The sequence below is a fragment of the Limnobaculum parvum genome, from assembly GCF_003096015.2.
GTDB classification, from domain to species: domain Bacteria; phylum Pseudomonadota; class Gammaproteobacteria; order Enterobacterales; family Enterobacteriaceae; genus Limnobaculum; species Limnobaculum parvum.
In genome coordinates, this window is the sequence record NZ_CP029185.2 from 3,541,173 (window position 1) to 3,598,843 (window position 57,671).

General features: G+C 47.1%; 51 protein-coding genes and 1 tRNA gene (1 of these 52 only partly in view). 19 read left to right on the forward strand and 33 right to left on the reverse strand.

Features of this window, described 5'->3' with window-relative positions:
* The 4 genes from mutM to radC form a co-directional block, all read right to left on the reverse strand.
* Window positions 1-418: the 5' portion of a bifunctional DNA-formamidopyrimidine glycosylase/DNA-(apurinic or apyrimidinic site) lyase gene (mutM, locus tag HYN51_RS14955; RefSeq protein ID WP_108900750.1), read on the reverse strand. It extends 392 nt beyond the left edge of the window; 418 of the gene's 810 nt are visible here — the first part of the coding sequence; the start codon lies at window positions 416-418; its stop codon lies beyond the left edge, outside the window.
* A 163-nt stretch (window positions 419-581) separates the two neighbouring features.
* Window positions 582-749: a 50S ribosomal protein L33 gene (gene rpmG / locus HYN51_RS14960; protein WP_029093261.1), complete on the reverse strand. Its 168-nt coding sequence runs from the start codon at window positions 747-749 to the stop codon at window positions 582-584.
* Between the two features lie 11 nt (window positions 750-760).
* A complete protein-coding gene (rpmB, locus tag HYN51_RS14965) occupies window positions 761-997 on the reverse strand; it encodes a 50S ribosomal protein L28 (protein WP_108900751.1) in 237 nt (78 codons plus the stop codon).
* Window positions 998-1,237: 240 nt separating this feature from the next.
* Window positions 1,238-1,906, reverse strand: coding sequence for a RadC family protein (radC, locus tag HYN51_RS14970; protein ID WP_108902086.1), 669 nt, complete (start codon window positions 1,904-1,906; stop codon window positions 1,238-1,240).
* Window positions 1,907-2,372: 466 nt separating this feature from the next.
* Here radC and coaBC point away from each other — a divergent pair, with 466 nt between their 5' ends.
* From coaBC to slmA, 3 genes are all read left to right on the forward strand, one after another.
* Window positions 2,373-3,581: a bifunctional phosphopantothenoylcysteine decarboxylase/phosphopantothenate--cysteine ligase CoaBC gene (gene coaBC / locus HYN51_RS14975; protein WP_108900752.1), complete on the forward strand. Its 1,209-nt coding sequence runs from the start codon at window positions 2,373-2,375 to the stop codon at window positions 3,579-3,581.
* Window positions 3,565-4,023, forward strand: a complete 459-nt coding sequence (gene dut / locus HYN51_RS14980; RefSeq protein WP_192878415.1) for a dUTP diphosphatase — start codon at window positions 3,565-3,567, stop codon at window positions 4,021-4,023. The genes coaBC and dut overlap by 17 nt, the downstream gene beginning before the upstream one ends.
* A gap of 103 nt (window positions 4,024-4,126) precedes the next feature.
* Window positions 4,127-4,720, forward strand: coding sequence for a nucleoid occlusion factor SlmA (gene slmA / locus HYN51_RS14985; RefSeq protein WP_108900753.1), 594 nt, complete (start codon window positions 4,127-4,129; stop codon window positions 4,718-4,720).
* Window positions 4,721-4,824: 104 nt separating this feature from the next.
* Here the strand turns inward: slmA and HYN51_RS14990 are convergent, their stop codons facing one another.
* From HYN51_RS14990 to rhaB, 13 genes are all read right to left on the reverse strand, one after another.
* Window positions 4,825-6,144, reverse strand: a complete 1,320-nt coding sequence (locus tag HYN51_RS14990) for a cytochrome c (protein WP_108900754.1) — start codon at window positions 6,142-6,144, stop codon at window positions 4,825-4,827.
* A gap of 14 nt (window positions 6,145-6,158) precedes the next feature.
* Window positions 6,159-7,934: a GMC family oxidoreductase gene (locus tag HYN51_RS14995; protein ID WP_108900755.1), complete on the reverse strand. Its 1,776-nt coding sequence runs from the start codon at window positions 7,932-7,934 to the stop codon at window positions 6,159-6,161.
* Window positions 7,935-7,939: 5 nt separating this feature from the next.
* Window positions 7,940-8,656, reverse strand: a complete 717-nt coding sequence (locus HYN51_RS15000; RefSeq protein WP_108900756.1) for a gluconate 2-dehydrogenase subunit 3 family protein — start codon at window positions 8,654-8,656, stop codon at window positions 7,940-7,942.
* 281 nt (window positions 8,657-8,937) lie between these two features.
* On the reverse strand, window positions 8,938-10,557 hold the full coding sequence (locus HYN51_RS15005) for a fumarate hydratase (protein ID WP_108900757.1): 1,620 nt from the start codon (window positions 10,555-10,557) through the stop codon (window positions 8,938-8,940).
* Between the two features lie 308 nt (window positions 10,558-10,865).
* Window positions 10,866-12,206, reverse strand: coding sequence for an anaerobic C4-dicarboxylate transporter (locus HYN51_RS15010; protein WP_108900758.1), 1,341 nt, complete (start codon window positions 12,204-12,206; stop codon window positions 10,866-10,868).
* Window positions 12,207-12,813: 607 nt separating this feature from the next.
* On the reverse strand, window positions 12,814-12,945 hold the full coding sequence (locus tag HYN51_RS16725) for a hypothetical protein (protein WP_268993524.1): 132 nt from the start codon (window positions 12,943-12,945) through the stop codon (window positions 12,814-12,816).
* 211 nt (window positions 12,946-13,156) lie between these two features.
* Entirely contained in the window at window positions 13,157-13,648 is a 492-nt protein-coding gene (locus HYN51_RS15015; protein ID WP_108900759.1) for a GNAT family N-acetyltransferase, read from the reverse strand.
* A 46-nt stretch (window positions 13,649-13,694) separates the two neighbouring features.
* A complete protein-coding gene (locus tag HYN51_RS15020) occupies window positions 13,695-14,528 on the reverse strand; it encodes an MBL fold metallo-hydrolase (RefSeq protein ID WP_108900760.1) in 834 nt (277 codons plus the stop codon).
* Window positions 14,529-14,738: 210 nt separating this feature from the next.
* Window positions 14,739-15,773 carry an L-rhamnose/proton symporter RhaT gene (gene rhaT, locus HYN51_RS15025; RefSeq protein ID WP_108900761.1) on the reverse strand — a complete coding sequence of 345 codons (1,035 nt, stop codon included), beginning with the start codon at window positions 15,771-15,773 and terminating at the stop codon, window positions 14,739-14,741.
* 363 nt (window positions 15,774-16,136) lie between these two features.
* Entirely contained in the window at window positions 16,137-16,451 is a 315-nt protein-coding gene (gene rhaM, locus HYN51_RS15030) for an L-rhamnose mutarotase (protein WP_108900762.1), read from the reverse strand.
* Window positions 16,452-16,519: 68 nt separating this feature from the next.
* A complete protein-coding gene (gene rhaD / locus HYN51_RS15035) occupies window positions 16,520-17,344 on the reverse strand; it encodes a rhamnulose-1-phosphate aldolase (protein ID WP_108900763.1) in 825 nt (274 codons plus the stop codon).
* 12 nt (window positions 17,345-17,356) lie between these two features.
* Window positions 17,357-18,613: an L-rhamnose isomerase gene (locus HYN51_RS15040; RefSeq protein WP_108900764.1), complete on the reverse strand. Its 1,257-nt coding sequence runs from the start codon at window positions 18,611-18,613 to the stop codon at window positions 17,357-17,359.
* On the reverse strand, window positions 18,610-20,082 hold the full coding sequence (gene rhaB / locus HYN51_RS15045; RefSeq protein ID WP_108900765.1) for a rhamnulokinase: 1,473 nt from the start codon (window positions 20,080-20,082) through the stop codon (window positions 18,610-18,612). The genes HYN51_RS15040 and rhaB overlap by 4 nt, the downstream gene beginning before the upstream one ends.
* A 312-nt stretch (window positions 20,083-20,394) precedes the next feature.
* Between rhaB and rhaS the strand changes: the two genes are divergently transcribed.
* The 3 genes from rhaS to HYN51_RS15060 all read left to right on the forward strand — a co-directional run bounded on the left by rhaS (window position 20,395) and on the right by HYN51_RS15060 (window position 22,687).
* Window positions 20,395-21,222: an HTH-type transcriptional activator RhaS gene (rhaS, locus tag HYN51_RS15050; protein WP_108900766.1), complete on the forward strand. Its 828-nt coding sequence runs from the start codon at window positions 20,395-20,397 to the stop codon at window positions 21,220-21,222.
* 121 nt (window positions 21,223-21,343) lie between these two features.
* Window positions 21,344-22,177 carry an HTH-type transcriptional activator RhaR gene (gene rhaR / locus HYN51_RS15055; RefSeq protein WP_108900767.1) on the forward strand — a complete coding sequence of 278 codons (834 nt, stop codon included), beginning with the start codon at window positions 21,344-21,346 and terminating at the stop codon, window positions 22,175-22,177.
* A 54-nt stretch (window positions 22,178-22,231) separates the two neighbouring features.
* Complete coding sequence (locus HYN51_RS15060; protein ID WP_108900768.1) at window positions 22,232-22,687, forward strand: hypothetical protein; 456 nt, start codon at window positions 22,232-22,234, stop codon at window positions 22,685-22,687.
* Between the two features lie 98 nt (window positions 22,688-22,785).
* On the opposite strand, the gene HYN51_RS16425 is transcribed toward HYN51_RS15060, so the two are convergent.
* Both HYN51_RS16425 and HYN51_RS15065 read right to left on the reverse strand, forming a co-directional pair.
* Complete coding sequence (locus HYN51_RS16425) at window positions 22,786-22,962, reverse strand: hypothetical protein (RefSeq protein ID WP_157953058.1); 177 nt, start codon at window positions 22,960-22,962, stop codon at window positions 22,786-22,788.
* 689 nt (window positions 22,963-23,651) lie between these two features.
* Window positions 23,652-24,158 carry an EexN family lipoprotein gene (locus tag HYN51_RS15065; RefSeq protein ID WP_108900769.1) on the reverse strand — a complete coding sequence of 169 codons (507 nt, stop codon included), beginning with the start codon at window positions 24,156-24,158 and terminating at the stop codon, window positions 23,652-23,654.
* Window positions 24,159-24,642: 484 nt separating this feature from the next.
* On the opposite strand from HYN51_RS15065, the gene HYN51_RS15070 reads away from it, so the two are divergent.
* From HYN51_RS15070 to HYN51_RS15075, 3 genes are all read left to right on the forward strand, one after another.
* A complete protein-coding gene (locus tag HYN51_RS15070) occupies window positions 24,643-26,571 on the forward strand; it encodes a DKNYY domain-containing protein (protein ID WP_108900770.1) in 1,929 nt (642 codons plus the stop codon).
* A 38-nt stretch (window positions 26,572-26,609) separates the two neighbouring features.
* Window positions 26,610-26,723 carry a hypothetical protein gene (locus HYN51_RS16840; RefSeq protein WP_407936327.1) on the forward strand — a complete coding sequence of 38 codons (114 nt, stop codon included), beginning with the start codon at window positions 26,610-26,612 and terminating at the stop codon, window positions 26,721-26,723.
* Between the two features lie 76 nt (window positions 26,724-26,799).
* Window positions 26,800-27,528, forward strand: a complete 729-nt coding sequence (locus tag HYN51_RS15075; RefSeq protein WP_108900771.1) for a hypothetical protein — start codon at window positions 26,800-26,802, stop codon at window positions 27,526-27,528.
* Window positions 27,529-27,724: 196 nt separating this feature from the next.
* Here HYN51_RS15075 and HYN51_RS16430 read toward each other — a convergent pair.
* The 5 genes from HYN51_RS16430 to xylF all read right to left on the reverse strand — a co-directional run bounded on the left by HYN51_RS16430 (window position 27,725) and on the right by xylF (window position 33,114).
* A tRNA-Sec gene (locus HYN51_RS16430) sits at window positions 27,725-27,819 on the reverse strand.
* 132 nt (window positions 27,820-27,951) lie between these two features.
* Window positions 27,952-29,130, reverse strand: a complete 1,179-nt coding sequence (gene xylR, locus HYN51_RS15085; RefSeq protein WP_108900772.1) for a D-xylose utilization transcriptional activator XylR — start codon at window positions 29,128-29,130, stop codon at window positions 27,952-27,954.
* 206 nt (window positions 29,131-29,336) lie between these two features.
* Entirely contained in the window at window positions 29,337-30,518 is a 1,182-nt protein-coding gene (xylH, locus tag HYN51_RS15090) for a xylose ABC transporter permease XylH (protein WP_108900773.1), read from the reverse strand.
* On the reverse strand, window positions 30,511-32,037 hold the full coding sequence (locus tag HYN51_RS15095; RefSeq protein ID WP_108900774.1) for a xylose ABC transporter ATP-binding protein: 1,527 nt from the start codon (window positions 32,035-32,037) through the stop codon (window positions 30,511-30,513). The genes xylH and HYN51_RS15095 overlap by 8 nt, the downstream gene beginning before the upstream one ends.
* A 78-nt stretch (window positions 32,038-32,115) precedes the next feature.
* Window positions 32,116-33,114: a D-xylose ABC transporter substrate-binding protein gene (gene xylF / locus HYN51_RS15100; RefSeq protein WP_108900775.1), complete on the reverse strand. Its 999-nt coding sequence runs from the start codon at window positions 33,112-33,114 to the stop codon at window positions 32,116-32,118.
* 556 nt (window positions 33,115-33,670) lie between these two features.
* Here xylF and xylA point away from each other — a divergent pair.
* The 5 genes from xylA (at window position 33,671) to HYN51_RS15125 (ending at window position 38,783) form a co-directional block, all read left to right on the forward strand.
* Window positions 33,671-34,990: a xylose isomerase gene (gene xylA, locus HYN51_RS15105; RefSeq protein WP_108900776.1), complete on the forward strand. Its 1,320-nt coding sequence runs from the start codon at window positions 33,671-33,673 to the stop codon at window positions 34,988-34,990.
* Window positions 34,991-35,335: 345 nt separating this feature from the next.
* On the forward strand, window positions 35,336-36,787 hold the full coding sequence (gene xylB / locus HYN51_RS15110; RefSeq protein WP_108900777.1) for a xylulokinase: 1,452 nt from the start codon (window positions 35,336-35,338) through the stop codon (window positions 36,785-36,787).
* 367 nt (window positions 36,788-37,154) lie between these two features.
* Window positions 37,155-37,442: a PsiF family protein gene (locus HYN51_RS16845; protein ID WP_407936355.1), complete on the forward strand. Its 288-nt coding sequence runs from the start codon at window positions 37,155-37,157 to the stop codon at window positions 37,440-37,442.
* Window positions 37,443-37,618: 176 nt separating this feature from the next.
* A complete protein-coding gene (ykgO, locus tag HYN51_RS15120; RefSeq protein WP_108900779.1) occupies window positions 37,619-37,759 on the forward strand; it encodes a type B 50S ribosomal protein L36 in 141 nt (46 codons plus the stop codon).
* 457 nt (window positions 37,760-38,216) lie between these two features.
* Window positions 38,217-38,783 carry a YgjV family protein gene (locus HYN51_RS15125; RefSeq protein ID WP_108900780.1) on the forward strand — a complete coding sequence of 189 codons (567 nt, stop codon included), beginning with the start codon at window positions 38,217-38,219 and terminating at the stop codon, window positions 38,781-38,783.
* Window positions 38,784-38,813: 30 nt separating this feature from the next.
* Here the strand turns inward: HYN51_RS15125 and selB are convergent, their stop codons facing one another.
* On the reverse strand, window positions 38,814-40,694 hold the full coding sequence (gene selB / locus HYN51_RS15130) for a selenocysteine-specific translation elongation factor (RefSeq protein WP_108900781.1): 1,881 nt from the start codon (window positions 40,692-40,694) through the stop codon (window positions 38,814-38,816).
* Window positions 40,691-42,082, reverse strand: a complete 1,392-nt coding sequence (gene selA, locus HYN51_RS15135; protein ID WP_108900782.1) for an L-seryl-tRNA(Sec) selenium transferase — start codon at window positions 42,080-42,082, stop codon at window positions 40,691-40,693. Before selA ends, selB begins: the two co-directional genes overlap by 4 nt.
* 228 nt (window positions 42,083-42,310) lie before the next feature.
* On the opposite strand from selA, the gene HYN51_RS15140 reads away from it, so the two are divergent.
* The 5 genes from HYN51_RS15140 (at window position 42,311) to HYN51_RS15160 (ending at window position 49,066) form a co-directional block, all read left to right on the forward strand.
* On the forward strand, window positions 42,311-43,375 hold the full coding sequence (locus HYN51_RS15140) for an NAD(P)-dependent alcohol dehydrogenase (protein WP_108902088.1): 1,065 nt from the start codon (window positions 42,311-42,313) through the stop codon (window positions 43,373-43,375).
* A gap of 162 nt (window positions 43,376-43,537) precedes the next feature.
* A protein-coding gene (locus tag HYN51_RS15145; RefSeq protein WP_108900783.1) for an IS3 family transposase occupies window positions 43,538-44,688 on the forward strand; the annotation gives its coding sequence in 2 pieces (ribosomal slippage) (window positions 43,538-43,790 and window positions 43,790-44,688; 1,152 coding nt in all).
* Between the two features lie 383 nt (window positions 44,689-45,071).
* Window positions 45,072-46,157: an ABC transporter substrate-binding protein gene (locus HYN51_RS15150; protein ID WP_108900784.1), complete on the forward strand. Its 1,086-nt coding sequence runs from the start codon at window positions 45,072-45,074 to the stop codon at window positions 46,155-46,157.
* 73 nt (window positions 46,158-46,230) lie between these two features.
* Window positions 46,231-48,000: an ABC transporter permease gene (locus HYN51_RS15155; protein ID WP_108900785.1), complete on the forward strand. Its 1,770-nt coding sequence runs from the start codon at window positions 46,231-46,233 to the stop codon at window positions 47,998-48,000.
* Entirely contained in the window at window positions 47,993-49,066 is a 1,074-nt protein-coding gene (locus HYN51_RS15160) for an ABC transporter ATP-binding protein (RefSeq protein ID WP_108900786.1), read from the forward strand. The genes HYN51_RS15155 and HYN51_RS15160 overlap by 8 nt, the downstream gene beginning before the upstream one ends.
* Before the next feature lie 114 nt (window positions 49,067-49,180).
* Here HYN51_RS15160 and darG read toward each other — a convergent pair whose 3' ends face one another.
* The 7 genes from darG to fdnG all read right to left on the reverse strand — a co-directional run bounded on the left by darG (window position 49,181) and on the right by fdnG (window position 57,318).
* Window positions 49,181-50,248: a type II toxin-antitoxin system antitoxin DNA ADP-ribosyl glycohydrolase DarG gene (gene darG, locus HYN51_RS15165; RefSeq protein ID WP_108900787.1), complete on the reverse strand. Its 1,068-nt coding sequence runs from the start codon at window positions 50,246-50,248 to the stop codon at window positions 49,181-49,183.
* Window positions 50,245-50,901 (reverse strand): type II toxin-antitoxin system toxin DNA ADP-ribosyl transferase DarT, encoded by a 657-nt coding sequence (gene darT, locus HYN51_RS15170; protein WP_108900788.1) that lies wholly within the window; start codon window positions 50,899-50,901, stop codon window positions 50,245-50,247. The genes darG and darT overlap by 4 nt, the downstream gene beginning before the upstream one ends.
* A gap of 2 nt (window positions 50,902-50,903) precedes the next feature.
* Window positions 50,904-51,479: a DarT ssDNA thymidine ADP-ribosyltransferase family protein gene (locus HYN51_RS15175; RefSeq protein ID WP_108900789.1), complete on the reverse strand. Its 576-nt coding sequence runs from the start codon at window positions 51,477-51,479 to the stop codon at window positions 50,904-50,906.
* A 340-nt stretch (window positions 51,480-51,819) separates the two neighbouring features.
* Window positions 51,820-52,737, reverse strand: coding sequence for a formate dehydrogenase accessory protein FdhE (gene fdhE, locus HYN51_RS15180; RefSeq protein WP_108900790.1), 918 nt, complete (start codon window positions 52,735-52,737; stop codon window positions 51,820-51,822).
* Window positions 52,734-53,372 (reverse strand): formate dehydrogenase-N subunit gamma, encoded by a 639-nt coding sequence (gene fdnI / locus HYN51_RS15185; protein WP_192878417.1) that lies wholly within the window; start codon window positions 53,370-53,372, stop codon window positions 52,734-52,736. Before fdnI ends, fdhE begins: the two co-directional genes overlap by 4 nt.
* On the reverse strand, window positions 53,359-54,252 hold the full coding sequence (gene fdxH, locus HYN51_RS15190; protein WP_108900791.1) for a formate dehydrogenase subunit beta: 894 nt from the start codon (window positions 54,250-54,252) through the stop codon (window positions 53,359-53,361). Before fdxH ends, fdnI begins: the two co-directional genes overlap by 14 nt.
* 12 nt (window positions 54,253-54,264) lie before the next feature.
* Window positions 54,265-57,318, reverse strand: a complete 3,054-nt coding sequence (fdnG, locus tag HYN51_RS15195) for a formate dehydrogenase-N subunit alpha (RefSeq protein ID WP_108900792.1) — start codon at window positions 57,316-57,318, stop codon at window positions 54,265-54,267.
* Window positions 57,319-57,671: the final 353 nt, after the last annotated feature.

Here is a 57,671-nt window from a genome sequence, read left to right on the forward strand (position 1 = left end):
CACTAAACTCATCACCCAACGGCTCTGGCCCCAGATGCTTAAGTACATGACTGGTTTCCAGATCTTCCTCCCAGAGCCAGGCACCAAAGCGCCTTGGATCGGTATAACGCAGTACTTGCCCCGTAGATAAAATAAAATCCACATGGTCGTGTTTACCCGGCTCAATAAATTCCGGCAGAATTCTGACGCTACCCGACATGCCTAAGTGTCCGATAATCCAGCCGTCAGGGAGTTCAATCAGTAAGTATTTGGCTCGTCGTTGAACACTGATAACAGGCGCATTTTCTAACGCTATAATTTGTCCGGAAACGGGCCAGCGCAGTTTGGGCTGGCGAACAACGGCTTTGACAATATGATGCCCAACCATATAGGGCTCAATTCCACGACGGCTGGTTTCTATTTCCGGTAATTCTGGCACTGGCTACCTTCCCGTTTTTACTTTTATGCTACAAAGCATCGATCATACACATAAGCGGGTATAGCATAAAGTAACCCCGAGATATCATCTACTGATGATCTTCAGGCAATAAAAAACCCGACCGAAGTCGGGTTTTGATATACGTTGTACAACGAAAATAAAATTATTTAATTTTAGCTTCTTTGTACAGAACGTGTTGACGGACAACTGGATCGAATTTCTTCAATTCCAATTTTTCCGGCTTAGTACGCTTGTTCTTCGTGGTGGTATAGTAGTGACCTGTACCAGCTGAAGAAACCAGCTTGATCTTCTCGCGAATACCTTTAGCCATGGTTCAGTTCCTTAAAACTTCTCACCGCGGGCACGAAGATCGGCTAACACCGCATCGATACCCTTCTTATCAATTACACGCATACCTTTAGCAGATACACGCAAAGTTACAAAGCGCTTTTCACTCTCAATCCAAAAACGATGTGAGTGCAGGTTAGGCAGAAAACGACGCTTGGTCGCATTCAGTGCGTGAGAACGGTTGTTACCGCTCATTGGGCGCTTGCCGGTAACTTGGCAGACTCGTGACATGTCAAAATTCTCCAAAAATCAAATCAGCTCGAGCTTCGTTAGGATGTTGGCTGCCTCGTCAGGCTTCAGAGCCAATCTCAGCAGATTCAGCCAAGATGAGACGATAAATCAGGTCGGAACCTGCTGAGATAGGCTCGCATACCACATCCGTGATCCTCAAAGGTGGCGTAGTATACGCCCTTAGTCGGCAGGGCTCAAGTGCTGAACGGACAAAGATCCCATAAGATCGCAAAAAATACCTTAAATCCATCCTCTTTCAGCGAATGAAACGTACTCTCCACGCCCGATGACAATGTGATCAAGCACTTGAATATCCAGTAACGAACAGGCTTCCCGCACTTTTTCAGTAACGTAACGATCCGCCTCACTGGGTTCTGCCATTCCAGAAGGATGATTATGCGCTAATATGACAGCCGCTGCATTTGATTTTAATGCCTCACGCACAATCTCTCTAGGGTGTACCTCAACGCTGTTTAGCGTGCCAGTGAACATCTCCTTATGGTAAAGCACCCTATTCTGATTATTCAAAAACATCACAATAAAAATTTCACGATCTCGCTGAGTCAGTAAACTTTGTAAATAACGCCGGGTAATCTGTGGATTATTAATTGAACATTCCTTAGCCAGTTGATGACCTAAAAAACGTCGAGAGAGCTCAACCGATGCTTGCAACTGAGAATACTTGGCCAGCCCCAATCCCCGTACATCGCAAAATCGAACATAATCTGCTGATATTAATCCATATAAAGAACCAAATTCTTTTAATAATTGCCTCGCAAAATCTAATACATGAACCCCAGATACACCTGTGCGTAAAAAAATAGCCAGTAGCTCATCATCAGAGAGTGATGCTGCACCATTTTGTAGTAGTTTCTCTCTGGGCGCACCTTGAGCGCTCCATACATTCATTGTTGTATTTGTCATCTTATCCTCCTGCTATAAACATTCTGGTGGTGGAGAAAAAGAGATGCGAACCTGAAAAATGATTTCTGGAAGAAATCTCCAAAAAGGAAATAGAGAGGGATCATTCTGTTACCATTTATTCTGGAGATATCACACAAATCATTAACCAATACGGCATTCAAAAGGTGATAAACAAGACTCTGGGCCGCCAAACCGGTTATGATTTTTTGTTATAGCATCTTACAATTACTGTATATATAATCAGTAAAATATGTTCGTTTTATGCTCATCTCGTCAGCATTGATATATAAAGATATTCATACCGCAGCAACATGCTACTTGTAATCTGCCACGGTAACGGTGCAAAGTTGCACCAGACAGATAGCTCTCCTTTGACGGGGTTATGATAAAATTCGCAACACGCTTTTAATCATCAGGGGCAATCACCCTGACAATCTATAGGGCAGTCATCATGGCAATGTTGAGTGGTAAACAAATTGTACTGGGCATTAGCGGCGGCATTGCGGCTTATAAATGCCCTGAGATTGTACGTCGCCTGAAAGATCAGGGGGCGGAGGTGCGTGTTGTCATGACGGAAGCTGCAAAAGCTTTCATTACCCCACTCACATTGCAGGCAGTTTCCGGCTATCCCGTTTCTGATGATTTGCTCGATCCCGCCGCAGAAGCCTCTATGGGCCATATAGAGCTCGGTAAATGGGCTGACCTCGTTGTTATTGCTCCGGCTACTGCAGATATACTGGCCCGCATTGCTGCGGGTATGGCAAATGACCTACTAACAACTATCTGCCTAGCAACCCCTGCGCCTATTGCTGCTGCTCCTGCCATGAATCAGCAAATGTATCGAGCCCAGGCAACTCAACATAATTTACAGATTTTAACCTCTCGCAATCTCCTTTTATGGGGGCCAGACAGTGGTTCACAAGCCTGTGGTGATGTAGGCCCGGGAAGAATGCTCGACCCACTTAGCATTGTTAAACATTGCGTCGATTTTTTTAATCCCGTTCAGGATCTTGCTGGCGTCAACATCATGCTTACGGCAGGCCCGACCCGAGAAGCGCTGGACCCGGTTCGCTTTATCAGCAACCATAGTTCAGGAAAAATGGGCTATGCTATCGCACGAGCGGCTGCAGAGCGGGGCGCTTCCGTCACGCTGGTCAGCGGTCCAGTCCAGTTACCCACTCCTGTGAACGTTAACCGCATTAATGTCACCAGTGCGCTGGAAATGCGAGAGGCCGTTATGCAGTTGGCGGGGTCACAAAACATTTTTATTGCCTGTGCTGCCGTTGCTGACTACCGTGCAGAACATATCGCCGATGAGAAAATTAAAAAACAGGGCGACGATTTAGTACTAAAAATGGTAAAAAACCCCGACATTGTTTCCGAGGTGGCGGCGATGACCGCTAACCGCCCTTTTGTTGTAGGATTTGCGGCTGAAACCCAGAATGTGGAAGAATATGCGCGGCTCAAACTGGCCCGCAAGAATCTTGATCTTATTTGCGCGAATAATGTATCGCTGTCTGGTCAAGGTTTTAACAGCGATACCAATGCATTACACCTGTACTGGTCAAATGGCGAGATGAGTCTGCCCCTGAGTGACAAATCTTCGCTTGGTCAAAAACTGATGGACGAGATAGTCAAACGTTATGATGAAAAAAATTGACGTAAAAATTCTGGATCCCCGTATTGGCAATACCTTTCCACTGCCAACCTACGCGACCGTTGGCTCTGCCGGGTTAGACCTGCGCGCCTGTCTGGACGCCGCAGTGACATTAAATCCGGGAGAAACCCAGCTATTGCCAACCGGCCTGGCGATTCATATTGCCGATCCTTCGCTTGCTGCAGTGATCTTGCCTCGTTCAGGTCTTGGTCATAAACATGGCGTGGTATTAGGCAATCTGGTTGGCTTAATCGACTCCGATTATCAGGGGCAGCTGATGGTTTCCGTATGGAATCGTGGTCAAATCCCATTTGTCGTCGAACCGGGTGAGCGTATTGCCCAAATGATTTTCGTACCCGTGGTACAGGCCGAATTCAATATTGTTGAAGACTTTGAAAGCAGTGAACGCGGTGAAGGTGGTTTTGGCCACTCCGGTCGCCAGTAATGATTTCCGTTCTGAATGCCATAATAAAATAGTGTAACTCAGCACTATCATTAGTTGTTTGGAAGTGGGCCAAATCCCATTTCTCATTAGGATGTCACTGGACATGGTCGAAAAAGTAACAAAGAAAAATCGCAAGGAAGACATACTGCAAGCACTGGCTCAAATGCTCGAGTCAAGTGACGGTAGTCAGCGAATTACTACGGCAAAACTTGCTGCCACTGTTGGTGTTTCAGAGGCGGCTTTGTACCGCCATTTTCCCAGCAAAATGCGCATGTTTGATAGCCTGATTGAGTTTATCGAAAATAGCCTTAATAGCCGTATTAACCTAATATTGCAGGATGAGAAGGATACCTATAATCGTATCCGCTTAATCATATTATTAGTGCTTGGTTTTGCAGAAAAAAATCCGGGGTTAACCCGAATTATGACCGGGCATGCGTTAATGTTTGAGCAAGACAGGCTTCAGGGTCGGGTTAATCAACTATTCGAAAGAATAGAGACTCAGCTACGTCAGGTTTTACGGGAGAGGAAGCTGCGCGAAGGACAGTCGTTTAGTTATGATGAAGGTCTGATTGCCAGCCAGTTACTCGCCTTCTGTGAAGGAATGATGTCACGTTTTGTTCGCTCAGAGTTTCGCTATCGCCCAACGGAAGAGTTTGAACTCCGTTGGCCAATGCTGGTTTTGCAGTTGCAGTAACCTGTATATCGCTATCGAATATCTGAATAGTCCTCCCGAAACAACCTTCGGGGGGACTATTTTCGTTAAATGCGAACAGATAGTAAATGCCCGGCTATCTCAGATTATTTCTGACTATTTTCGGGCTTGGCTACTGCGCCATACTTTTCAGCTTTAACCTCTTCTCGTACCTTCGCTACATCACTTTCAGTCACGACGGATGCCTTATTGCCCCAGCTATTGCGAATAAAATTGACCACATCAGCGACTTGCTTATCCGTCAGTCGAACATCAAAGGCGGGCATATCATAGGACGTTGGCGCTTTTATTGTCGCTGGTACAACACCACCTTTCAGAACAATATGAATCAGCGAAGTCGCATCGGCGCTGGCCAGTACTGAATTACCGGCCAGCGCCGGGAATACTTCGGCATAACCTTTACCATCCGTTCGGTGGCAAGCGGCGCAGTTATCAACATAAACGCTGCCACCAACCATACTATCATCGCCGTTGAATAGTGCTTTAGATACCGTTTCATCGTAGTTAAATGGCTGCTGGTTGGCAGATTTCGGCGGCAAGGTTTTCAGATAACGGGCAATGGCGGTTAAATCTTCGTTGGTCATATACTGCATACTTTGAACAACCACATCACTCATTCCACCAAAGACAGCGGTATGGGCGGTACGTCCAGTACTAAGGAATTGAACCAGTTGTTCTTCGGTCCAACTGCCTAAACCATCTCGCTTATCGCCCCGCAGATTTTTAGGAACCCAGCCATCCATCGGCTCACCGCCGGACAAATAGAGATCGCCCTCTTCACTGGTTAACGCTTTCTCCTGCATACCAACACCGCGAGGGCTATGGCATGCGCCACAGTGCCCTAATCCCTCAACCAGATAAGCACCACGCGCAACGACAGGGTCCTGATGTCCTGCCGCTGTAAACGGTTTAACTTCTGGTGCAAATGTCCAGCGCCAGACAGAAAGAGGCCAACGCATAGAGAGCGGCCAAGTGATATCGGTATCTTTGTTTGCCTGATTAACCGGCTGTACGCCATGCATAAAGTAAGCATACAGCGCCTGCATATCCTCATCCTTTATGCGAGCATAAGAAGGATAAGGCATGGCCGGATACAGCGTATGCTCCTTACCAATACCGTGGCGTACCGCATTATCAAAATCGGTAAAGCTGTACTCACCGATACCGGTCTGTTTATCCGGCGTTATATTGGTGGAAAAAATAGTTCCAATCGGAGATTCAATGGGCAATCCTCCGGCAAACGGCTGACCACCGGATGCAGTATGGCATGCCACACAGTCACCGGCTCGGGCAAGGTATTCACCCTGCTTAATCAGTTTGGCATCAGTGTAATCAATATTTTCCGCAGCCCAGGCCGAGGTGACTAAGCCCATGGTTAAACTGGCGGCAAGAAGCAGTTTTTTCATTTGTCCGTCTCCTGTTATGCCTGCACTAGTGGGCCAGGGTTCTTCAGATATTGCTCACGAATTGCCTTCGCTGACCAGTACGCCAATGCCCCCACCAACCCGGTTGGGTTATAACCAAAGTTTTGTGGAAATACGCAAGCCCCCATAACAAAGACGTTAGGCACGTCCCAGCTTTGCAGATAACGGTTTACCACGCTGCTTTTAGGATCGCTCCCCATAATAGCTCCCCCAGTATTATGGGTAGTCTGGTAAGGCCGGGTGTCATACTGAGCCCCAAATTTTTTAGCATTCACTTTATAAGATTCAGGATTCATTGCTTTGGCAATTTCCCCGGCTTTGTTGGTGGTAAACTGCGCCATCTTGATCTCATTATCATGCCAGTTAAAGGTCATACGTAGCAGCGGTAAGCCATTGCTATCAGTATAGTTGGGATCGAGATCCAGATAGCTGTCGCGATACGACATCACCGAGCCAGATGAGCTGATGCTCATCGCCCGCTGATAACTATCTTGAACAGCAGCTTTCCATTCTGAACCCCAGGCTGGCGTACCGGCAGGAACCGTTGTTTGCTTAATAGGGCGTCCACCGGAACGGTGGTGGTTGATATTCGCACCACCAACAAACCCTAACGGGCCGTGGTCGAAGTTATCACCGTTAAAGTCATCAATCGCTTGTCCACCCGCACCCGTGCCGATAAATGGGTTTAGCGTTGTCCCTTTAGGCATCATCAGGCTAACGGAATTCAGCATCTGATAGGCATAGTTTTTACCCACCACCCCTTCGTTGGTCATTGGGTTATAGGGTTGACCAATTTTAGACAACAGTAACAAACGTACATTGTGCATCTGGAAAGCGCTCAGAATAACGATGCTGGCAGGTTGTTCTACTTCCCGGCCTTGTGGGTCGATATAGGTTACACCCGTAGCTTTTTTGCCGGTGGCGTCGAGATTAACCCGAATCACCTGTGACTGAGTACGCAACTCAAAGTTAGGTTTTCTTAACAACACAGGAAGAATGGTGGTTTGTGGTGACGCCTTGGAATAGAGATAACAGGCATAGTGTTCACAGTATCCACAAAAATTACACGGCCCCAGCCTGACACCATAAGGATTGGTATAAGCTTCAGAGGCATTAGATGCTGGAATCGGGAATGGTTTATAGCCCAACTCGCTAGCCGCTTTGGCAAACAGTTGAGCGCTATATACATCTTTTAGCGGCGGCAGAGGATAAGGTTTACTGCGCGATGCTTCAAACCGGTTACCGCCCTCCAGCTTTTCACCATTTACGTTACCGGCCAACCCGGATACACCACACACATATTCAAACTGAGTAAAATAGGGTTCAAGCTCTTCATAGCTGACACCAAAATCCTGAATCGTCATTCCTTCAGGAATAAAATCTTTACCATAACGCTCTTCATAGTGACTACGGATTTTCAGCTCTTCCGGTAAAGCGCGCCAGTGCAAACCATTCCAGTGAAGACCAGCACCACCCACACCGGTACCTAATAAAAATGATCCGTGCTGGCGATAGGGTACCGCCTGCTCACTCACGCTATGACGGATGGTCACGGTCTCTTTGGATAGATCCTGAAATAGCTTACCACGCACAGAGTAAGCCAGTTCATCCGCCACATTGGGGTATTTACCCTCCGTTGGCGTATCATGCATTTTTCCGCGTTCCAGTGCCAGAACGCTTAAGCCAGCTTCGGTTAACTCCTGCCCCATAATGGCACCTGTCCAGCCAAAACCGACCAGAACAACATCAACGGCTTCTTTTTTTATCGACATATTTATTATCCCCGCTCGCCTGATATTGATACTGGCCCCAGTGGATAAGGCCGTTCAGAATGCTCCACCCAATCCATAAAATCGGCCCGGGCACCAGGGAAACCAACCATCTTCCACCCCACCAAATGACGATTTCCGCCATATTGAGGATCGGCAAAATAGCCCTCTTTGGTATTGGTCAGGAGATAAGAGAAAAATATTTTTGCAGACACATCGCCCAGTTCGATCTGTCCTGCTTCCAACTGCTTAAGAACCGAGACTTTCGTTTCTTTATCCAACGCGGCAAAGGTTTTCTTGTATTGCTGTTGGCACCATTTATCACAGCCACTGATACCTAAATGATAAATATCTCTAGGGACCAGTTTTAACTGATAACCGAATTCGGGTGCCGCGTCCGGATGGAAAGGCCCTTTCATATACCAGAGCTCCCCACGTCCATAAGGGGTATCCATCTGACGATCGATAAACTCCGGTACACAGGCTTTGATCGCGCCTGCACCGTATTGATCTTCGGGGATCAGTAAATCACAGGCCGCCAGAACAAAAGCCCATTCTGATTGATTAAAAAATGTTGGCTTATAGTCGCTGGATGATGGAGGGGAATCCGCCTGCGCCATATTAGGAACTAATCCACTACTACTGGCGATGGCGACCACGGGAATAACACCAAACCCTCTGCGCAAGAATTCACGCCGGGAATTGGAATGTTTGATATCAGACATTAGCTTCCTCGCTTATTCTATTTTTAGCATTTCTTGATTTTTATCATATTTTATTAACATTAATGATAAAATAGAATAACTCTTCGTTTACAAATCAAACGAACATATCGTGCCTAATAAGAAAAAATAACCAGAATAATGACAGGGGAATGTTGGGAAAGAAAAGAGGCTCCCTCCCGCAGGGTGACAATCAATTTATCCATATGAATTCTATATAAATAAAAAGCCCTGAGTATCATTCACTCAGGGCCTTGATGCGCGTTAAATAGCAGGTTTAACGATTATTTAAATTTCTGGAAGAAATCATTACCTTTATCATCAACCAGAATAAATGCAGGGAAATTTTCCACCTCGATTTTCCAGATAGCTTCCATATCCAGTTCAGGATAAGCCACGCACTCTAGGCTCTTAATACTGTTCTGCGCCAGAATAGCCGCTGGTCCACCGATACTACCCAGATAGAAGCCACCGTGTTTCTTACAGGCATCCGTCACCTGCTGGCTACGATTCCCCTTAGACAACATAATCAGGCTACCGCCGCGAGACTGGAAGGCATCCACATAGGAGTCCATACGACCTGCTGTGGTTGGGCCCAGTGAACCGGAAGCATAGCCCTCAGGCTTCTTCGCTGGCCCGGCATAATAGATTGGGTGATCTTTAATGTATTGCGGCAGGTCTTCGCCTTTATCCAGCAGCGCCTGCAAGCGCGCGTGAGCGATGTCACGGCCAACGATGATGGTACCCGTCAGAGAAACTCGGGTTGAAACCGGATACTTCGACAGTTCAGCAAGGATCTCAGGCATAGGGCGGTTAAGATTGATGTGTACCGCTTCACCTTCACCGGCTTCCCTGTACGACTGTGGAATATATTTACTCGGATTGTCTTCCAGCTTCTCAATCCAAATACCTTCTTTGTTAATTTTTGCCTTAATGTTACGGTCCGCGGAGCAAGACACCCCCATACCGATAGGGCAAGAAGCACCGTGACGAGGCAAACGGATCACACGAATATCATGGGCAAAATATTTACCGCCAAACTGCGCGCCAATACCCAGATTTTGCGCCGCTTTCAGCAGTTTTGCTTCCATATCTAAATCGCGGAATGCCTGACCACCTTCGTTACCCGTGGTTGGCAATTCATCATAATATTTAGCAGAAGCCAGCTTCACGACTTTCAGGTTAGTTTCAGCGGATGTTCCACCAATAACAAAAGCCACATGATAAGGAGGGCAAGCTGCCGTACCTAGGCTCTTCATTTTCTCGATCAGGTATTTTTCCAGTTTTTCTGGCGTCAGCAGCGCTTTGGTTTCCTGATACAGCATGGTTTTGTTAGCAGAACCACCGCCTTTAACAATGCACAGGAATTTATACTCAGAACCCTCTGTACTATAAATGTCGATTTGTGCCGGCAAGTTACAACCGGTATTCACTTCGTCATACATATTCAGCGGCGCATTTTGAGAATAGCGCAGGTTATCTTCTACGAAAGTATTGAACACGCCACGCGACAATGCTTCTTCATCATTACAACCCGTCCAGACGTTCTGGCCCTTTTTCCCCATAATGATGGCAGTACCAGTGTCCTGACAGAAAGGCAAAATGCCTTTGGCTGCAATTTCAGCATTGCGTAAGAATGTCAGAGCGACATACTTATCGTTTTCGCTGGCTTCTGGATCTTCAAGAATTTGAGCTACTTGAGCCTGATGAGCAGAACGCAGTAGAAAAGAGGTGTCATGCAATGCATGCTGTGCGAGCAGCGTCAGTGCTTCAGGTTCAACTTTAAGGACCTCGTTTCCTTCAAACTCTGCAACCGAAACGTGATCTTTTGTCAGTAAATAATATTCTGTATCGTCTTTTCCTAATGGAAATGACTCCTGATATTTAAATTCAATTGTTGACATGTGCTTCCAGCCTTTTATAAGTTTTTTGAAAAAATCAACACGCTATATTGTGACTGATGCCTGAGCGACGTCGACACCATAAAGTAAGGGGACGCTTTATACAACTGTTTGTAAACCCATTCGGCCCATAAATTTAAAGTGCTTTTATTGTACTGATTTTATGAGAGTTTTATTTATTTTTATTATGATTTTAATGAACAGAATTTCACTGAAAAGGCCATAAACTATTCAGTGAATATTCCTGAAAGCGGTGCGCTATACCCTTTTACCACTGCTTTTTATTGCAGATATAGCGCACGCTAATTACATCACAGGAATCCGTACGCTGCGGCAAATATCCAGCCAAATACGCAGGAAACACCCACACCGATTAATCCCGGTAGGATAAAGCTGTGGTTAATCACAAAGCGACCAATACGGGTAGTACCAGAACGGTCAAACTGAATAGCAGCCAAGTCACTTGGGTAAGTGGGCAGAATGTAATAACCATAACACGCCGGTGCAGAAGCAACGATGTACGCAGGGTCAACACCAATGGCTAGCGCCACCGGAACAATCGCTGCCAGCGCAGCCGCTTGGGAGTTAACAAACTTCGATACTGTCAGTAACACAAGGGCGTATGCCCACGGATACTTGGTCACTAAGTCCCCCAGTACAGATTTGATTTCAGACATATGTGCACCGAACATGGTTTCTGCCATCCAGGCGATACCATATACCGCCACAATGGCAATCATCCCCGAACGGAATACCTCATTCTTAGAAATCATCGCCGGATTGGTTTTAGTAATAATGATGATCAGTGCCCCTGACAACAGCATGAACATCTGAATAACCAATACCATCGATAACGCTTTTCCCTCGAAGGAAGGGCGGAGGTTAGAAAAGGCACCCAGCAGGGCCACTACCGCGATAGAAGCCAAGAAAATCCACATCGCAACCCAGTTACTGGTCGGTAACTTTTTGTCTAACAGTGTTGCCGTATCACCATAAACATAATGTTTGTTTTCCGGAACCGAGATAAATTTCTGGAAATCTTCATCTTTATCCAGATCTTTACCGCGGAACCAACTGAAAATACCAATCGCCAGAATACCAATCAGAGTTGATGGAATAGTAATGGACAGCAGATCCAAAAACTCCAAATGCTTACCGTTAAAAGTAAAATTCCCCAACATCGCTACCAGAGAAACAACCGCGACGGATACCGGACTGGCAATGATACCCATTTGGGCACCAATGGAGCTGGCGGCCATTGGGCGCTCAGGGCGGATATTATTTTTAATCGCCACATCATAGATAATAGGGAGAATGGTATACACCACATGACCCGTACCGCAGAGAATCGTCAGCGTACAGGTAACAAAGGGTGCCACAATAGAGACATACTTTGGATTTTTACGCAGTAGCTTTTCCGCTACCTGTAGCATTACGTCTAAGCCGCCGGAGGCCTGCAACGTCGCCGATGCGGCCACCACCGCAATGATGACCAGCATGACATCAACAGGAGGTTTGCCCGGCTGAAGATGGAACACGAACACCAGAATAACTAAGCCCACACCGCCCAGCAAACCAAGCGCAATACCGCCTTTGCGTGCGCCATAGAACAGACAGATCAAGATAATAATAAGTTGTATAGCAAAATCCATGTATACCCCCGAACAGACCAATTAATAATCAAACGTAAAAAAGTAAATCTGTTATCTGAAATTTAATTGTTTTGTTATTTTTAATTTGTCAGTGATTCTTATCACATTATTTAAGGCTTACCCGAATCGATGAGTGGCCTTGCCAAAACATATGAAATTATAAAATTAATAATTATCCCAAAATCTAATTATTAATTTTCCCTGCTCTACTCCCATATGGTTATTCGACTATATATGGTTTAATCCCTCTTTTTTTTGATACAGATATAATTTTTAACTAATAATCTTTGCTTAGACATTATATAAAAGGGAAATTAAAACGACCTAAGAGGAAATCGGATAGACCAGTAATACCAAGGGTTAACGACCTGTGAATTGTTCACTAAATATATACACAAATACATATTCAATTCATTAACCAATAAATAACAATTTAATATTACATGGATTTATATCAGGCAGGAATTTAATTAATATAAAAAGAATCATAAAATAGACAGGCTAAATCTAAAGTATTATACAAATGATTAAACTACTAATACCTCACGTTACTATCAGTTTAAAATATAAAAGCCACACGATAGTGGCTTTTATAAATGATTAAAAACTATATTTTACAGCCTTCGCAGTCATCTTGATCCTGAATAATATCAGGAAGTTCATTCACTTTTTGTTCAGCTTTTTTCTCTGCTTTCTCTAATTCAGCATCGATATCGAAATCAAAAATATCATCACTCATATACAATTCTCCATTCGGTCAGAGATAAATTATAGCGCACTCATCGGTCATGCAGTACCGCATGTCGGAAGATAATCTGAGGTAAATATTTTCCATGAGTTTTCTTATCGGTATTCCATTGGTCGCTCCCGAACACCAAAAAAGAGAGCGAAATGAATGCAATCCTTGGCCATCACCGCATTTTCTTAGCCATCCCAGTCATCAATACGCCCTAAATATCCATGACCATCTCATGCCACGACATCCCGCCGTGATCGGATTCAGACTGCTTCACGTAAACAAAGCCAAACTTTTCATACAGCCCAATATGGCGCTGCTTGCACATCAAATGAATAGTTTTCTTACCCATCCCCTGCATATGCTTAATAAACGCCTTCATTAAAACGCTGGAATAACCCTTACCCTGAAAATCCGGATCAACCACCACCGACATAATCACTACGTTCGGCGCATCAGGATCGTGACCAATGAGCTCTTTAAACGCTTCATCAGACATCACTACGTCATAGGCGCAGCCACAGTTAATGAAACCCGTAATGCCTTCTGACGTTTCTAATACCAGAAATCCTTCAGGATAAGTCTCTATGCGTTTAACAATTTTCGCTTCCGTAGCGGCTTCATCGCCTTCATAGGCGGTTATTTCAATCTGATAGCAGCGGGCAGTGTCTTGCGGCTGAGCCGTTCTGATTTTTATGGATTCCACTCTTTCATGGTCCTTTTATTTATGAGCGGCATTCTTTGCCTTAATCTCAGACAAATTCTAATACTTTACCTACACCAATCTCATTCACATTAGTACTACGGGCCAGCGCAATTTTGGCATTAAGATCGGTGCAGTGGCATGGGTACAAGTGTACTGGTTGTATACATCCTAAATGCCCGGCAGTGCGAGACATCAAGGCTTCACTGGCATTTTGTAAATGGAAACCGCCAATTACCGCCAATACGCGTTGCTCTCCGGTTACGTTAATAGCGTAATCAACAATATTACAAATACCAGAATGGGAGCAGCCAGAAATCACCACCAGACCATCGGGGCTGATATACACCAAGGCGCTATCATCCAACACATAATCACCGACAAGATTGCCACAGCAGTCTTTGGTTTGGCCTACTGGTCGCTGCGCCTCAAAGTCATTGGTACGTTCTATTTCACCGAGAAACAATAAATTATCGGTAATGTAATAAGGCTGTTTAGTTTCGACTTTATCCAGATAATGGTTATAGCAATCTTGCGGGTAGTTTGCGCCAATAACTTTATCTCCGTAGAATTTAGGTGCGAAGGCATCAGGATGGGCAATCAATTGAATGCGCCGCTCCGTAGAACGGTCGATACGGTCAAAGTACTGCATTAAATGACCCAATCCCCAGGTATGATCGTTATGCCCGTGAGACAATACGATGGTATCCACCTGTTTGAGGTCGATACCTAAAATATCAGCATTGTGAATGAAAATATCGGAGTAGCCGGTATCCAGCAAAATTTGTCGACCATCGATATCAATGTGGTAGCACACGCCGGGCTCACCTATCAGATAGCGATCGATCAAGGTATTGTTATCCAGCAACACGGTCAATTTCATATTCATTCCTGTTGTATTTTACTGACAACATCGACTAGAAACAGACGACAGTCTTATAAGTTACAACGAATATAGAAATTCTGACCGGCAAGTACAAGCCTTCTGACGCAGGTTCACGGATAAAAAATTAATAGTTCCCGTACCTTTAAAACAATATCGGTGGAAATACCATTGATATTTCCACCGATATGCTGAGATTTTAACGCCGGCTTATGACGCCATTCCCATACCAACAATGTTCGCCGCCAGAATAATGACCAGACAGCCAAGGCACAGGATACGTACCGGTTTACGTCCTACGCCTAGCCACTCTTTAAGCAGCAGGCCAACGATGCCACCACACAGAACATAGAAGCTCATATGCAGCATCCAGCTCATATAACCATAATGTTCTGGCACATTTGCATGTCCCCAAGCATAGAAGAAGAACTGTAGGTACCACATCACACCGCCCAGAATAGAGAACAGCGCATTGGTTATCAGTAAGCTCTTAGCAACAGAAAAGTCGGCTTTCACGGAAAGCTCTGGCTTTATCGCCAAACGAATAAAACAGAAGGCCAAGTTAACAATGGCCCCACCGCCCATAATCACCACGTAGCTCGGCAGTGCCACATACAGCGGGCTGATACCTATCTGCTCTGCGGCCTGATGCATTGGCTTCGCCGCATCCATCGCAAATGACATACCAGCAGAGAAGATACCGCACATAACGGCCAAAACTAGACCCTTTTTCAGGTTGAATTCTTCAGCCTGAATACCAAGCGCCCGTTCTTTTAATAAGCCTGCATAGCTAACAATCGCAACCCCGATCACCGCAACAAATACCCCCAGCAGCGTCATTTGCCCGCCGGAAGTGCTCAGCAACAAGCCAAACTTGCCCTGTAATACCGGCGTCATCAGCGTACCGATGATTAGCGTTACCCCAATGGCAATGCCTATTCCCAGTGACATACCGAGAAAACGCATCGTTAAACCATAGTTAATATTGCCAATCCCCCACATCGCCCCGAACAGAAATATCGGTAACAGCGTCGCAATGGAGAACGAACCGTAATAAGCCCAAAAATCAGGCAACAGCAGATAGCTCACAGTCCAAGGAAGAATAATCCATGAGAAAAAGCCGCCGAGAGACCACATGGTTTCCCATGACCATTTTTTAACCTGTTTAAATGGCGCATAAAAACATGCTGCGCTGGCTGCGCCAACGAAGTGCCAGAAAATACCCAGAAGAATCGAACCACTCATACCGGTAACCCTTTATTATTAAAAATTATTAACCGCAGGGGCCGCAATCCGTATCGCGGCATTATAAATTAATGAGGCGCACCTCATCACTACAATGCCTTCATTCTAAAAATGAATCTGTCCGCCAGCCTTTATACCAGTGCCACAGTCTCACGAGGATTGGCAAAAAACAAAAGATCAAGGTGAGCCGAGTCACAAAATAATGAATTAAAACAATATGTATCGGCTAATCACGGTGGGCGGTATGGTTTGAAAAGGGTCATTGAACAAACAAAGGAGAGGGGATATAAAAAAATCCGGAACAAGAGAAGCCCCTCCTGTTCCGGTTGCCAGCCCCACTGGCAAAAGCGAAGTTACTAAAGACTAATCCAGATAGAAAACCTGACGTAATTCATCACTGACAGGACTATTATCCGGGTTGGAAGGCATAACATCGGACATATGCTTCCACCAGCGTTGGCAAACATCGGTTTTTGCTACCGCATTCCAACGCTCTTCTGATTCGATCTCAACATAACCAAACAACTGATGACCGCGCTCATCAAGAAAAATACTGTAATGGTGCGCCCCATGAGCCTTCAGCACCTGTTCCAACTCTTCCCATATCGGACTATGCCGTTGTTGGTACTCTTTATGTGAATCAGGATTTACTTTCATCAAAAAGGCTTTACGAATCATACAATTCATTCCTTTTACTGTCTGACCATCTGACAACAGGCGACCGATTTTTCGGCCGCCTGTTACTGTTACAAATTAACAGCCGATGCCATTGGCGTTACGCCAAAGCGTTTACCTAAAGCCACCAGTTCTTCAGAAGAGATAGTCTGCTTTTTACCGCCCATGGAACGAACTTTCACCATGATTTCCGCTGATTTTTCCGCCGTATCGATTAATCCAAATGCATCATCTAGCGTTGGCCCAGTACCGAAAATACCGTGGAATGGCCATAACACCAGCGAATGATGCTGCATTTGTTCTGCGGTGCAAACACCAATACCATCGGTACCCGGAACCATCCAAGGAACAATGCCAACCCCATCAGGGAAAACCACCAGACACTCGGTGCTGCCTTCCCACAATTCGCGGGTAAACACTTCATTTTTCAATTCCAGCACATAGCTAAGCGCAATCAAATTAGTCGCATGACAGTGCATGATAACGCGATCTTTACCTGCGCTAACGCCCATACGCACAATGTGCGACTGGAAATGAGCAGCCAGTTCAGAGGTCGGTAAACCGCCTTTATTCAAGCCCCACAAGATACGGTATCCAGTACCGTCCCCGTTCACTTGCAAAACCACCAGATTTTCAGCCGGATTTAACTGCACATTGCGGAAGAACTTGCCGGAACCGGTCACAATAAAGTAATGGTTTGCCAGTTGCGGCATTGACTGACTAAGCACCTCATGACGAGGTTCTGCATAGAAATCCTTTTGATAAGGTGCGATATCTTCAGGCAGCAAACGCAGGCTGATATTTCCGCCGTTACGCTCGTCCCAACCTTTAAGCCACATATCGCTGGTCGCTTTGACCATACCCTGAACAAACCATGAAGAAAGAATGTGTTGCATAATGAATAGCCCTTAACGTTTGCTGAGTACGGATTGTTCATATTGGCGAACAGTTTGTAACCACTCACTGCCCACCGGTACGTTATGGCGTTGACAGTAGGTTTCCCATACGGCCTGCCACGGTAAACTTTTTTGTTCTTCGAGCATTGCCAGCCTGGCGGTGTAATCACCATCCACTTCCAGCTTACGCAACATGTCAGTAGGTTCCAGCAGTGCACGCAGCAGTGCTTTCTTCATATTGCGCGTTCCGATTACCCAAGCAGCAATCCGGTTAATAGAGGCATCAAAGAAATCCAGACCGATGTGTACGCGATCAAACAGGCGGTTACGGATAATTTCATGCGCAATGGCCTGAGTCTCGTCATCCAACAGCACTACGTGATCGCTATCCCAACGAACTGGACGGCTGACGTGCAGCAGCAGATGCTTCACAAACAGCATAGCGGTAGAGATTTTGTCCGAGATAACTTCGGTAGGATGGAAATGACCTGCATCCAGACAAAGCGCCGTTTTACGGCTGGTGGCATAACCCATGTAGAATTCGTTAGAACCCACAGTAAAGCTTTCAGCACCAATACCAAACAGCTTACTTTCTACCGCATCGATATGATATTTCTCATCAATCTTCTCGCTAATCACCTCATCCAGCGCGGTCATCATGCGCTCACGGAAAGCAAAACGGTCAACGGTCAGATCTTTCATTCCATCTGGAACCCAAATGTTCATCACTGAAGCAGTGCCCAGTTCACGACCAAAATAGGCAGAGATACGACGGCTAGCCTGACAGTGCTCAATCCAGAATTTGCGGATCTCTGGATTCGCGTGAGACAGCGTAAAACCATCGGCGCTGAGAGGATGGGAGAAACAGCTTGGGTTAAAATCCAGCCCCATACCTTTTTGGCGAGCCCACTCAACCCAGTTGGCAAAGTGCTTTGGCTCAATTTCATTACGCTCAATAACTTTGTCAGATTCCAGATAAATAGCATGCAGATTAAGACGTTTTGGACCCGGAATTAACGCCAGTGCCTGTTCCAAATCTGCGCGCAATTCCACCGCGTTACGCGCTTTCCCCGGGTAATTCCCCGTCGCTTGAATGCCGCCCGTCAGAGCACCACCCATATTCTCAAAACCAGCAACGTCATCCCCCTGCCAGCAGTGCATAGATACGGGTAAAGTATCCAGCAGCTTCAGTGCGGATTCCACATCCACATTAAATTCAGCATAGCGGGCTTTGGCCAGATTCCAGGCCTGGTCAGTTGATGTTGTCATAGTACAAATTCCTCATAAGAGTGGCTGAGTGCCTGAAAGCGGCACCAGTGTTGTGCAAAATCGAAAACAGGGTTTGGGGTATAGCAGTTCAGCGGGAAGCTTTCTGTTAGTAGCTTGCGATAGCTGGCAACGCTATCAATTTCGCCCAGCGCCATCAGTTGGCAGCCAATATTTCCCAGAGTGGAAGCCTCAACCGGACCGGCTAATACCGTCAGTTGACAGACATCGGCACAAAGTTGGTTCAAGAAAGCATTCTGACAACCGCCACCAACGATATGTAATTGCTTAATTGGTTGCCCTTGCAGCGCAGAAAGCTCCTGCATGACCTGCCGGTAGAGCATGGCTAAGCTATCAAAAATACAGCGCGCCAATTCTTCCGGTGTTTGTGGAACCGGCTGCTGGTGCTCAGCACAGGCCTGACGAATCTCTTCCACCATAGAGGCTGGATTAATAAACCGTTCATCATTGGGATTAATCAGACTGGTGAAGGGAGGCAGTTCCGCCGCTTTAGCAATCAACTGCGGCAGATCGGTTATTGCCAGTTCGCTGCAGATACGCTGCAACAACCATAGCCCCATAATATTTTTCAATACGCGGTAAGTACCGTTGATACCACCCTCGTTGGTGATATTGGCGGACATCGCCTTCAGGTCATTAAACGGACTGATGCTTTCAATCCCCATTAAAGACCAAGTGCCTGAGCTCAGGTAGGCGCAATGATATCCGGTTAATGGTGCAGCAATCACCGCACTGGCAGTATCATGGGTAGCAACAGACACCACCGGAACAGCGCGACCTGACGGCGCCTGCCACTCACCAATTGGCGTTCCTGGTTGGGATGGTTTAGTCAGCCAATGTGCCGGAATGCCTAGATAATCCAGCAGTTCCTTATCCCAATCACCGCTGCTCAAATTGAGCATTTGCGTGGTACTGGCATTGGTATATTCGTGGTTAATTTTGCCGGTGAGGCGATAGTGCAAATAGTCAGGCATTAACAGCAGATGCTTAACCTGTTCAATCAATTCCGGCCGCTGCTCACTGAACGCTTTAAGTTGATACAGCGTATTAAAGGGCAAAAACTGAATACCGGTTTTCCAGTACAAGTTTTTCTGACCCAGCTCATCCATCACTTTCACCATCATGCCATCGGTACGATGATCCCGATAAGCATACGGCAGCCCGACCCGCTCTCCTCGCTTATCCAGTAAAACGTAGTCAACTCCCCACGTATCAATACCGATACTGGAAATCCGCACGCCATTATCATCAATGATGGTCAGCCCGGTGAGAATTTCGCGCTCAAGCGCTTCCAGATCCCAAGTATCGTGACCGTCAACTGGCGTCAGACAATTGACGAACCGGTGAATCTCTTTAAGCGTCAAGCGTTGAGTTGAAGTACACCACGTTGCCAGCATCACCCGTCCACTGGATGCGCCTAAATCAATAGCGACAATATTGCGCACGCTCATAGTAACCTTCCCTTTATTCATTTATAGCGGGAAGTCTACGGAGAGTAAGCGGCTTCTACCTTCGGGCCATTGCCATGCCACCCGCAGGATTGGCAAAATAACAAAGACTGGTGTGAAATCGATCACAAAATGGCAAAACCGCATGCCGTATCGATACCAAAACGTAATGTGACCTTCTGCACAAACTCATCAATAAACTCATCAATCTTAAAAAAATGGTTATTTTTGGCCAATGTCGCGTCTGATTTCTAAGGCGAACCGTTCCAGTTTTCCTCTAATATTTCTCCATATCGTGTTGAAAGGAGTCACAAAATGACCTTACTAAAAAGTGATGGTTTTTTTGCATCGGATGCCTCAACGGTTGCTATTGAAAGCCGGGCACCGCAATGTGCTTTTCCTGAACATAGCCATGATTTCTATGAGATCGTTCTTGTGGAACATGGTTCCGGTGTTCATATTTTTAATGACACCCCCTATGCACTGTGCAGCGGCACCGTTTGCTTTGTTCGCGACAAAGATCATCACCAGTTTGAAAACGTTGATAACCTACATTTAACTAACGTGCTGTATCGTTCACCAAAAAACTTTCGTTTTCTTACGGATATCGAAGCTTGGTTACCCGGCTCCCATCCTCAGCAGCAATCACACTGGCAAATCAACTCGTCTGCACTGAAAAAGGCGAAAAATTGCATTGATTGCCTGCAAACAAGCGCAAACAGTAGCGAGCTGGAAGATATTGCCTCTAGCGAAGGTTTGTTCTTACAACTGCTGATGTTACTGCGGCAAAGTTGCTTCGAAACCGTAAAGCAAGATAGCCGAGAAGCCTGCGTTGGCGCACTGCTTAACTGGTTACGTAATAACTACAGTGAAGAGGTTAACTGGGAAGAGCTGGCTGACAGTTTCTCTCTGGCGCTACGCACCATGCACCGTCAAGTGAAACAGGCAACCGGCATGACGCCCCAGCGTTATCTCAATCGACTCAGACTGCTAGAGGCTCGGCGGCGTCTGTTTCAAAGTGATGACAATATTACGGATATTGCCTATGCCTGTGGATTTAGTGACAGTAATAACTTTTCAGTTCAGTTTCGGCGGGAGTTTTCACTGTCACCGCTGCAAATGAGAAACACCATAAACCACTAATAACAACACGTTACTTTAATCATGGTAACTAATTACGACCAGATTAAGACCTCCATCACCGTAATGCTGACTGTGATATGTCACACTAGATACCAGAAGTGCCGACAGGGAAACAGATCGCATGTCATTACTGAAACTTCATACTCATGACTTTTTCTTTAGCGCAAAAAATACGGTAACCGTTGCCGAACGGTTACCTCAACCCGCTTTCCCTATCCATACCCATGATTTTTATGAGTTGGTCATTGTCCGACGCGGTAATGGCCTGCATATCGTCAATGATGTGCCCTACTATATTACCTGTGGCGATCTATTCTATATCAATGCCCGTGACCATCATGGCTATGAATCAGTTAACGATCTAGAACTGAATAATATTCTCTACTGCCGTTCACAATTAAACCTAGTGGCAGACTGGGAAATGTTGATCCCCGGAGATAACCACAGCCAAGAACAGCGCTACTGGCGGTTGGGCATTCAGGGGATATCTGCCATTCAAACGGTGATTGATGCGCTGGCAAAAGAGTGCATGAAATCGGATGCCCTCTCCATTCAGTTAAGCGAATCCCTGTTTTTGCAGCTAATCCTATTGTTGCAGCGGTATCGCCACCCACCAGATAGCCATCAACTGGCGGATGCACAATTGCTAGACCGCCTGATGCTAGACCTGCACGCCGGTATCGGTAATGCATTCCGGTTGGAGGATTTCTGCCACCGCCACCAACTCTCGCCGAGAAGTATACAAACGCTGTTTAAGCAGCATACGGGCGTCAGTATCAGCCACTACCTCCGCCAACTCCGGCTGTGTAAGGCAATGTCGCTGCTGCGACAAAAGCAGATGCAGATTAGTGAAATATCGTCAGAATGTGGCTTTGAAGACAGCAACTACTTTTCTGCCGTGTTTAGCCGGGCGCTAGGCATATCCCCCAGTGAATACCGCCACCGTTTCCGTTAACATGCTATTTGTTTATGTATACTTGCGTCACCTCAGTCAGGGGGAAATTAGGTTATGATTAAACTATGGCAAACAACAGGACTGGACATGCCACACATTAAAACAGGATTGATAGCCTGCATTTTGCTGAGTATGACGGTGAGTACTTCTGTGGCAGCAAGTAATATGGTGCTTTCAGGAGAATATACCTTCTATACCGACGCAATGAGTCTGGAAATGATTGGTCAGAATATCTGCATGTTCCCTGATGCTCAAAGCGGTAAACAAATCCCCCGCAGTAAGAGCGATGAACGTGACCTTTGGTTCTGTTTCAGTGATTACCAGCAGGCTAGGAAAGCGTTAGATATTCCCGCCAAACCCCCTAAACAAGGCTGTGGTTACAGCGGTAAGCTGACTGTGGAAGTGGCGGATTATCATATTAATGAGCTACAGAATGATGACTTTGATATAGCCAAGCTGGTGAAGGTGATCGACCATGATAAGCCGGAAGTGATTGAGTGCCAGCCGTAAATGGGAGACTGCTGTAATGCAAATCAATAACGGAACCAATGTGCATGACAGGCGCACATTGGCACCTGTCAGTTTCAATAACAGCAACAAACCTGAACTCAACCATTACTGGCATATAGCACCGCAAACAAAGCCGCCATTTTCTCATGCAAAATAAACTGTAGTGACTCTTTTGTCGGCGTGTCATCGAGATTAACCACGGTACTAATCAGCGCAAGGCACTGTTCCGCCAGTTCTAGCGGGTCGTTTGAGGGAAAATCAACAGGATTAATCATCGATACGCCCTCCGCTTTTCAGGTAACAAACTGAAATGGAAGATCGTTTTTCCGATCCCGATCTGAAATTAGATCCGGGGCGAGCTATAAATTCAGGGTGAGTTTGGGTATGCTTCACGACAGCCATGATGTTACTCCAATAACGTTGTGGTTAGAAACCCCGTTAGTGTTCGCGCACTGCGGGGTTTTGCCTTTTAGTGGCGGATAATACCGCCAGCACCGCCACAGTATATTTATACAGCGATCGGGTCAATTGAATGACCGGCGTTCTGGTGGGGAAATTTGAGATTTTGGGGGATTATCGCAAAATAGAGTAACTCGCTATTTTTCTACTTCACTGATATACCCCTGTTCGAAATAAGAAGGTTTTGGCGGAGTACTTACAAACCCTTCTACAGCCTAAAACTAACCAGCGCAAAAAAAAAGCCCCTCAGAGAGGGGCTAAACCAAATGAGGCCTTAAAATACGCTTACTAGTCTATGCGTGCAGGTAACACACATTAACTTCAAATTTAGTCACCAGACCGGGTAATTTCAAATGTGTTCAAGGATAATTTGAGTCTTATTCGCTAACTGTTTTATATATCGAATAAAATAAATATACCTTATACTTCATATGGTTAAAATTATTTAATCTCTTTATCACTGATTAGACTATTCATTTCTCAGTTATGGGGAAAATAACAATTATCAATCAGCATGTTTGCTGACACAAACTTCCGGCATGAACTGCTCATATGACAGTGAGGTAAAGCAAATCCATTGATTTGTCGCTATAGCTCCAGCCATTCCCGATCGCTTTTTTGAGAACGTCAGCCAAATACCACTGGCATCACCGGTAAAATCAACTTTGATATCGCCCGTCGTCTGATTGATCTTATATTTTGGCGATGTTGGGCTATTGGAGGGACAAGCGGCCTCCACATCAATAACCTTATCCATCAGGTTTAGTTGAAGGTCTACTTGATACCGGCATGAATTAGCAATTTGAAACCCTTCCGCTACTGCTGACTTTGCCAACTCAGCTGCTTTGCGGGCATTGTTGCAGTTGGTGCTGTCATCATCGGATTCACATTCAGAAAGCTTGGTTATCAGTTCATTCTTATCTTTTATATACCAATCAACCGATTTTTCTGTTTCACAACCAGCAATACACAGCGCCAGTGCTGGTACCAAAAACAGTAAATTCCTTTTCATCTCAATCACTCGAAAAACGTGTATTCCCTTATCATAACAAAAGTTATTCAACGGGTTTGGCTTTTATCTGAGTGGCAGAGAGAGATAGGGTAAAGATGCACCATTCAGCTCATTTAATGTGTTGCCCAAAAAGATGTTCACTACCCTCTAATGTTGGTTTTCAATGCCTATCCTTTGTGTATACTGTGCTTAAATTAACAGTTTGAAAACGGCAATCAGGACGAGAATATAGCCGTCACAATAAAAAATAATTCACACGAATAAAAACATACAAGGATGTATGCCCATGAACGAAAAACTCTTCATCATCGCTATTGGATCGGCCCTGCTAATTTTGTTTAAACTTATCTGTGATTTTGAAGGTAGCTTTATTGGTTTGGCTGGCTAAAACGATATGTCACGACTCTGCTCACAAATCTCGCTATATTAAACGCCGAAACTAAAGGACCTCCCCCGGAATAAACACACTTTAAAAGGGAACGTCATGAGAGCATTGTTGAGCAGCCTTGCCTTTTGGGTTTTATCTTTTGGCGTGACCTATGCCTATACTGGTGCTGCGTACTATGCGGTCGAAAACGGCGGCGTGTATTATCACAATTCAATGGGTATGAGTATCAAAATAGAAGGCGCTGATGCGGAAACCTTCAAAACAGTTCCTAACGGTAAGGCAGCCAAACCGTATGAACGTTTTGATATCTATGCTACCGACAAAAATCACGTCTATTTCTATGAAAAACCGCTTCCTGACGTCAGCCCCCAAGGTTTTATGCTGATCCCCAATGTTTATGCGATGGTTAAAAATAATCAGCATGTTTACTACCAGCAAGACGGGAAGCACCTCATATTGGAAGATATGGACCCGGCAACCATTGTGGTAGTTAGCCCACAGTTAATGAAAGACAAACGTTTCGTTTATCTCCGCATTCCCCCTAACCGCATGCCGCAAAAGATTGAAGGGGTAGACAGCGCCAGTTTCGAAGCCATCTTGGGCACTCCGTATATAAAAGACGCGACACAGGTTTTTTACCGCCCGGATGATAATTCGGAACATTATCTTCCGATTGTGCAAGCCGATCCTGCAAGTTTTCGCGTTGATAATCCGGACCCAAGCTATTCACGCGACGCTTCCCACATTTTTTTCCACGGCAAGGTCATCGCCGGAGCCGATGTAAAAACCTTCCGGCAGTTAATGGCGAGCCAATATAACTTGGACGCAAACTACGTCTATTTCAACAATCTGCGAATTAACGATGCTGACCCAGCAAGCTTTGAAATTCTGGGGAACGGCTACGCCCGTGATGCTCAAGCGCTATTCTTTCAGGATAAAAAAATTCCTGATGCCGACTTACAGAGCTTTGAACTGAAGTATAACGGTTTTGCTAAGGATGCTAAAAACGCCTATTACAAAGGAGAGATCATTGCCGGAGTGGATATGGCCAGCTTTGAGATCGTTTCCTCTTACGATGCTGAATCTAAAGATAAGAATCATACTTACCTTGGTGCAAAAATTGGCCCCCATCGTGCAAAACAAAGTCGCTATATGACTAAAGGAAAATACGTCTATATATTCTATTCCCCCTCTGCCGGGAGCAGCCTAATTGATGGTGCTGATGCCAAAAGCTTTCAGGCGATTGACGCCTATTACAGCCGAGATAAACGACACATTTTTGCAGGAAGTCGCGCAATCAGCGGCGCAGATTTAGCTACCTTTAAACGTTTACAGAACGATTACAGCAAAGATAAACGACATATCTACTTTTCCATCACACCAATCGCAGGCGCTGACCAAAAGAGCTTCGAGATACTGGATATACAATACAGTCGAGATAAACAGCGGGTATTTTTTCAGGACAGGCTCATTACCGGAGCCGACCCGAAGAGCATTGTTATGTTGAAATATCCTTACAGCCGCGATGCCAGTTCAATCTATTATCAAGATAAGCGTATTGAAGGTGCCCATCTCAAAAGCTTTGAACTACTGAGTGATGATGATTACGCCCGCGACAGCGACAGCGTTTACTTTCAGGGGCAGAAGATCCTAGGCGCAGACCCCGCTACGTTTAAGCGATATTGGGATCTAGACCTTTATATCGATAAGCATTCCATCTTCTATCGCGGCACGCTTATCAAAAATTCCGACTCTCCTACGTTTAAAACTTGGGATTACCGTTGGTGGCAGGACAAAAATCAGGTTTATTATCAAAATAAAGTCGCAAACGGTGTTGATTCAGCAACTTTTCAATGGCTAAGTACGACTTACGCCAAAGATAAAAACCATGTCTATGCGAATAATGAAATTGTTGCTGATGCGGATCCAGCAACGTTTATCGTGCTTGATAGTTCTTTTGGCAAAGATAAGAATAGCTATTTTCGCTGGGAGAGGAAGACGGATAGTAGGGATTATCTGCGGTGATACTCTATTTCACCCTATTTGCCTCGTATCTTTTCAACATGCCATTAAAAGCACCGGATATCCACGCATTAAGTTCGACAACAGCTGGTTTAATTTTATGGATGCCTTACTTCTTATTATCAAAAAGAATTCCGGTTGTGTTTAGTAAGTAAAAATTCACGATAAAAGTGAGAATATTCGCACCTGATAAGATGCAAAGAGCAAAACCATAATCCGGAAAGGCCTGATATGAACAAAATAATCGCAGTTATAACCCTGATCGCCGCATTATCACTCGGCGTAACAGGTATCGCTTTATCACAAGATGAGCTAAACGAAAGCCAAATCAATACGATTTTGTCCACCGCATTTACTGAACTCAAAAATGTGCCAGTGAATGCTTGTATCACCTTACCGGGCGCGGCCGCAGAACTACCAGCAGATATAGAAACAGCATCATTACAAACGATGGAAGGAACAGTAAGAAAGGATGTAGCAGCGCTGATCAAACACGGTCTGATTACGGTTCAATTCAATACGGGAAAAGGGGCACCAACCGTTAAAAAGCCCGGTTATACCGCCATTGAAAAAGATGTTTCTTTAAGCCATGTAGAAGTCACACCTTTCGGTAAGCCGTTTTATCGATACGATGAATCTAAGAGCAGCGGCGCACTGAATGGAAAGAAAGGTCTCTATACTGATAATCGCTTCTGCGCGCATATTGTGTATGGCGGCATGAAAAAATTTATGAAGCCGACCAAAAATCCATTTGATAATAACCCTCATCTGGTGACCTGGGTTGATTTTTTATGGAAGCCCGATGAAAGTAAAACAGCCTGGCTTGCCGATAAAGATCTCAAAAATTCTCTGGGTTTTTTCCCCGAAAAAGATGGCTGGGCGCATAGGGGAATTTTGCTTGAGCAGAATGATGATGGCCGTTGGGAGTTGGGAACTGAGCCTTATACTATTCGGTGGTGATTTTTGGGTGGGGAAATAGCTGTCGTTTAACTTGGCGCGACATCTCAAAAATGAGAGTTACTGGTTTTGGTATTGTGCTTTTACTCACAGCACAAAGAGTAACTCTCATGCTGCATAACTGGTCTTAATAAAAGTATTCTTCTATCAATTAATCACTGACTACCTACATTCAAAAAATAAAGAGATATGAAATTTTTGGCGGAAAGTCACAGGAGTCGAACCTGCCAGGGACCGCTGGCGGCCCCATCTGGATTTGAAGTCCAGCCGCCCCACCGGGGACGATGACCTTCCGTTTTAGAAGCAACAGAAGTGCTGTAATAGATGAGCCTGCCGATTATACCGTTAAACGAATGGGATGGAACTGCTAATTTCCCTCTTCTCCCGCGGTTTTTACTCATGCCCACCGCCGCCACTAAGCTGTAATCAGTACACCAGCTCGCCGAACTTATCCCGATACTCTTTTGGCGTGATGCCATACTCTTTCTTAAATACCGAATAGAAATACTGTAACGACGGATAACCGCACATTTGGGAAATCTCGTTAATCGACAGGGTGCTGGCGGCTAAAAACTCACTGGCTCGATTCAATTTCTCCTGATGGATCAGGCCATGAATGGTGTTGCCGGTTTCATCACGAAAACGCTTCTCAAGATTAGAGCGGGAAATACCCACCGCATCCAACACCTGCTCCACTTTAATCCCCTTACAGGCATGGTAGCGGATAAAGTGCATTGCCTGAATCACCGCCGGATCGTGCAGTGAGCGGTAATCCGTTGAACGACGCTCCACCACTTTCACCGGTGGTACCAGAATACGTTGAACCGGAAAATCACCTTGCTTCAGCAGTTTATGCAACAGCTTCGCCGCCTGATAGCCCATCTGACGCGATCCCTGAGCCACTGAAGAGAGCGCCACCCGCGACAAATAGCGGGTCAGCTCTTCATTATCAATGCCGATAACGCACATCTTCTCCGGCACTGCGATATCCAGATGCTCACACACCTGTAACAAATGACGGGCGCGGGCATCGGTAACCGCAATAATCCCCGTATGGGCAGGCAAGTTCTGTAGCCAGTCCGCCAGACGGTTCTGGGCATGCTTCCAGTTCTCCGGAGCGGTTTCCATTCCCTGATAAATGGAGTGGCGGTAATTCCCTTCGGTAACCAGTTGGCGGAAGGCGTGCTCCCTCTCCATTGCCCAGCGGTGAGAAATATGGTGCGGTAGGCCGTAAAAGGCAAAGTGGTTCAGCCCCTTCTCCTTTAAGTGCATAAAGGCGGTACTGACCAGCGCGTGATTATCAGTGGCAATATAATGAACCGGAGGATAATCCTCTGGTCGATGATAAGAACCGCCAACCCCCACGACCGGTATGTTGGCACACTTCAGCGCCCGCTCGATTTCTGGGTCGTCAAAATCGGCAATCACCCCATCACCTAACCAGTCTTTAACGTTGTCTATCCGGCAGCGGAAATCCTCTTCGATAAAAATGTCCCAGTCGCATTGAGAAGCCTGTAAGTACTCACCAACACCTTCAATAATCTGCCGGTCATAAACCTTATTGGCATTAAACAACAGCGTAATACGGAAGCGTTTTTCAAACATGGCGTTCAATTTCCCGATCAACACACAAGATAATTCACCACTGCCGCTGGGTCGGCAACACTCTGTTCAGGTTCAGGTTGAATTGAGTAACACAGTTATCCATAACCTGTCAGGTCGTACAGCTGAAAGTACAATGCTCCGCACACTTTTCAGCTAACCGATAAACACATAGTTGAAAAAATGTACGGAGCCGATGAGCCAAACTATCAGGCGCGTTTTTTGGTCGCAGAATCCATCCACACCGCCAACAGTAAAATGGCACCTTTAACGATGTACTGCCAGAAGGTAGGAACGTCTAACATACTCATGCCATTATCCAGTGATGCCATGATAAATGCCCCCATCACCGCACCGGCAACGCTACCCACACCACCCGCCAGACTAGTTCCACCAATAACGCAGGCGGCAATGGCATCCAACTCAGCAATGTTACCGGCAGAAGGGGAACCCGCCCCTAAACGCGAGCTAAGGATCAAACCAGCAATCGCCACCATCAAACCGTTAATCGCAAATACCGCCAGCTTAGTGCGCTCAACGTTAATCCCAGACAGGCGAGCTGCATCGATATTGCCACCGATAGCGTAAATACGGCGACCAAATGCGGTGCGGGTTGCCATAAAGATCCCTACCATCATCAACGCAGCCAGTATCAGCACCGGGGTTGGTACACCGCGATAATCATTCAGCAGGTAGATAGCCCCCAGCAAAATCACTGCGGTAATTGCCTGACGGCCAACGTCGCTGCCTTTACCGGGCACCGGTAGCCCCAGCGCTTCACGGTGCGCCCGCTGACGCCATTGCCAAATAACAAACAGCACCATTACGCCGATACCAATACCAAAACCCAGGCTGTCCGGCAGATAGCTCTGCCCAATTTGCGACATGGCATTACTGGTGGGTGAAACGGTAGTGCCGTTGGTTATCCCCACCAAAATACCGCGGAAGGCTAGCATCCCTGCCAGCGTAACGATAAACGACGGCACTTTACGATAGGCAACCCACCAACCGTTCCATGCACCTAACAGCAGGCCCATCACCAGCGTGACGATAATCGTCAGCGGCAGAGGCCAGCCAAACCAGACGTCAAATATCGCCGCCGCGCCGCCAAGCAGGCCCATCATCGAACCTACCGACAGGTCGATCTCCGCCGAAATAATGACAAAGACCATCCCCACCGCCAGAATGCCGGTAATCGCCGTCTGGCGCAGCAAGTTAGAGATGTTACGTGCGCTGATGTAGGCGCCGTCCGTCGCTACGCTGAAAAATAGAATGATCACCACGATGGCGGCCAGCATCACAAAAACCTGTAGGTTAACGCGCTTAGGCAGCGCCGAACCGGCCGCTTTTCCACCCGTATTTCCCGTGGTGGATAATGTTTCATTAGACATGTTGTTCACTCCTGAGTGCCGCTTCCATAATCTGCTCTTGTGTCAAAGACCGGTTAGCTAAATCCGCTTTAATACAGCCTTCGTGCATCACTAATACCCGATCGCTAAGCCCCAGCACTTCGGGTAATTCTGAAGAGATGACAATCAGGGCAATACCCTGCTCAACCAGTTGATTAATCAGCTTATAAATTTCATATTTAGCACCGATATCAATACCCCGGGTTGGCTCATCCAGAATCAAAATTTTAGGATTAAGTAATAAGCATTTAGCCAGAATGGCTTTTTGTTGATTACCGCCGCTCAGGCGGGCAATGGCTAATTCCGGCGATGAGGTTTTTACCTTCAGCCGCTCAATAGATTGCTGAATGGTGGACTGCTCTTTGGCATCATCCAATATGCTCAGCCAACCGCTAAAATCGTCCAGTGCCGCCAGCGTCATGTTGACCCCAACGCCCATTACCGGGATAATTCCGTCTTTTTTACGATCTTCCGGCACCATAGCGATACCGTGGCTGATGGCATCCTGACAGTTGCGAATTTTTACCGCTTTTCCACCAACTTTAATCTCCCCTTCCCAGCGCCCGCGATAGGCACCAAACAGACACTGGACGGTTTCGGTTCTTCCTGCGCCCACCAAACCGGCAATCCCCAGAATCTCCCCTTTATGCAGCGAGAAAGAGACGTTATTCACCCGGCGAATATGGCGGTTGATAGGATGCCAAGCGGTCAGGTTATCCACCCGCAGCACCTCTTCACCGATAGTATGTTCTGATTGAGGATAGAGCTCTTTCAGCTCGCGGCCGACCATCATGGCAATAATATCGTCTTCGTTCATCTCACTGGCGCGACGGGTACCTATATGTTTACCGTCGCGAATCACGCAGATCAGATCGGAGATGGCCTTCACTTCGTTTAGCTTGTGAGAGATGTAGATACAGGCAATGTCATGGCTTTGTAGGTCGCGGATGATATTCAGCAGAATCTCGGTTTCGCTTTCTGTCAATGATGCGGTGGGTTCATCTAACACCAGCAGGCGCACCTGCTTATTCAGCGCTTTAGCAATTTCCACCAGTTGCTGTTGGCCTAAGCCCAGCTCACCCACTTTAGTATCTGGACTCACCGCCAGTTTCACCTGTTGTAACAGGCGCTGGCAGCGTAAAAACATGCTGTCGTAATCCATGATGCCAAAACGCCCGCGCTCCGAACCAAGGAAAATATTCTCCAGCACGGTCATCTCTTTCACTAGGGCCAGTTCCTGATGGATGATGGCAATGCCTTTTTGTTCGGTATCGCGAATGTTTTTTGCCTGTATGACATCACCGGAAAACAGAATATCGCCCTGATACTGACCGTAAGGATAGATACCGCACAGCACTTTCATCAGCGTTGATTTACCGGAACCATTTTCTCCACACAAAGAGAGTACCTGACCGGCATCTAACGTTAAGGAGATGCTATCGACGGCTTTAATATCACCGAAAGCTTTGGTGATATGTTTCATTTCTAACAGATGTGGCATCACATGTACTCCACAAAGAGATAACAACCATTAAGCTGATGTTGGGTGCTGCTTACACAGCACCCGATTGCAGATAAATCAGTTATAGATGCTCTCTTTACTGTGGAAGCCATCGGCCACAACGGTTGAATCGATGTTGGATTTATCCACCTCAATTGGCGTCAGCAGATAAGATGGCACATCCTTTTTGCCGTTATTCAGGGTGGCGTTGGCTTTTGGCGTCTCACCTTTACCCATTTCTACCGCGATCTCCGCCGCATCGTTTGCCAGCTTGCTGATTGGCTTGTACACCGTCATGGTTTGAGTTCCGGCAACGATACGTTTGATTCCCGCAAGGTCGGCATCCTGACCGGAGATAGCGACTTTACCCGATAACCCCTGAGCTACCAGCGCCTGAATCGCACCGCCGGCGGTAGCATCATTGGAGGCAACCACCGCATCAATTTTGTTATTGTTAGCGGTTAAGGCATTTTCCATGATTTTCAACGCGTTCTCTGCCAACCAAGCATCAACCCACTGATCGCCAACTATCTTAATTTTTCCTTCTTTAATCAGCGGATTAAGGACGTTCATCTGCCCCTGACGGAACAGCTTGGCATTGTTATCCACCGGCGAACCGCCCATCAGGAAATAGTTACCCTGAGGTACGCGTTCAATTAGGCTTTTGGCCTGTAACTCACCCACTTTTTCATTGTTAAAGGAGATATAAAAATCAATATCCGCCTCGTTAATCATGCGGTCATAAGCCAGTACTTTGATGCCTTCACGTTTAGCTTCTGCAATCACATTACTCAACACCTGCCCGTTGTAAGGAATGATCACCAATACGTCTACACCACGGTTGATCATGTTTTCAATCTGCGCCATTTGGGTTTCTTCATTACCGTTGGCAGACTGTACGAAAACTTTGGCCCCTAAGGACTCGGCTTTGCTAACAAAGATATCGCGATCTTTCTGCCAGCGTTCTAAACGCAGATCGTCAATCGCCATACCTATTTTGACTTCTTTGGCATTTACCATGTGTCCTGATAGCGCCAGTGATGCACAAACGGCAAGTAAAACATGCTTTAATTTCATTTGATAACATCCTATTTTGGTTAAGCTATTTCAGTGGAAGTGGGTATTTTCCCGTTTTTATTAATTACCGATAAATATTTAACCACTATAGTGTTATCAGTTATAACCAGAGTATCAATTACAGATTCTTACCCCGTTATTACGTTTTTTAGTTTATTTTCATTTTTTTGAGAGAGGTCATGTTTTACCGGGAAAATAAAAAAATAAAATGAACATGAAATTAAAAAATAAATATAACTCACTGTATTAAAATAAAATTTAATGAAAATAAATATTATAAAAAATAATCACCACATTGTTTAAAGGCTTATTATTGTGAGCATACTCACAGTAGTTAAATTTCATAATTCACTATTCAAATCTAGGAATAACCCTCCTTTTTTTAAATCTCTATGATTCCTTCCATATAAAATAGATAGCGCTAAAACTGCGTCAATTTATATTTTAAAAAATGTAATAACGTAATTTTATTATTTATTAGATTTGCTTTTTCAATAATAAATAAATCGCGCGCCCTGACCGAATGACCTAAATACATCGCTTAAAGGAAACCACCATGACTCAGTATTTCGATAAACTTGACCAGGTGCGCTATGAAGGCACCGCCAGTAACAACCCACTGGCCTTCCGCCACTACAACCCGGATGAGTTGGTTCTGGGTAAACGTATGGCTGACCATCTGCGCTTTGCCGCCTGTTACTGGCACACCTTCTGCTGGAATGGTGCCGATATGTTTGGCGTAGGTTCGTTCGATCGTCCGTGGCAATCGGCAGGTGATGCTATCAAACTGGCAAAAGCCAAAGCGGACGTTGCCTTTGAGTTTTTCCATAAGCTAAATGTTCCTTTCTACTGCTTCCACGATGTGGACGTATCACCGGAAGGCAGCACGGTTAAAGAGTATCTGAACAATCTGGCCATAATGACCGATGTACTGGCGGAAAAGCAGCAGGCAACCGGCGTGAAACTGTTATGGGGCACAGCAAACTGCTTCACTAACCCGCGCTATGCTGCTGGCGCGGCCACTAACCCAGACCCGGAAGTCTTTGCTTACGCCGCGACTCAAGTAGTCAGTGCCATGCAGGCCACTCAACGCTTGGGCGGTGAAAACTATGTACTGTGGGGCGGTCGTGAAGGTTATGAAACCCTGTTAAATACCGACCTACGTCAGGAGCGCGAGCAGCTTGGGCGTTTTATGCAAATGGTGGTAGAGCATAAACATAAAATTGGTTTTAACGGCACTCTGCTGATTGAGCCAAAACCACAAGAGCCAACCAAACATCAGTATGATTACGATGTGGCAACGGTGTATGGCTTCCTAAAACAGTTTGGTCTGGAAAAAGAGATTAAGGTCAATATCGAAGCAAACCATGCAACGCTAGCAGGCCACAGCTTCCACCATGAAATCGCTTCTGCCATTGCGCTGGGTATTTTCGGCTCGGTGGATGCCAACCGTGGTGATGCTCAATTGGGCTGGGATACCGATCAGTTCCCGAACAGCGTAGAAGAAAATGCGCTGATTATGTATGAAATCATCAAAGCAGGCGGCTTCACCACCGGTGGCCTGAACTATGACGCGAAAGTACGTCGCCAGAGCACCGATAAATACGATCTGTTCTATGGTCATATCGGCGCAATGGACACCATGGCGTTAGCACTGAAAGTTGCCGCGAAAATGGTACAAGACGGTAAGCTGGACCAAAAAGTCTCCGAGCGCTACGCTGGCTGGAATGGCAAACTGGGCCAACAAATTCTGGAAGGCGAAAGCTCACTGGATTCACTGGCGAAGTATGTGGAAAGCAATAACCTGCAACCACAGCATAAGTCAGGGCAGCAAGAGCTGCTGGAAAATCTGGTGAACCGGTATTTATTTGGATAGTTTCTTGACCTTGACGTTATTATTTGAGCACTTGAACTCAGCCGACGACTGAGAGAGGGTAGCACGACCCGCATGGACGCGGGTCGAGGCACTGCTTCGCCCCGTAGGGGTGAGCCTCATGGATGAGGCGAATAATCGAATCAGTGCCGGTGCGTAAGCCCGAACGAAGAAGGAGGGAAGTCGCGTCAGCGACCTGAGTTCCTGTGCGAAAGGCGCGGGGTGCAGGGGCATTCGCCCTAATGCCCCTGCTCGCCAGTAGCACAATGCCGATATAGACACTGAACGATTAACGGCGAAACTAACACCATTCTGGACAAACATCCTGAACAACAAGGATCACTCACTATGTACATCGGTATCGACCTCGGTACTTCCGGCGTAAAGGTTATCCTCCTCAGCGAGCAGCAACAGGTTATTGCCACTCACTCTGAAGCACTTTCCATTTCCCGCCCTCATCCCCTGTGGTCAGAACAAAATCCGGACGACTGGTGGCAAGCCACCGATCGGGCAATGCTGGCATTAGCAGCACAACACGATTTAAGTTCGGTTAAAGCTATGGGGCTAACCGGGCAAATGCATGGAGCAACCCTGCTGGACAAGCAGATGAAGGTATTGCGCCCTGCTATTTTATGGAACGATGGCCGCAGTGCCGCCGAATGTGCAGCGCTGGAAAAAGCGGTTCCTCAATCGAGGGCCATTACCGGTAACCTGATGATGCCTGGGTTTACTGCCCCGAAACTAAAGTGGCTGGAAAAGCATGAACCCGCTATTTTTCAAGCGACAGACAAAGTTCTGCTGCCAAAAGATTACCTGCGTCTCCTGATTACTGGCGAATTGGCCAGCGATATGTCCGATGCGGCTGGCACCATGTGGATGGATGTTGGCAAGCGCGACTGGAGTGATGAGATCCTCTCCGCCTGTAACCTCAGCCGCGATAATATGCCGAAACTGTTTGAAGGCTGCCAGATTACCGGCAACGTTAGCGCTGACATTGCGGCACGCTGGAAGATTGGTCAAATCCCTGTTGCTGCCGGTGGCGGTGATAACGCGGCAGGTGCCGTTGGCATTGGGCTGTATCGTGCGGGGCAAGCAATGCTCTCGTTGGGAACCTCCGGCGTCTATTTTGCCGTCAGCGATGGCTTCCTGAGTAATCCTGAAAGTGCGGTTCACAGCTTCTGCCACGCGCTGCCAAATACTTGGCACTTAATGTCGGTGATCCTCAGTGCCGCTTCCTGTCTCGACTGGGCCTGTAAGTTAACCAATATATCCAGCGTACCAGAACTGCTGAAAGCCATTGAACAAACACCTCCGGCGGATACGCCAGTGTGGTTCTTACCCTATCTTTCCGGTGAACGCACACCGCACAATAACCCGGCGGCTAAAGGCGCATTCTGGGGGCTGACTCACCAACATAACGCAACCGATCTGGCCAGAGCGGTGTTAGAAGGGGTGAGCTTTGCGCTAGCTGACGGTATGGACGTATTACACGCTACCGGCCTGAAACCGACTCAAATCGCCCTGATTGGTGGCGGAGCCCGTAGCCCGTACTGGCGTCAGCTTCTGGCGGATATCAGCGGTCAAACGCTGGAATATCGTACCGGTGGCGACGTCGGCCCAGCACTGGGCGCGGCCCGACTCGCGCAAATTGCCATGAATCCTAGGGTTGCTCTGGCGGATCTCTGCCCGGAACTGCCGTTAGAACAGCGGCATGTGCCAAACCCTGAGCTTTATACTCGCTACCAGGAAAAAAGAGCGACATTTAAAACGCTTTATCAGCAACTTCAGCCCTTGTGTTAATCAAGCCTAAGCCTACTCATCAAATCCATACGATGAGTAGGCTTAATTAACTAAATGAATCATAAATAATTATCACTAAATCCCCAGCTTTCATCTCGATAAATTTTTCTACTTCTCTGTGTCACTTTATTACGACAAGGACTATGCTTATCACGTTTTCCACTATTTAAAGGGAGTAATTGTGATGCGTATTTCTTCTGTTTTACCTGTTGTTCTAAGCCTTTGTTTTTTATCTGGTGCTGCAATGGCCGCCGACACAACAGCAAAAGAGCCAACCAAAGCCCAAACCGCCCAGCGCGATAAAATGAGCAGTTGTAATAAAGACGCCACAGATAAAGATGTTAAAGGTGATGAACGCAAAGCCTTTATGAGTAACTGTCTGAAAGCCAAGCCAGCAGAAAGCGAAAAGAAAATGACGGCCCAGCAACAAAAAATGGCGGACTGTAACAAAGAAGCGGGCGATAAGACGCTGAAAGGTGACGATCGCAAAACCTTTATGAGCAGTTGCCTGAAAGGCAAAGCGGATTCCACTGAAAAAGCCGCTACACCACAACAACAAAAAATGGCCGACTGTAATAAAGAAGCCGGTGATAAAGCGCTGAAAGGCGATGACCGTAAAACCTTCATGAATACCTGCCTGAAAAAAGCAGCCTGATTCTTCCCGCCATAACAGAAAATATCCCGCTGCAAAGCGGGATATTATTTTGCTCTTTATCCAACCTGACATCTTCAGTGACCACACCATTTTTTATCGCCAGCCAATTGACCCCGCATGCAGGTAAGTGCATACTTGCAATTGTTATATTATAACATATCAATTCAGGGGTTATCATGAAGGTATTAAGCTCTCTACGTTCCGCGAAGCAGCGCCATCCGGACTGTAAAGTGGTACGCCGCCGGGGAAAGATCTACGTTATATGCAAAACCAATCCACGATTTAAAGCGGTACAGGGCGGAAAGAAAAAGCATTGATCATGATTCATAGCAAATGAGTGAAAAGCACTCTCCCCGTGAGTGCTTACTAACTTTTTATCTTTGTTGGCGGTTTTTTCAGATGATCGGCATCATTACGATAACAAAGAACCTCAATCGGCATAAAAACGTCGTTGAAGTAAAGTAATACTCCTTAAAGACAACTGTCAGATCGGCGTTCTGTTTTATTATTGTTTAAGGTTCCGTGGTTTTATAAACAGAACCCCCGATTAATTCAGGAATATCCTGATATCTGACTATATTTTGACCCTGCCAACAATGCGATGGGAGCCCCATATAGAAATGTGATATACTTCACATTAATGAGCGACTGAAATAGCCATCTCCGAAATGACCTGATCAAGAGTATCTCTCAATAAAACCAAGTGATGCGATTCACTTGTTACGTTTTCATATCTGCAAAAAATAACATTTTTTCTGTAAGGACATTCTTGCCATGACATCTTATTGGGCTGCTCAGGCTGTTGGCGGCGTTGCTTTTCTGGTAGGTATCACCATGTTTTTTAACCGCAATGAGCGCGGTTTTAAATATCAGCTTGCAGGCTACTCAACCGTCATGAGTTGTCACTTCTTTATGATGGGAGCTCATGCCGCCGCAATGAGCGTAATACTTAGCGCAATACGAACCATCACCTCCATCTGGTGGCGTAATCTTTGGGTAATGATGATTTTCATTATCCTGACGTTGATATTAGCCACCATGAAAATTCAGCACCCGATTGAAGCCCTACCCATTGCCGGTACCATTGCCAGTACTTGGGCGCTGTTTCGCACTCATGGTTTGAAAATGCGTAGCATCATGTGGTGCTCAACCGCCTGCTGGGTAACTCACAATATTTGGGCGGGTTCGATTGGCGGCACCCTCGTTGAAGGGAGCTTTCTATTGATGAATGGTTTCAACATTATTCGCTTCTATCGCATGCAAAAACGCGGTATCGACCCATTTGCCATTGAAAGCAAAGTCATTAAAGAAGCAGAAGAAAAAGCATCAGAACAAAAGTAAGCCCTCACTCTATCGTCAGGGCTTCGCGGTTTAATCCAGAAACAATCCCTGATCCCGGAGTAAGTGATCGTTGCCACGCCGGCGGGTAAAGCCGCTGCGGTCAAAAAACTCCAGAACCTGAATCGCTAACTTACGCCCGACCCCTAATCGGTCGCGAAAGTCGGCGGCGCAGGTACTTCCCTGAGTGGTGTGCATGGTGCGAATTAAATCAGCAAACTGGCGAATCCGAGCGCTCAGATAATAACGATCGCGAACCACCGCGATAACATGGCCTAACTGTGCCGCTTTACGCAGTACGGCTCTCACCCGTTGTTCTTCCAGCGTCAGCTCGACGGCTAAATCACGTACCCAATAAGGATCGTCGCCAAACTTCTCTTCCACGCGTTGCCACACCGCCTGTTCATCCGGAGTGAATGCCAAACTGAATTCCGGCAGATGTAACCAACCCCGACTATTACTCAGGCGCTTTTCTGCCAACAGCATATCAATCAGCGAGAACACCAACGCTTCCGGCTCAGAAGGTAACGCCATGCGACGCAGCCTGGCGCGCCCGACGCCCAGTTGATCCAAATGCTGCTGATGAAAATCTCTTAGGGTATCAATCAGCCGCTGTTGAAACTCTTGCACTTTTTCCTGTTGCAGAGCGGTATCACCGACCACTTTACAGCCTGATGCGGTTAACAGCATTTGCAGTCCATCATCGGTTAACTGGCGCGCCCAGCCAAACGCGTTAAGGGACAAGCTACCTTCCGCCAGACGCAGTTGTAAAACCTGCATATCGTTTTGTGCCTGACCGAGTTGAGCAAGCTTTTCAAGATATTCCGGCTGGCGCTTGCCTCTGCGTGGAGGCTGAAGTAACAGCACTCGCGCCCCCCCTAGAGTTTCACGGGCGCTGATATCGCGCACAATAATTCGATCGTTCTCCGCCAGCAATAAGGCTTCATCCAACACCAGTTCCACGAGAACTTCGCTACCCGCGCTAACGGCCCCTTCCTGTAACAGCGAAATTCGACCGGTGATATGGTTAACCGAGTGGTGCAAATGGACCGACTGCCAGTGACGAAAGGGCTTATCACACTGAAGAACCGCAATAACTCTGTCCCCGGCCTCTGGCGGGGTTTGTTGTAATAGCCAGTCCCCGCGTTTTACATCCTGCTTGCCAATATCACCGGTGATATTTAATGCAATACGCTCACCGGCACCGGCGCGTTCAGCCGGCTGATTCTGGGCGTGAATGCTTCTCACCCGAACCGGTCGGTCAGCGCCGGTCAGCCACAAGGTATCCCCTACGCTAACCTGCCCGCTAAATGCGGTTCCGGTTACCACCAGCCCGCTGCCTTTGATGGTAAAGCTACGGTCAACCGCCAAACGAAAACGGTGTATCGCCGCTTCGTTATCTTCGCTTTGATGCTGATATAAATTGATTAAATGCTCGCGCAGCTCCGCGATGCCCGTTCCCTGTGGCGCGGCAGTAATAAAGATGGGGCAATCATTCCAGCCCTGTGCGCTTAGCTCATCGGTAATCTGGCTTTTGACGCTGGCAACCCGCTCCGGCGTTACCCGATCCGCCTTGGTTAGGGCAACCGTAATAGCGGGAATTCCCACCAGTCGCAAAATTGCCAGATGTTCACGGGTTTGCGCCATGATGCCATCATCACAGGCCACCACCAGCAGCGCATGCTGAACACCGTCAACCCCTGCCAACATATTCGCTAAAAATTTTTCATGACCGGGAACATCGATAAAACCCAGCACTTGCCCATCTTCCAGCGGTAAGAAGACATAGCCTAAATCAATGGTCATGCCGCGACGTTTTTCTTCCGGCAGGCGGTCGGTGCTGCTTGTACCGGTCAGCGCTTGCAGCAACGTGGATTTTCCGTGGTCTACGTGCCCGGCGGTGGCAATAATCATGCTAACAGCATCTCCAGCAGTTCTGATTCATCTTCAAGGCAGCGTAAATCTAGCCACAGCTTTCCTTCCTGTATCCGACCAATCACCGGTTTTGGCAAGGCTCGCCATTTTTCCGCCAGCGCTTCCAGCGTTCGACCACGACCATCTTTTGGCTCGAAAGTCAGCGCATAGCTGGGTAAGCGATCGACGGGTAATGATCCGCTGCCAATTTGCGACAGGCAAGGCTCTGCCTGTACGGTGAAATGCCCGGCGTAACAAGCCTGCAAGGGGGAAAGCAACTGTGCGGCCATTTCTTTCATTTCGATCGCATCACGGCTTAACAGACGTAAAGTCGGTAGGGAGTACGCCAATCGTTCTGGCTGTTGATAAAGACGTAATGTCGCTTCCAGCGCTGCCAGAGTCAGTTTTCCAGCGCGCAGTGCACGTTTTAGAGGGTGACGCTGGATTTTTTCAATCCACTTTTTCGAACCGAGGATAATCCCCGCCTGCGGGCCACCCAGCAGTTTATCGCCAGAGAAAGTCACTAGATCTACACCCGCCGCAATCAGATTCTGCGGCATTGGCTCGGCGGGTAAATCGTACTGCTGTAAATCGATCAGTGAGCCGCTGCCAAGATCGGTAGCTACCGGTAAATTCAGCTCACGCCCGAGCACCACCAGTTCCTGCTCATCTACCGCTGAGGTAAACCCCTGAATGCTGTAATTGCTGGTATGCACTTTCATTAGCAAACCGGTGTTGTCACTCACCGCCTCACGATAATCACGCAGATGTGTACGGTTGGTTGTGCCCACTTCCACCAGCTTACATCCCGCCTGACGCATCACATCCGGCACTCGGAACGCGCCACCAATTTCCACCAGTTCACCGCGAGAAACGATAACTTCTTTGTCGGCGGCTACCGCGGCCAACATTAGCATCACCGCGGCGGCGTTATTATTCACGATGCAGGCCGCTTCCGCGCCAGTTAACTCACTCAATAACTCGGAAACCACATTATCCCGATGGCCGCGCCCTGCACCATCCAGATCGTACTCTAGCGTCACCGCATAGCGCATAGCGCTAGCAACCTCATCGATGGCCTCTTCCGCTAACAGCGCCCGCCCTAGGTTGGTATGCAGTACGGTTCCACTCAGGTTGAATACCGGCTGTAAACCGCTACGCTGTTTCTGCATCAGATGGCAACCAACCGCCTCAATCCAGTTGTGGCTCCACTCGGGTAATCGATTGAACTGGCTAATCTCCTGTCGGGCCTGCTGCTGTAAATGGCGCAATGACGCCACCACCAGGTGTTGGCCGAATTGTGCCAATAACGGCTCCATATCCGGCTCGTTAAGTAAGCGATCCACCGAAGGAAGCTGACTGTACAGGGATTGAGTTTGATGATTCATGAGTGCGGCCTGTTAAAAATCAATGACGCTAATATATCGGCTCAGCGCCATAACGTGAAGCGTAAGCTTATCAGGGCGTGAATGATATCGCCGAAATGGTGAAATCAGCTAATGGCGGCTATGCTTAATCGCAGTCAGCATAATTTTTTATGCTGTATGGATGCGGCACGTTTTACTTCTGCTCATCCATCTTTTTTATTCCGCCAGCGTTACAAGGTGATAATCACTATGACTATGAATATTCGCAGCTTTGCTGCCACTTCCGCTACATCTCCTGTTGCTCTTCACGCCATCATTCGTCGTGACCCGCGGGAAGACGATGTCGCCATCAAGATTTTATACTGTGGCGTTTGCCATTCAGATATTCATCAAGCCCGTAATGAATGGCACAGCACCGTTTATCCGGTGGTTCCCGGCCATGAGATTATCGGTCAGGTTACCGCCGTAGGTAAGAACGTTACCCACTATAAACCGGGAGATTGGGTTGGGGTTGGCTGTATGGTGGATTCCTGCCAACACTGCGCCTCTTGTCGAGATAATCTTGAGCAGTTCTGTGAAAACGTCGCCACTTTTACTTACAACAGTAAGGATCGCCATGATGGCACACCAACCTACGGTGGCTATTCAGAATCTATCGTGGTTTCCGAGAAGTTTGTACTGCGCCTGCCGGAAAAACTCGACCCTAAATCTGCCGCACCTCTGCTGTGTGCAGGCATTACTACCTATTCACCGCTACGCCACTGGAAGATTGGTAAAGGCCATAAAGTTGCGGTGGTCGGCTTAGGGGGTTTAGGCCATATGGCGCTGAAATTTGCCAAAGCGCTAGGTGCAGACGTCACCCTCTTCACCCGCTCAATGAACAAAGCCCCGGAAGCCAGCCGACTGGGTGCCGATCACGTGGTGCTGTCCACCGATGCCGAGCAGATGAAAGCAGTAAGTAATCACTTCGATTTTATTCTGGACACCGTCCCTCAGCAGCACGACCTTAACCCTTACCTCGCCACACTGAAACGCGACGGCACCTGCGTACTGGTTGGCCTGCTAGAACCGGTAGAACCCCCAATGAACAGCGGACTGCTCGTCATGGGCCGCAAAACTCTGGCAGGCTCACTGATTGGCGGCATCGCCGAAACCCAAGAAATGCTCAACTTCTGCGCCCAACACAACATCACCTGCGACGTAGAAATGATCAACATTCAGGAAATCAACCAAGCCTATACCCGAATGCTAAAAAGCGACGTCAAATACCGGTTTGTGATTGATATGAAATCAATTGAAACGGAAAGCTTATAGTTTCCAGTTTTTTAGGCCCTTGTCCGTTGACCTTTATCCCTTGACCTTTATCCCTTGACCTTCAAAAGAGCACTGGAATTCAGCCGACAACTGAGTGTAGTGGTCTAATAAACTCGGACACCAATTAAGGTGGTAAACTCAAACCATCAAGAGAGGTGAATAATGATAAAAGAACGTCGACATTTTACCCCAGAGTTTAAACGTGAAGCAGCTGCACTGGTTGTTGAGCATGGCTATAGCACGACTGAAGCTTGCAGAGCAATGGGGGTTGGTGAAACAGCGATGCGTCGCTGGGTAAGACAACTGAAATATGAGCAGCAAGGTGTCACTCCAACTACCCAAGCCTTAACCGCGGAGCAACAACGTATTCAGGCTCTGGAGAAACGAATAAAACACCTTGAATTAGAAAAGGAAATCTTAAAAAAGGCTACCGCTCTCTTAATGTCGGACGAATTCAAAAATATGAGCTGACAGCCCAATTAAGTGAGCGTTACTCAACCCGGCTGCTCTGCTCATTATTTGATATCTCCAAATCGACTTTCTATGACACCCAATCCAGAACGGTGAATAAGGAGCGGGGGCGGCTTCGTCAGCATGTTGTCAGTCTTTTTAAACAGAGTCGGGGCTCAGCCGGTAGTCGAACTATTGTTGGCATGCTGCGTCAGGAAAAGATAGTGATTGGTCGCTTTAAAGTGAGACGACTGATGGCAGAAGCGCAGTTACAAAGTAAACAGCCGGGTTCACATCGCTATAAGCCTGTGACAATAGAACGTCCGGAGATAAGTAATATACTGGGTCGTGATTTTATCCCGTCCAGACCTAATCAGGTATGGACGAGCGACATTACTTATATCTGGTCTGGGTGCTGGATTTACCTTGCAGTGGTACTTGATTTATATGCCCGAAAGGTTATTGGTTATGCTTTATCAGATAAAGCGGATGCAGGGTTAGCGATTAAAGCTCTGGATATGGCCTGGCAACATCGTGGCAAACCTAAAGGAGTGATGCTCCACTCAGATCAGGGTTGCCAGTACACAGCACGGGCCTTCAGACAAAGGTTGTGGCGTTATCAGATAACGCAAAGTATGAGTCGTCGGGGTAACTGTTGGGATAATGCGCCGACAGAACGCTTGTTCAGAAGTTTAAAAACAGAATGGGTTCCGGAAACGGGTTACCACAATCTGATGCAAGCGAAATCAGATATAAGCCGTTACTTGTTAGAATATTATAATCAAAGGCGACCACATGCTTTTAATGGTGGATTACCGCCAATGATTGCAGAACAACTTAAGTTGGAGTCCGGGAATACTTGACCACTACAGATTCGAGTGCAAAGGTGCGGGGGGTGCAGGGGGGCATTCGCCCAAATGCCTCCCTGTCGGCCACACCCACTACTACCAATCTGGACTCTGCACTATTCGTGGACGAAACCTTCTCCTGAAAAAACCTATCCAAACAAAACATTACCTATCAAACAGTTAATTAAAAACCCTTAATTAACTCCATAAAAACCACACCTACCAACCCCAAAACCCCCTCTCCCTTCAAACCCTCAATGCAAAAATTAACAACTCAACAACAATAACCTGAACTTCATCACATTTAATTAACAACGCCCTATCCCTGCCTTGTCATCCCCCCCTTTCCACCCATACTTAATTTTGTCTATAACCTGATAAACAATGGGAATACTAGCATGTCCAAGAAATCAAATTTATTCATCGTCAGTATGCTAACCCTGTCCGTTGGTTCCGCTCTGGCTGCCCCTGAAAACTACCCTGCCGACTACCAAAAAATTGTGGATGCGGCCAATAAAGAAGGCAAAGTGGTGATTTATTCCACCACCGATACCGCCGCTGCCGCGCCGATTATTAAAGGGTTCGAAACGCTCTATCCAAATATCACCGTTGAATATAACGATATGAACAGTACTGAACTGTATAACCGTTATATCAGCGAGCAAGCCTCATCCAGCGGCAGCGGTGATGTGGTCTGGAGTTCAGCTATGGATACCGGACTGAAGCTGGCTACCGACTATGCATTAACCTATAAATCGCCGGAAGCCGGTAAGATCCCAACTTGGGCCGTATGGAAAGACACTGCCTATGGCACCACTTATGAACCGCTGGTGTTTGTCTATAACAAACGCCTGATCAAAGAAGACGAAATCCCTAAATCCCATGCCTCTTTGGGTGAATTAGTGAAAAGTCAGCCGGACAGATTTAAAAATAAAGTCACCACTTATGATATTGAGAAATCTGCCCTTGGTTTTATGCTCTCGGTTGAAGACATGAAAAACGATCCGAAATACTGGGATCATCTAAAAGATGTGGCTAGTGCAGGCATGGTAGTGCAATCGTCTACCGGTACCATGCTAGAACGCGTCTCTTCTGGAGAGAACTTAATCGGTTACAACATTCTGGAACCTTATGCGAAAACCCGCGCTATCAAAGATCCATCACTGGGCATCGCTTATCCATCGGATTACACCCTAGTGCTTTCCCGAGTGACCTTTATCAGTAAGCAGGCGAAAAACGTCAATGCCGCCAAACTATGGCTGGATTATCTGCTGTCACAAAAAGGTCAGGATATTATCGCCAATCAGGCCAATATCACCTCAATTCGTGACGATATCAACGGCGATAACGACGTCGCGGGCACCACCAAATTATTGGGTAATTCATTGAAGCCTATCCCAGTGAATGAAACGCTGCTGGAGTATCTGGAGCAGAATAAGCGTCTGGACTATCTGAAAAAATGGCGTTCTGTCACCGGTAAATAATAACAAAAGACGCTAACGGCAAGCGTCACTGCGATCTTGCCGTTAACCCTTCTCTTTTCTACAGGGTTTTATCATGTACTCGTTGCGCAAAATAAAGCAGAGTTTGCCGCGCGGTGTAGTAGTGATGCTAACGGCACTGTTTATCTACGGCCCCTTAGCGCTTATTGTCACCCAAAGCTTTCTGTCTGCTCCTTTTTTTGTTCCCGACAAAACCTTCAGCCTCGATGCCTACCGCTTTGTCTTTGACGATCCGGACTTTTATAAGGCGCTGAAAAACGGATTTATTCTGGCTATTGGGTTGGTGGTGATTGTTATTCCTCTGGGCAGTATTCTGGCGTTCCTGATTGTCAGAAGCGATCTGCCAGGCCGCCGTTGGATAGAACCGATGATTCTGGTGCCGGTATTTGTCTCCCCAATGGTATTGGGATTTGGCTATGTGGTTGCCGCCGGGCCGGTGGGTTTCTTCTCACTGTGGATGCAAGACCTGTTTGGATTTGTGCCGTGGAATATCTACTCCATGACCAGCATTATCATTATTGCCGGTCTGATGCATGTGCCACACGCCTATCTGTATATCGCATCCGCATTACGCAATATGGGTTCGGATGTGGAAGAGGCGGCGCGCATTTCTGGTGCTTCGCCGTTTCGGGTGATGGTTTCCGTTAGCCTACCGATGGTCAGACCGGCGATTCTGTACGCCACAGTTTTGCTGTTCTTTCTCGGTCTGGAAGTGTTCGGGCTGATGTTAGTGCTGGGGGATCCTGAAGGTAATTTGGTCTTGGCGACCTACTTATACAAACTGACCAACAAGCTGGGTATTCCTTCTTACCATCTGATGGCGGTAGTCGCCGTGGTGTTAATCAGTATTACTATCCCACTGATCATGCTACAGCGCCGTTTAATGCGAACGGCTAACCGCTTTGTCACGGTGAAAGGCAAAGCGTCACAGGCGCACGTGCTGCCATTGGGCAAATGGCGTTGGGTGTCTGCCGCCATCGTTATTTTATGGCTAATCGTGACCATTTTTGTACCGCTCACCGGCATACTGCTGCGGGCGTTTGTCTCCAACTGGGGGGTTGGCGTTTCGCTGTTCGATCAGCTATCGCTGGATACTTTCCGCACCGTATTCTCACAACCCAACCTGATTCGGGCCATTATCAACTCGGTGGCGATCGGTGTGTTCGGCGGGGCGCTGGCGGTACTTTGCTACACCTTTATTGGTCTGGCAATGCACCGCAAACCGGATCGCACTACGCGTTTTCTTGACTATAGCGTACTGATCCCTCGGGCGGTGCCGGGGATCCTCGCCGGTCTGGCCTTCTTATGGGTATTTCTGTTCACCCCGATGTGGATGGATAAGTCGCTGGCGGATGGCTATATGTCGGTTCTGCCGGGCGCTCAGTGGATGCGGGATAACGTTATCGTCTGGATGCGGGCAACCCGTAATACCATCTTCAGCGTCTGGTTAGCCTATACCGTGGTATGGCTGGCCTATGGCCTACGGTTGATTTCCTCAGCCCTGTTACAGGTGGGAGCGGAATTGGAAGAAGCCGCTCGCAGTACCGGCGCACAACGCAGTCAGGTTACCCGGCAGATTACCGTGCCGCTGGCGCGTTATGGCCTGATTGGCTCCTGGCTATTGATGTTCCTGATCTTTGAGCGGGAATATTCAACCGGCGTATACCTGTTATCACCGGGCACGGAAACCATTGGTTCAATGCTGGTTTCCCTGTGGGCTACGGGTGCGGTCGATATCGTCGCTGCCCTGTCATTTATCAATATTGTTTTAGTCATGTTTGGCTTAGGCATTGCACTGCGTTTTGGAGTAAAACTCAATGACTGAACTCACTGTAGAGAGTCTGCATTTAAACTACGGCACTAACCCTGTGTTAAAAGGGGTTTCGATGCAGTTGAAAAAAGGCGAAGTTGTCACCCTGCTCGGTCCATCGGGCAGTGGTAAAACCACGCTGTTACGTGCCGTCGCTGGGTTAGAAGCCCCCTGTCAGGGCCGTATTATCATTGGGGATCGCGTGGTGTATGACGGCAGCACCAATCAGGAAATTCCGGTGGAAGAGCGCAATCTAGGGCTGGTTTTCCAGTCCTATGCCCTGTGGCCCCATATGACCATTTTCGACAATATCGCCTATCCACTTAAGCTACGGAAAACCTCAACTGCTGAAATAAAACTGCGGGTTCAGGCGGTACTAGATCAGTTGGGGCTGGGCCACTTAGGCCAGCGCTACCCTCACCAGCTATCCGGCGGGCAGCAACAGCGGGTGGCAATTGGCCGGGGACTGGTTTATAACCCGCCGGTGCTGCTGCTGGATGAACCGCTTTCCAATCTGGATGCCAAACTGCGCGAAGAGGCACGGGTGTTCCTACGCAGTCTGATTGTCGATTTAGGGCTATCGGCACTGATGGTGACCCACGACCAGAACGAAGCGATGGCGATTTCCGATCGTATTCTCCTGCTGAATAATGGTGTGATTGAGCAACAGGGCACGCCTCAGGAGATGTACTCCACCCCTACCACGCTGTTTAGCGCCGAATTCATGGGGAGCAACAACCGACTTTATGGTCACGTTGTTGAACTTGCCGGCGACTACGCCTGTATTCAGGGAAATAGCTGGAAGCTGTGGGGAAAACCGGGTGGCACGCTGAAAGTTGGGCAAAACGTCACGGCGGTGATCCGCGTTGAGCAGGTGAAACTCAATGATGCGGCCGAACAGAACAGTCTGGAACTGCCGCTGCTTACCGGTATGTACCTCGGTAGCCACTGGGAGTACCTGTTCCGTGAGTCTAATGAAGACTCTCCGGTATTGCGGGCTTTCGGCACCACCAAACCTGCCAGCGGCAGCCACTGTCGGCTCTCGATGCCTGCGGATCAGGTGTGGATATTTCCGAGGTAGTCGTTGTTGTACCTTGTCTTTTATACAGATTAAATGGCTTGTATTTTTACGGGCCATTTGAATATAAATATCAGAGGTGTTTTGTATGAATGACTCTAAATTAATATTTCATCTTTAACTATGAAACGTCATCACTCGATCAATCGCAAATTGCAGACTATTATCATCAAACAATTCAAGTTTTCGGCAAGCCCAACGCTCCCCTGCTGGCCATCTTCTTAGCCCTTCTTTAACTGAAACCAGTGTAGGTTGACAGTTTTCACGGGTCAACAGCCAATCAACAGTTGCCAACAACTCCATACCAAATGGAGACTCAAAACCATCAATCAGCTCACTCACCTGCTCAAGCGCTGGCAGCCATGCCTTAGCCTCTGTATGTAAATAAGCATTTATATGATCTTTTTCTCGATCGTTGAACCAAATAACATCAAGAGGTTGGCTATCCGGTATACGTTTCTCCGATTTAAGATAACTACCGTCCAGTGCATTGAGTAAATGATTTAGATTAGGTGTATATGGTCCATAATAATGGGATTCAAAAGGTAACTTCAGCACATCTTCCTGATGATGCAAATCGATGGCTCGCTGCAGAAACCATGCTAGTTTCTGAATTTCTAACAAACTACATTCCATACCCAGAACCCAATAACGCCGTACCAGCTCAGCAATCATTGCTCTGGCTGGTGTAAGCTTTTTTACGCCGCTACTTTTGGCAACATTCTGATACTTTTTTGTTGGCTCATAAATAAAAATATCAATATCATGAAGGTCAGCAAGTGCATTTTCAATTTGTACTCTAACGCTTGGCCATGCCAAGCCACCATGCCCCGCCCCTAGAGGAGGAATAGCAATAGAGTTCACCTGTTCTTCGAGTAGAAAACGACGTAAGTCTTGTAAACCTTCTTCAATCCATTCAATTTTGGAATCTGCTCGCCAATGTTGCTTAGTTGGGAAATTAACAATCCAACGAGGCCCCATCAATTCACCCGTTTCAGTAATAAACATCTTCCCTGTAGTTACCTGCTGCTGTTTGCAAGCAAGAGAATATGCCTTCATATTATTAGGAAAACGCTCTTTAAACATGAGAGCAATACCTTTACCCATGATCCCCATGGTATTAACCGTATTCACCAATGCTTCTACAGGTGCATCCAGCAAATTGCCTTGTGTATAATTAATCATGAGAAATACCACCCAGCCCGAGCATAAACGGGCATTTTCAAATTACGTTGTGATAACCAGTATTCTAATTGTACTTTTACATCGTCATTGTAGCACACCATCCCACCCAGCAATGAGACTGGAATATGCTTGTAGACCAAAGCCTCTGCCTGATATCTCTCAAACTTGGCAGGATCTTCCGGGTCTCGTCGAAAATCCCGAGTTTGTAATATACGCCAATCAATTCGGTGCAAATCTGCCAGATCGGTATAATAGTTTGCCCAATGATAGTAAGCATGGCTATCTGTAAACACAAACGGGACATTTTGTGCAGCCACATGATGTAAACTGCTAACCAAAATTACCACCTCTTCATTAGGGCGTTGCTTAATTCCCCCATGTCCACTATGGATATTCATCAGCATCGGAGAAAAGGGAGTAAAATAGAATGGTACATAATCATGTAACATCCCGCCCACGCCAGCAGATACTGGATGCATAGACCGCTTGTTGATCAACTCTGGATTCCCAATATTAATCCAATTATCTGTGTGTACAGAACTATGGCCACAATGCAATCCGTTATCCAATAGCCATGGTATATTATCTCGATGGACAATACGCCAAATCAACGCTTTTTCTGGATTGAGACTGCCACTATAATCATAAGCCATCGTTAGGTTCCAAGAAACATATGCGAATTATTATTGATAAACATGTTTAAATTATATTCTTGCTTTAAGGCAAGGACGATTCTTTCTGCTGTACTATCAGGAACATAAATGCTATGAAAATGGTTAGCAGATACAGTATTTGGAGATAAACATTCGGCCATACAGACACACTTACATTCATCATCTTCATAAGCTCGCCGATTCATGGTATTCCAGTCAATTTGAGCCATTCCTTCATCATAATTTAATAAAGTAATATGACTTCCTGACAAGGGATGCCTAGGAATTATCGACCAGTTATTAACTTGCGCATAGTTCCGATGAACAGTAATCAGTACAAATATTTTATCTTTATTATTAATAGACACCCTCCCATCAAAGGGATTTCTGGCGAAGAAATGAAAAGGGACATATTGGTCTAACTTCAGAGTTCGGCGTGACGATATAATTTCAGGATCGGCAACATCTGAAAAACCATGTAAAAGGCTACGTGGTTTTAGCCCTTCGGCAAAAATACTTCTTAAATTGTTTATATCGGTCAAGTGATAAAGAAATTGTTGTGTACGAATATCAGCCATATACTTGATTCCTTTCGACTAACCAAGTGTTCTGATTAACAATTTCTGCATTATCCCATTATCTGGTTAAGATAACCGGATTTACCCAGCAAAATTGATAACTACTCTACCAGAAAATAACCTGACTATTAAAAGCATTAAGTATGGCCTGATATTATCTACACACATGATAAACATCAGTGAAATGGTATAAATATTTCAACAAGGAAGGGACGAAGAGTTTTTATAATGATCGAATCAATTTTCGATTATAGAGATGTATCACAAAATAGATATCAACAAATCAGTGGGCATTACAGAAAAACACCCACTGTTTGTTTTTAATATATCAGAAAACTAACTACTCCCCCGAAGGGAACAGGAACGGATTCACCGCACTGCGGGCGAAACCTTCTTCCTCGACTTTAGCATCCAGCACCAGCGAGGCTAAATCATCGGCCACTGGCTCAACGTACTGGTCTTTTTCCTGATAGAGAATCTTCAGGTAGCTTCCACAGTCGCCGCAGCTTTCTGCTCTGACAGGGGCATTTTCGCTATCCAGAGACCAGTAGTTCAGCTTACCGGTTTGTTCGCAGTTGGAGCACTTCACCCGCACCATGTGCCATTCGCTTTCGCACAGGCTGCAATGTAGGTAGCGTAATCCCGATTCAGTACCAATATGTACCATGCTGGCAACCGGTGCGCTGTCGCAAATAGGGCAGTTATGACGGGCTTCACCATATTCTGCGCGGGCCTTGCCCGGTATTTGAGTCGCCATTTGCGCCCAGTAAACCGACAGTGCCGCCCACAGGAAAGGCGCTTTATCACTGCCTACTTTACCGATTTCGCCGGTTAGCAGGTCAGTCGCCAGATTTTCCAGCGCCTGAGTACTCATCTTCTTCAGCGATTCCAGAACCGGTAATACATGCTCCGGAGCTTCCGGTTCCAGCTCGGCAATAATCGCCGACAGCAGCTGTTGCCAGTGCTGAGTGCGCGGAAAATACTTCACCGACAGCGGAGGATTTCCGGTAGCCGCCGAGATGGTCAACGTCTCGGCAAGATCGATTTTTAACGGATGGTCATGTTGAGCATGGCTCTGGGCATCTACCACCGTCGCGACAAACGTCAAGTAATCGCCTAACGGATGATTTTCAGCCAGTTGGCGCAGGCGCTCGGCACGACGCGAATAGAGACTCTTTAAATTGGCAAATAACAACGGCGGGATTGCTCCCGCCGTTTTTGCCACTTCGTCCGGGGAGACGATGCGGATACTACTCATTCTTTTTTTTCTTCCTCGGCTACAACTTCACGATACCAACGAGGATGATGCTTGGCAGCCCACTTACGGCTGACCTTGCCTTCTATCATCCCGGTTATAGAACCTTTCACCCAGAATGCCATATAAATATGGATAAGGATAGCGTGGATCAGCACAATAGCCGCTACGGCATGAATCATCAAACCTAAGCGAATAGCCCATATTGGGAAGAACTCAGCAAAGTAAGGACGCCAGATAATCACGCCGCTCACCAGCAAAACAAGGATTAACCCCATGATGCTCCAGAACATTGCCTTCTGACCCGGGTTATATTTACCCACGTCAGACACTTTATGTTCGTTACCTTTCAGTACTTCAACAATATGGACGAACCAACTGATATCCTCTTTCTTCGGGATGTTGTGTTTCACAAAGCGGAAGAACATCAACACCAGTACACAGAAAATCAGCACGCCAAAGAAGGGGTGCAGAATACGCCCCATCTGCGGTGTACCAAAGGTCTGGGTTAACCAGCTTAGGGTCGGGAAAAACATCGCAATCCCCGACAGCGCCACCAAAAAGAAACAGATAACTACTGTCCAGTGGCACGCCCTATCGATAAACGAGTAGCGTTTAATCAGCTTATTTGGCTTCATGATTTCCCTCCTCGTCATCGTCTTCATCCACTTTGTTCGGCCCAACGCCGACATAGTGGTAAATCAAGCCTGCAAAGCTGGCAACAAATGCCGCTGCCGACAGTGGTTTCAATATGCCTTTCCAGAAGCCAACCACTGGGCTGATAACCGGATCTTTCGGTAAGCCGTGATACAGCTCTGGACGATCGGCATGGTGCAACACATACATGACGTGTGTGCCGCCCACCCCTGCCGGGTTGTACAGGCCCGCGTTAGCATAGCCGCGAGTATGTAACTCAGCCACGCGCTCTTCTGCTAGCTCAATCATCGCCTCTTTGGTGCCAAAGTGAATGGCACCCGTTGGACAGGTTTTCACACAGGCAGGTTCCTGACCGACGCTAACCCGATCCACACACAGGGTACATTTGTACACCCGGTTGTCTTCTTTGTTCAGACGAGGAACGTTGAACGGACAACCGGCGATACAGTAACCACAGCCGATACAGTGCTCTGACTGGAAGTCGACGATACCGTTAGCATACTGAATGATCGCACCCGCAGACGGACACGCCTTCAGACAGCCAGGGTCGCTACAGTGCATACAGCCGTCTTTGCGGATCAGCCACTCCAGCTTGCCGTTTTCTTCCACTTCAGAATAACGCATCACAGTCCATGACTTGGCGCTCAGGTCTGCCGGATTGTCGTAGACCCCCACGTTATGACCGATTTCATCACGAATATCATTCCACTCTGAACAGGCCACCTGACAAGCTTTACAGCCGATACAGGTGGTGACATCAATCAGCTTCGCCACTTCTTCCTGGTGATGACGCACCTGTGGAGGCGGCGTCAAAGCGTTGGTAGCGGAACGCTTAATAATGTCTTGAGATTGCATTGACATATTTTCTCTCCGTTACACCTTTTCTACGTTAACCAGGAACGCCTTATACTCTGGCGTTTGCGTGTTGGCATCGCCGACGAACGGCGTCAGGGTGTTAGCCAGATAGCCTTTTTTGGCTGCGCCGACAAAGCCCCAGTGAATCGGAATACCGACGGTTTCCACATCCTGACCGTTGACTTTCAGAGTGCGGATACGCTTGGTCACCACGGCCTTGGCTTCAATATAGCCACGCTGAGAGCTGACTTTCACCGTATCACCATGCTGGATACCTTTCGCCTTCGCCAAACCTTCACCGATTTCAACAAACTGCTCCGGTTGAGTAATGGCGTTCAGTACGGAGTGCTTAGTCCAGTAGTGGAAGTGCTCCGTTAGGCGATAGGTGGTGCCCACATACGGGAAGTCTTTCGCCGTACCCATATTGGCTAGGTCTGCTTTAAATACACGGGCAGCCGGGTTAGAGATCACGTCTTTATGCAGCGGGTTAGTGCTGATTGGCGTTTCAAACGGCTCATAGTGCTCAGGGAACGGACCTTCCGCCATTTTATCGGTCGCAAACAGACGGCCCATGCCCTCGTTTTGCATGATAAATGGCCCAACGTCGCTGCCCGGAGGTGCGGCGCTGTAGTCAGGAACATCAATACCTGTCCACTTAGTGCCATCCCACTCGATCAGCTTACGTTTTGGATCCCATGCTTTACCCTGTGGATCCGCTGACGCACGGTTATACAGAATACGGCGGTTAAGCGGCCATGCCCATGACCACGCCAGCGTGTTACCCAGACCGGATGGATCAGAGTTATCACGACGAGCCATTTGGTTACCGGCTTCAGTCCAGCTGCCGGTGTAAATCCAACAGGCGCTGGAGGTGGTGCCGTCATCCCGCAGTTGAGCAAAGCTATCAAGCAGTTGGCCTTTCTTGAGGATCACTTTACCGGTGGCATCAGTGATATCCACCAGCGCACGACCGTTAGACTCTTTCGCCATCTCTTCTGACTGAGGATGCATTGGTTCCAAGTAGTTCCAAGTCATATTCATCAGCGGCTCGACACCTACGGCATTAGCGCCATCTTGTGCGTACAGCTCACGGATTTTGAATAACAGACCGGCCAAGATTTCGCCGTCAGTTCTGGCTTCTCCCGGTGGTTCGCCGCCCTTCCAGTGCCACTGCAACCAGCGGCCGGAGTTAACGATAGAACCATCTTCTTCAGCAAAGCAGGTACATGGCAGACGGAACACTTCGGTTTGAATTTCCGCTGGTTTCACGTCGTTTTGCATACCATGATTTTGCCAGAACTCGGCCGTTTCGGTGTTCAGCGGGTCAATGGTCACTAGGTACTTCAGTTTAGACAGTGAACGAACCACTTTATTTTTATCAGGGAACGAGGCAACCGGGTTAAAGCCCTGGCAGATATAGCCATTCACTTTGCCCTGATCCATCATTTCGAAATACTTCAGAACATCGTAGCCCTGATCCCATTTAGGCAACCAGTCATAGCCCCAATCGTTGTCTTTCTGGGCTTTATCACCATAGAAGCTCTTCATCATGCTGATAAAGAATTTCGGATAGTTACCCCAGTAGTTCACCTGATCCGCCAGCGCTTTTTTCGGGGTGCTGGCATCCAGATAAGTTTGCAATGTTGGCTGTTTTTCTGACGGTAAGGTCAGATAACCCGGCAGAGACTGTGACAGTAAGCCAAGGTCAGTCAGCCCCTGAATGTTGGAGTGACCACGTAAGGCGTTAACCCCACCGCCAGCCATACCCATGTTACCCAGCAGCAGCTGAATCATGGCCATGGTACGAATGTTCTGAGCGCCCACGGAGTGCTGAGTCCAGCCTAGGGCGTACAGGAACGAGGTGGTTTTATCGACGGCGCTGGTTTCAGCAATCAGTTCACACACCTTGATAAAGTCATCCTGCGGCGTACCACAGATATTACTGACCACTTCAGGGGTGTAGCGACTGACGTGTTTTTTCATCAGGTTCCATACGCAGTTTGGATCGGTCAGCGTCGGGTCGCGCTTGGCGAAACCGTCTTCACCAACCTGATAGTTCCAGGTGGTTTTATCATACTGACGTTTTTCTGCGTCATAGCCGCTGAACAGCCCGTCTTCAAAGGTAAAGTCCTCACGCACCAGCAGGCTGGCGTTGGTGTAGGCCTTCACATATTCAGCATTGATCTTGTTGTTTTCCATCAGGTAAAGAATAACCCCTGACAGGAACGCAATATCAGTACCGGAACGAATCGGCGTATAAAAATCGGCAACGGAGGCCGTACGGGTGAAGCGTGGATCGATGACGATCAGCTTAGCGTTGTTATGGATTTTCGCTTCCATCGCCCAGCGGAATCCTACCGGGTGTGCTTCTGCTGCGTTACCGCCCATCACGACGACAAGGTTTGCGTTTTTGATGTCAACCCAGTGGTTGGTCATCGCACCGCGACCAAATGTTGGAGCAAGACTTGCTACCGTTGGTCCGTGTCAAACGCGAGCTTGGTTATCGACCGCGAGCATACCGAGCGCCCGCGAAAATTTCTGAGTCAGTAAACCATTTTCATTGCTGGAAGCAGAGGCGGCGAGTAATCCGGTGGTTAACCAACGGTTAACGGTGACGCCCGTTGCCGAGGTTTGCTGGAAGTTCGCGTCACGGTCTGCCTTCATTAATTTGGCGATACGGTTAAAGGCATCGTCCCAGCTGATTCTCTGCCATTTGTCAGAACCTGGAGCACGATATTCCGGGTATTTCAGGCGACTTGCGCTGTTAACATAATCGATAAGCCCTGCCCCTTTAGGACAAAGCGCGCCACGGTTGACCGGATGATCCGGATCTCCCTCGATGTGGAAGATGCTGGCTTTGGCATTCTTGGCACCATCACCCATGCTGTACATTAACAGCCCACATCCCACTGAACAGTAGGTACAGGTATTACGTGTTTCCTGAGCGCGCAGCAGCTTATAGCTACGCGTCTCTGCCAGCGCCATTGAGGGTGCAAACCCTAGCGCTGCTGCCGTTGTACCTGCCATACCGCCAGCGCAGATTTTAAAAAACTGCCTTCTGCTGACCTGCATGGTTTTCTCCTTTTTCTTATTACTGATACATTGCTCGAATAAATTCACGTACAAACACGTTGCCGGTCACTTGCTTAAGGATTATTTAGCAATTTGTTACTGCTTTCTTAGCAAATCGAACCAAAAAAGAAAAAATATAACCAATAGACTGTCTTTTTCACCCGATGCGCCAGTTGTTTCAACTAACCAATAAAGACATTATTATTGTACGAAGATAGAATAGTGATTAACTTGATCCATCTCGTGAATGTTACAAGATTTAACTTTTTGTTGGCTATTTTCGTTGCATTTGTACCTCTAATGTTAACTCGAAAATAATATTCATCAAGTCCCCAATATTTGAAGGTCTATAC

Coding starts and splice junctions, on each gene's coding strand:
- rhaB (WP_108900765.1), bottom strand. CDS start 20,082: ATGAGCGTGCGCAATATTGTCGCTATTGATTTAGGCGCATCCAGTGGA.
- selB (WP_108900781.1), bottom strand. CDS start 40,694: ATGATTATTGCCACCGCCGGGCACGTAGACCACGGAAAATCCACGTTG.
- selA (WP_108900782.1), bottom strand. CDS start 42,082: ATGAATCATCAAACTCAATCCCTGTACAGTCAGCTTCCTTCGGTGGAT.
- HYN51_RS16725 (WP_268993524.1), bottom strand. CDS start 12,945: ATGAGTGATGATATTTTTGATTTCGATATCGATGCTGAATTAGAGAAA.
- coaBC (WP_108900752.1), top strand. CDS start 2,373: ATGGCAATGTTGAGTGGTAAACAAATTGTACTGGGCATTAGCGGCGGC.
- fdnI (WP_192878417.1), bottom strand. CDS start 53,372: ATGAAGCCAAATAAGCTGATTAAACGCTACTCGTTTATCGATAGGGCG.
- xylB (WP_108900777.1), top strand. CDS start 35,336: ATGTACATCGGTATCGACCTCGGTACTTCCGGCGTAAAGGTTATCCTC.
- fdxH (WP_108900791.1), bottom strand. CDS start 54,252: ATGTCAATGCAATCTCAAGACATTATTAAGCGTTCCGCTACCAACGCT.
- fdhE (WP_108900790.1), bottom strand. CDS start 52,737: ATGAGTAGTATCCGCATCGTCTCCCCGGACGAAGTGGCAAAAACGGCG.
- HYN51_RS14990 (WP_108900754.1), bottom strand. CDS start 6,144: ATGAAAAAACTGCTTCTTGCCGCCAGTTTAACCATGGGCTTAGTCACC.
- HYN51_RS16845 (WP_407936355.1), top strand. CDS start 37,155: ATGAGTAACTGTCTGAAAGCCAAGCCAGCAGAAAGCGAAAAGAAAATG.
- darG (WP_108900787.1), bottom strand. CDS start 50,248: ATGATTAATTATACACAAGGCAATTTGCTGGATGCACCTGTAGAAGCA.
- darT (WP_108900788.1), bottom strand. CDS start 50,901: ATGGCTTATGATTATAGTGGCAGTCTCAATCCAGAAAAAGCGTTGATT.
- radC (WP_108902086.1), bottom strand. CDS start 1,906: ATGAATGTATGGAGCGCTCAAGGTGCGCCCAGAGAGAAACTACTACAA.
- xylF (WP_108900775.1), bottom strand. CDS start 33,114: ATGAAATTAAAGCATGTTTTACTTGCCGTTTGTGCATCACTGGCGCTA.
- HYN51_RS15075 (WP_108900771.1), top strand. CDS start 26,800: ATGAACAAAATAATCGCAGTTATAACCCTGATCGCCGCATTATCACTC.
- HYN51_RS15020 (WP_108900760.1), bottom strand. CDS start 14,528: ATGAAATTGACCGTGTTGCTGGATAACAATACCTTGATCGATCGCTAT.
- HYN51_RS15070 (WP_108900770.1), top strand. CDS start 24,643: ATGAGAGCATTGTTGAGCAGCCTTGCCTTTTGGGTTTTATCTTTTGGC.
- HYN51_RS14995 (WP_108900755.1), bottom strand. CDS start 7,934: ATGTCGATAAAAAAAGAAGCCGTTGATGTTGTTCTGGTCGGTTTTGGC.
- HYN51_RS15155 (WP_108900785.1), top strand. CDS start 46,231: ATGTACTCGTTGCGCAAAATAAAGCAGAGTTTGCCGCGCGGTGTAGTA.
- rpmB (WP_108900751.1), bottom strand. CDS start 997: ATGTCACGAGTCTGCCAAGTTACCGGCAAGCGCCCAATGAGCGGTAAC.
- ykgO (WP_108900779.1), top strand. CDS start 37,619: ATGAAGGTATTAAGCTCTCTACGTTCCGCGAAGCAGCGCCATCCGGAC.
- dut (WP_192878415.1), top strand. CDS start 3,565: ATGATGAAAAAAATTGACGTAAAAATTCTGGATCCCCGTATTGGCAAT.
- rhaM (WP_108900762.1), bottom strand. CDS start 16,451: ATGATTCGTAAAGCCTTTTTGATGAAAGTAAATCCTGATTCACATAAA.
- HYN51_RS15060 (WP_108900768.1), top strand. CDS start 22,232: ATGATTAAACTATGGCAAACAACAGGACTGGACATGCCACACATTAAA.
- slmA (WP_108900753.1), top strand. CDS start 4,127: ATGGTCGAAAAAGTAACAAAGAAAAATCGCAAGGAAGACATACTGCAA.
- xylR (WP_108900772.1), bottom strand. CDS start 29,130: ATGTTTGAAAAACGCTTCCGTATTACGCTGTTGTTTAATGCCAATAAG.
- HYN51_RS16425 (WP_157953058.1), bottom strand. CDS start 22,962: ATGATTAATCCTGTTGATTTTCCCTCAAACGACCCGCTAGAACTGGCG.
- rpmG (WP_029093261.1), bottom strand. CDS start 749: ATGGCTAAAGGTATTCGCGAGAAGATCAAGCTGGTTTCTTCAGCTGGT.
- xylA (WP_108900776.1), top strand. CDS start 33,671: ATGACTCAGTATTTCGATAAACTTGACCAGGTGCGCTATGAAGGCACC.
- xylH (WP_108900773.1), bottom strand. CDS start 30,518: ATGTCTAATGAAACATTATCCACCACGGGAAATACGGGTGGAAAAGCG.
- HYN51_RS15160 (WP_108900786.1), top strand. CDS start 47,993: ATGACTGAACTCACTGTAGAGAGTCTGCATTTAAACTACGGCACTAAC.
- HYN51_RS15175 (WP_108900789.1), bottom strand. CDS start 51,479: ATGGCTGATATTCGTACACAACAATTTCTTTATCACTTGACCGATATA.
- HYN51_RS15005 (WP_108900757.1), bottom strand. CDS start 10,557: ATGTCAACAATTGAATTTAAATATCAGGAGTCATTTCCATTAGGAAAA.
- rhaT (WP_108900761.1), bottom strand. CDS start 15,773: ATGAGTGGTTCGATTCTTCTGGGTATTTTCTGGCACTTCGTTGGCGCA.
- HYN51_RS15040 (WP_108900764.1), bottom strand. CDS start 18,613: ATGACAACATCAACTGACCAGGCCTGGAATCTGGCCAAAGCCCGCTAT.
- HYN51_RS16840 (WP_407936327.1), top strand. CDS start 26,610: ATGCCATTAAAAGCACCGGATATCCACGCATTAAGTTCGACAACAGCT.
- HYN51_RS15095 (WP_108900774.1), bottom strand. CDS start 32,037: ATGCCACATCTGTTAGAAATGAAACATATCACCAAAGCTTTCGGTGAT.
- HYN51_RS15150 (WP_108900784.1), top strand. CDS start 45,072: ATGTCCAAGAAATCAAATTTATTCATCGTCAGTATGCTAACCCTGTCC.
- rhaR (WP_108900767.1), top strand. CDS start 21,344: ATGTCATTACTGAAACTTCATACTCATGACTTTTTCTTTAGCGCAAAA.
- rhaD (WP_108900763.1), bottom strand. CDS start 17,344: ATGCAACACATTCTTTCTTCATGGTTTGTTCAGGGTATGGTCAAAGCG.
- HYN51_RS15125 (WP_108900780.1), top strand. CDS start 38,217: ATGACATCTTATTGGGCTGCTCAGGCTGTTGGCGGCGTTGCTTTTCTG.
- HYN51_RS15065 (WP_108900769.1), bottom strand. CDS start 24,158: ATGAAAAGGAATTTACTGTTTTTGGTACCAGCACTGGCGCTGTGTATT.
- HYN51_RS15000 (WP_108900756.1), bottom strand. CDS start 8,656: ATGTCTGATATCAAACATTCCAATTCCCGGCGTGAATTCTTGCGCAGA.
- HYN51_RS15010 (WP_108900758.1), bottom strand. CDS start 12,206: ATGGATTTTGCTATACAACTTATTATTATCTTGATCTGTCTGTTCTAT.
- HYN51_RS15140 (WP_108902088.1), top strand. CDS start 42,311: ATGACTATGAATATTCGCAGCTTTGCTGCCACTTCCGCTACATCTCCT.
- rhaS (WP_108900766.1), top strand. CDS start 20,395: ATGACCTTACTAAAAAGTGATGGTTTTTTTGCATCGGATGCCTCAACG.